This is a genomic window from Dolomitihabitans soli, assembly GCF_022213955.1.
GTDB classification, from domain to species: domain Bacteria; phylum Actinomycetota; class Actinomycetes; order Streptosporangiales; family Streptosporangiaceae; genus Streptosporangium_A; species Streptosporangium_A soli.
This window is the reverse complement of sequence record NZ_JAKNTW010000032.1, coordinates 1-57671: the sequence shown is the minus strand read 5'-3', so window position 1 is coordinate 57671 and position 57671 is coordinate 1. Positions and strand designations below refer to the sequence as shown.

Here is a 57671-nt window from a genome sequence, read left to right as displayed (position 1 = left end):
TCGAGATCGACCAGCGTCCGACCTCCGTCGAGTACTCGGTCTGCAGGAACTCGGTGTGGGACATCAGGTTCGGGTTGCTCAGGAACTCGGCGAGGGCGTGGAATTCCTCGGTGCCCGGCTTGATGCCGGTCCGTCTGACGATCTCGTCGAGGACGTTCACATCGATACCGAGGTCCAGGGCCAGTTGCCGGGTTCCCGTGAGCAGTTCGTCGGAGGTGGGGATCTTGACGGGGGGACCCGTGGTTCCGTCCTCGGGCAGCAGGGACGCGGGCATCGACTGGTGCATCCGCACCGTCGCCTCCCCGATCGGGTGCGACACCCCGTCGCTCGTCACCTCCTCGACACTGATCAGGTTCAGCTCGGTGGTCTTCGCCGCGGGGCCCATCTGTTCCACGAGGTTCACCGTGTTGTCGGTGTCGTTGTTGTTCTCGCCGGAACTGCGGCCCTTGCCGCCCTTGAGACTTCCGCCCAGGGAGCCCTTGTTCTCGTCATCGATCTGCGCCTCGGCGCCGACCACGGCACCGCCCCGCCAGGAGGTCGACGCGCCGCGCGAGTTTCCGAGGGTCTGGGATGCGATGTGCAGCATCACATCGGTTTCCGCGTCGGTGTGACCGACGTACGTCCCGCTGTTCCAGTCGCGGGTGACCTTGATGCGGAGCGTGGTGTACTGCGGCTCGTGGTTGGCCCGCCGGTGCACGAGGCGCACGAGGATGCCTTCCCCGGTGCCCTGGTTGTAGGAGGCCTGCACCCGCGCGGGGGAGAGCTGCCTTTCCAGCTCCTTCTTGTTCTCCTCCTGGCTCTCCCGCTCCGTCTTGTCCGACGGCACCTTGCCGTCCGGATCGGGCAGCAGACCGGGCTTCTGCGCATGCAGGTACGCCTCGACGTCGGCCAGGAGAGGAGCGAAGCCGGTGTCGTTCGCCGGGTCGGCGTCGTCCTCCAACTCCACCTGCGCGATCCCGGCTCCGCGCACCTTGCCGGGACCGGCCCCCTGCCAGTTCGGCGTCTCGCCCTTACGGCCGGGCGGCGGCTCGGGCACGACGTCGTCCCGCATGCGCTGCACGCCGGACTCGTCCTGGACGAGCGCGGCCTTGTCGACCGGGAGCTTGGCGGAGTATCCGAGGTGCTCCGCCACCTGCGCCGTCACCGTGATCTCGGCGGAATCGTCGATGACCACCTCACGCGGCTTGCTCTCGCCGAGGACGTGCATGACGATCTTGACCTTCAAGGCGATGTCGTAGGTCTGGTTGTGACCGGACTTGCGTTTCACGACCGGCACGATCGACATGTCGTTCACGGCCACCCCGCTCGACTGCGACGACGAGGCGGAGGCGTTGAGACCCAACTTCCCTGTCACGTTGTCCGGCTGCGGGCCCTGGTCGCCGGCGAGTTTGCCTTCCACGTCGCCGTTCACGTTCCCCGACCGGCCGGTCCCCTCCGACCTCATCGTCCCGGAGAACTCGACCTCCACATCCTCCCCGAGTTGCTCCGCACTCGGCGTTCCCACCGGCTTCGCGTCGATTCTCAGCTTCCCGTCCGGCCCGGTCACGACGACGGGCTCGGCCGTCATCTGAATATCCACGATCGGGCGTCCATCGGGGGTGGTGAGGGGTTCCTGCACGCCGTCCGGGTTGTTGACCAGCTGGGGGATCCGGCTCCACAACCCTTCGACCATGCTGATGATCTGCTTGTGTGCCGTGGTGCCCACGTCGGCGACCCCGGGTTCCAGCGCCGCCACCGTCCGGTCGATCAACGCCTGCAGCCCGGCCACGCCGACGACCGCGAGGTTCGGCAGCCCCGGCACCTCGTCCGGGTCCAGTTCGAGCTGAATCGTCCCTTCGGGGGCGTGCTCCACGAGGGCGTGCGAGACGTGCATGTCCACCGTGTTCGCGTCGTCGACGGTGCCCTCGGAGACGACGGCGGTACGCGGGGCTGTCTCCCCTTCGACGTGGAGTTCCAGCGTGAAGTGACCGCCGCCCACGTTGTACCGTGACGACGCTCCCCGGTTGTCCGTGACCCCGCCGGGCGTCACGAAGCCGGTGGAGGCCACGGATTTCGAGCTGTTCGTGCCACTGCCGCCCCCGACGTTGGCACCGAAGACCTTCCCCAGCCCTTCGATGGCGGCGTGCACCGCACCGCCGCGAGCCACCAGCTTCGCGAACTGCTCGGCCAGCCCGAGCACGCTGAGCGCGGTCGACCGGCCGGCGTTGCGGCCGGTGGTGACCGTGTCCACGCGGTTTCCCTGCGCGAAGGAGCCGTGCATCACCTCCGACGCCGTCACCTCCGGATTGACGACCTCGACGAAATCGCCGGGCACCCACCGGACCCGCAGTTCACCGGCCTTCGTCTGCCCCAGCGAGAGCGTCGCGCCATCGCCCACCAGCCGGCGGGCCTCCGCCTGGAGCATCGCGTCCAACTGGCTCGGAGTGAGGGTCTGATCCACACCGCCGGCCTTCAGCAGCGCGTTCGCCACCTCGGCGATCTTGTTCCGGTACGGCAGGCGGCCGGTCAGCGATCCTGCGGGCAGCGCGGCATCCGGAGGCAGCGCCTCCTTCATCGCCTTGTGGAAATCGGCGAGCCTGGCCTGGGCCTCCGCCGCCAGCCGGGCGACCTCGGCCGTCTGCGCGGCCGTCGGCCCCGACTGCGATCGGGCGGCCAGATCCAGCGCCTGCGCCATCGCCTCGAACGCCGCGGCCGCGTTCTCAGCCTGATCGCGCGCCGTGCCGTACCTGCCGGCGATCCGCTGGTCACGAGCCGCCGTCTCCAGGTCCTTCTTGGCGCCCGCGCGCGCCACGTGGCGCCGCGCCGGCGCCCCGCTGTCCCGCTCGCCCTTGAGCTTCTGTCCCGCCCGCTCGGCGTCCTCCGCCTTCTGCGCGGTCTCCAGTACGGCTTTGGCGCTCTTCTCGGTCTCCTGCGCACTTTCCGATCTGGTCGTCGCGCGTTCGTCCAGCAGGGCCCGGGCGTCGCCCAGGTCGGCGGCCAGGGCCCGGGCCTGCGTGGCCAGGTCGGCGGCCGCCGTGGACGTGTTCGAGGTCATCGACGCGAGGCCCTGGGACTGCTGGACGATCGTGTCCGCCGCTTCGGCCTGCGGCGTGGTCCGGAGTGCGGCGTACTCGTCCTGAGGTGTCTGCGCCGGCTTGTTCGCCTCCTCCCTCGCCTCGCGAGCGAGGTCACGCGCGGCGTCGCTGAGCAGGGCCGGGTCCATGTCGGCGTCCGGGTTGTCCATCAGGATCTCGACGACCACCTGCTTGGCCGCTTCGGTGAACTCGGGAGACGATTCGGCCAGCAGGTGAAGAGCCGAGATCACGCCTTCCAGCGACGGCCTGCCGACGGCCCGGGCGATCTCGATGCCCAGCCAGGCCGCGGCCTCGGCAGTCAGCCGGGCCCGATCGGCGGCGTCACGGGTCCGCACCGTCAGGCGTTGTGTGATGAGGGTCATGGCGTCGGCGGAGAGATGGACGGCCTTGCCGTCCGGCCTGGTCAGTCGGGTGCGACCGTCCTGCAGCAGCAACGCGTCCGGGGCCACGGCGGCCATGGCCTCGGCCAGCACCGACTGGGCGAACCGCGACGCGGTCGGAGGGCCCTGTACGGGGCCGGGGCTGGGCGTCGCCTGCAGGCCCGACGCCGGCGAACCGCTCGGCGTCACCGTGTTCGGCGGCACGACACCGTTCGGCGTCGTCACGGCCGGCGCGGTCACGGCACTCGGCGTCACCGTGCCGCCCGGGTCCGGCGTGCCTGACGTGACCGGCGCGTTCGGCATCGCCCCCGGCACCGGGGTACCCGGCGTGGCAACCCCAGCGGGCCCACCCGCGTGAGCGGTCGTGGTCGCCGGATCGGCGGCCGGGTCCGGCGCGGCCTGCTGGCTCGGGTCCGCCGCCGGGTCGGGGGCGGACTGCTGACTCGGGTCCAGCGCAGGGTCCGGGGCGGACTGCTGGCCCGGATCAGCCGCCGGGTCAGGGGCGGACTGCTGACTCGGGTCCAGCGCAGGGTCCGGGGCGGACTGCTGGCCCGGATCAGCCGCCGGGTCAGGGGCGGACTGCTGACTCGGGTCCGGCGCAGCCTGCTGATTCGGGTCACCCGCCGGGTCCGGCGCAGCCTGCTGGCTCGGGTCCAGCGCAGGATCCGGCGCGGACTGCTGACTCGGGTCCGGTGCGGCCTGCTGGTTGGGGTCCGGAGCAGCCTGCTGATTCGGGTCCGGTGCGGCCTGCTGGTTGGGGTCCGGAGCAGCCTGCTGATTCGGGTCCGGTGCGGTCTGCTGGTTGGGGTCCGGTGCGGTCTGCTGGTTGGGGTCCGGTGCGGGGTCCGGCGCCGGCTGGGGGGCGGGCGCAGGTTGGGGAGCGGGAGCAGGTTGGGGAGTGGGGGCGGGCTGGGGCAGCGTGCCCTGCTTGCCGGAGTTCTGCGGCGAGGGTGTGTTGGTCTGGGGGGATCCCGTGCTCGGGGAGCCGGGCGCGGGGGCGGTCGGCGCCTGCTGGTTGGTGGCGGGCGGCGTGCTGGGCTGTGTCGTACGCGGTGTGCTGGGCGACGACGGCGATCCGCCCCCGGTCGCGTTCGCGTCCTTACGCGCGGCGGTGTCCATCGCGTTGCCGAGTGCGGTCTGGGGACGGAGGACCGCTAAAGGCACACTGGGGTTGAACGGGCTGATCGTGTTCGTACGGCCGGCGCCGCCCATCGCCGCGCCGAGGAGCGACTGCCCGGTAGGCAGTGAGACCTGGCCGTAGACGGCCGCGTTCGCCACGAAGCTGCCGACCGGCGAGGCGATCATGTTGTTCAGCGCGGTGTTCGCCATCCGGCCGGGGAGGCGTTTGAAGGCGTTGCCGACACCGGCCGCGTCTCCCGCCATAGCGTTGAGCTGCTTGATCCCCGGTAACGACCCGGCCAGCCTGGACACCCTGTTGCCCACCGCGATCCCGGTGAACCCGCCGGCGACTCCGCCCACAGTCGAGGCCAGAGCCCGCTTCTGGTCCTTCTCCTGGCGGGTGCCCATGCCGACCTGAGCTGCCTGCGCCCGGTCGTCGATCCACCACTCTTCAAAGCCCTCTTCGACACCCTCGGCGGCGAACCGCGGCGTGGCCCTGCCGGCCCCCGTGGCGGCCAGTCTCGTCACGGCGGTGCGGCCGACCGACCCGCGTACCGCCGCCGTCCTGACGACGTTCGCGGCGGTCGAGCCGCGGCCCCCCACCAGGGCGAGCCGGGACAGGATCCAGGCGATCCTGCTGCGGGTGGCGGCCGCCGCCGCGCCCACGAAGGGGCTGGTCGCGCCCGCGGTGAAGTAGGAGACGGCCAGCGCGATCCCGACGGCCACGATCGCGACCCGGAACGCCACGTTGATCGAAAGCTTGGTGTACTGGGTCTCCTGGGCGAAGCCCTGGACCTGCTGGGCGTAGGCGCTGGCGTTCCTGGCCAGCGCGGCGACGCCCCCTTCCTCCCCGTAGAGCTCGTTGATCCGGTCCACGAAGGCGGTCTTGGCGGGGGCCTTCCAGCCGGCCGCGATGGTGGTCGCCGCCGAACTCGTGGGCCTTCCCGCCGCGGCCAGGAGGCCGTGCATGGCGACCCAGTCACGCGTCAGCCCGTAAAGGCCGCTCTCACTGGCTTCCGGCCAGGGCTGTCCCGAGGCCAGCATCGGGATCAGGAACTCGTTCACCCATCCGGGCAGGACCTCGTTCTGCCACATCGGCTGGACGTCGGAGGCAGGGTAAACGTCGGTGACACCGGCGGACCCGTTCTCCTCCGGAATAGTGATATTGACATTGGATCCGGCCATGCCCCTCGCCCCCCGTCATCGATCCGCGAACCCCCGTACCGCCCCGGATCACACCTCCATCTGGCCCTGTTTCTTGATCTCGTCGCCGTAGTCGAGGTCGATTCCGAAGGTGTTGGCGACGCTCTCGCGCACGAGCGTCCCGGCTTTCATGATCTCTCCCACCAGGAGGTCGGCCGTCTCAAGCATCTGGTCGGGGCCGTCATCTTTCTGGTAGGAGGCACGGAAGGTGCCGCCCTCCGCGGCGTTGCCCCAGGGGGCGGCGCCGTGCGCCTGCTGGAGTCGTTGCTTCAACTGCGGCCACTGCTTCTCCAGGTCGGACGCCATGGCGTACCACGCGGACAGGCCGCGCCCCACGGCAGTCCGGTCGATGTCCACGTTGTCGAAGGGGAAGTCCACCGTGTCACCTCATGTCCGGAAGTTGAGCGGCGAGTTGCTGCATCACCAACTCGAGGTCTCCCTCGATGTGCGCCCGCATCTGCTCGGCCGGGATCAACGGCTCGAAGATCTCCACGACCTGGTCCTGCGCCTTGGCCTCGGCCGCCCGGACGGTCTGGAGGATGGTGTCGGCGAGCACACGGGTGTCGGGGCGGCGGTAGACGCGGGGGTCGATGTCCAGGCCGATCAGATCGCCGCGGGCGCCGACGGTCACCGTCACCAGCCCGTCCGCGGACTGCTCGGTCACCTGTACGGCTCGCGCCTTGTCGTGCAGCGCCAGGCCTTCCGCCGCCATGCGTTCATGTGTTCTGCGCAGTTCTTCGTCGTAGGCCCGCATGCCAGCGATGTCGGGCTCCTCGAAAGCCTCCACGCCACCCCCCATCACGCGAGCATCAGGAGCGCCGTCGCACCCCTGTGGCGACTCCCAGCTAACCGCATATTTCATGCCATTTTCGGCACGATGACATACAGATGGCAAGCATGTGAACAAAATTAACTTCCGCAACAACGATCATGACGTCAGCGATCCAGCGCGACGGTGATCTCCTGGAGCGCGTCGACCTCGTGCGCGGGCACCCAGCGGCGGTGGACCCCGCGCTCGACCCGGGTCAGGCCGAGCCGTACCGCGACCGGCAGCAGCGCGCCGACGTACTCGATCAGCAGGTCGCCGTCACGCTCGTCCCGCACCTGGAACGGCTCGTCCCACCACCGGCACACCGTAGTGACGAACACGATCGACTCGCACTCCGCACCCGGGACGGCACGGACGAACAGGCCCGGCTCGACCTCCAGGAAGCCCTCGGCGGGCACCGGGTTGCGCAGCCGTACCCACAGCCGGTCCTCGCGAGGGTCGAGGGCGGCGGGATAGTCGGCCCCCCGCCAGCGCGCGCGATAGAAGTGCCGGCTCACGGAGCGCTCCCCTCGATCACCAGGTGGATCGGCAGCCAACGGCCGAGATCGCCGTCGAAGATCGCCCGCCGCCGCTCCGTTCCCCCGACCATGAGCTCCAGGATCTCGCTGCCGTGGGGCAGGCCGATCCCGTCGACCTTGTACTCGCGGATGACCTCGTTGACGTTCGGCGCCAGCCCCAGCCCGGCGAACGGCGGCTCCTCGATCACCCATCCGCCCACCGCGACCATCCGCTCCTCGTCGATCCCCCCGTACGGCGTGCGGTAGAGGTTCAGGCCGGCGGTGCGCCAGCGCAGGATGTGCACCGATGAATCCTCGGTGAGCACGTCTTGGACGGCGTGGCCCAGGGCGGCGGCCAGCACGCCGGGGGTGCCGATGTGCGCGACGTCGAGCGCGTGGTGGCAGTAGCCGGAGACCTGGGACACGTCCTCGTCGAGGAAGGCGGTGACGTCGGCGGGACGGAGCAGCTTCTGCATGATGGGCATGCCCGACCGGGGCTCGGCGAGGCGGTCCTCGGCCAGGGACGGCACCGCGAGCCGGGCGAGCGTGCCCGACTCCAGGAACAACCCGACCGGCAGTCCCGCGTTGACCGCCAGCCCCCAGCGCGAGTCCGGCCAGCCGGCGGCCAGCTCCGTCAGCGACGTGATCCGGCCGTGCAGGGTGGCGTCCCCGGTGGCATGGTGCAGGGCCTCGATCGAGGTGTAGGCGGGCACCCACGTGCGTTCGTGGTCCGCCGTGGTCACCCAGGCGAATGGTTCGCGACCGGCCGCGGCGTCCCGGGTGACGGGCAGGGCCAGGTCGGCGCCGCGCAACAGGGCGAGGCAGGTGGCCAGGTCGCCGGCCTCGAACATCGCTTCAAGCGCTTCCTCGAACGGGCTCGCCGGCCGCCACCGTTGCACGCCATTCACCTTAGGACATGCCGACCCGGGCGCCAGCTAACCCTTTACTCCGGATTGTGCCCTAAAGGATGTTATATCCATAATAACGGAGAGTAGCGTTATTGCTACCTTAATGAAGGAGTGCAGCATGCATCTGACTGCTCACCACGCCTTCACCCGGCGCGACACCGCCGGCCTGGCCCTGTCGGCGGACTCCCCCCGGATCGCCGAGGCGGGCCGTGACCTGGCGGACAGGTTCCGGCGCGGCGGCAAGCTGATCCTTTTCGGGGAGGGCACCGACGCGCAACACATCGCCGTGGAGTTCGTGCACCCGGTCATCATGGGCCGGCGCTCGCTCCCCGCGATGGCGCTGGGCGACGGCGCGACGGCCGCCGGGAGCTTCTCCCACCAACTCCGCCACTGGGCCGAGCCCGCCGACTCGGTGCTGGCCGTCTCCGCCAGCGGCAGGTGTCCCGGCGTGCTGGACGGGCTGGCGGCGGCGGGCGAACTCGGCCTGCTCACCGTCGCCCTGGTCGGCGACGACGGCCGCGCCGTACGGGCCGACCATGTGATCGCCGCCCGCTCGACCGATCCGGCGGTCGTCAAGGAGATCCACGTCACCGTCTACCACGTGCTGTGGGACCTCGTTCACCTCTTTCTCGACCGGCGGGGAGCCGACGATGGACCGGCTTGAGGAGCCGGCCGTCGTCCTCGACGAGGACGACGGACTGGCGGAGGCGGTCCGGTCCACCGCCGAGAAGGCCGCGGAGATCGTCTGGTTGCGCCGCCAGGTGGCCGAGCTGGCCGCCGAACGGCTGCTGCGCTGCGCCGAGGCGATGGCCGCCAGGTTCGTCGGCGGGGGCCGCCTGTTCACCTTCGGCAACGGCGGCAGCAGCACCGACGCGCAGGAACTCGCCACCACCTTCCTGCATCCCCGGTACGGCACGCCGCTCCCGGCCCTCTGCCTGACCAGCGACGTCGGCGTGGTCACCGCGCTGTCCAACGACGTGGGCTTCGAGGTGGTCTTCGCCCGCCAGCTCGCGGCGCTCGGCCGGCAGGGCGACATCGCGCTCGGCATCTCGACCAGCGCCGGCTCCTCCAACCTCGTCAAGGCGATCGTGGAGGGCAGGCGCCGGGGCATGCTCACCGTGGCCCTGGCCGGCTACCAGGGCGGCAACCTGGCCGCGCTACAAGCCCTCGACCACCTGTTCGTCATCCCGTCGTCGTCCGTGCACCGCATCCAGGAGGCCCAGACCACGGTCTACCACGTGCTGTGGGAGCTGATCCAGCACGCCCTCGGATCCTGTTCCCCGCACTAGGCCGGTGATCGCCGGACCATCGATATACCGAACAGGTCGGTACGGCGGCGGGCGAGCTGTGGTTTGGCCGCGCACACCGCCCCCATGCCGTCGCCGCCCCGCAACCGGCACCGCAGTACGGCCCAGCCCGGCCCGCCGGTCAGCGCCTCCACACGAGGCACGGCGATGTGGTCGGGCGCGAAGACGCCGCTCGGCACCGGTCCGTCGTTGGCCAGCGCGATCCAGACGTGCGAGTCGCCCGCGCGCAGCCTGGCCGGGTGCGCGAAGACGGGATCGGGCCGCCGCAGCGCCTCGGGTTCCAGGGGCACGCGGGTGCCCGCGAAGGCCACGGGGTACGGCCAGGCCACGTCGGCGGGCACGGCGATGACATCGGCTCCGAGCACCGCCAGCGACCTGGACGGCTCGAACGGCTCCAGTTCCTCTCCCGTCAGCAGCCCGAGCAGCCCCCACGGCCGGGCGACCGGCCCGGCCGGCTCGGTGCCCGGGACCGCCCACGCCGCGTGCCGGCCGAGGTGCGTGACGTGCCGCCTGGCCTCCTCACCCGCCGGGGTCATCAAGGTGACCGCGTAGCGTGCCGTACCGGGTGCGTGGGGCACGGCGAGCGAGGTGACCGCGTCGCAGCGGTGCTCGGCGCACCACGCGCGCAGCCTGCGCAGCGCCTCGTCGGCCCGGTCGGCGGCGGGCAGCCCGCCGGTGAGGTGGAACGCGGGCAGCACGGCCAGTTCGGTGCCCTCGGGGGGTGCGGGCAGCGGGGCCGGCGGTCCGGCCAGCACGGCGACCGTCACGGCGGCGGATTCTCCCGCCGACCGGCCGGTCAGGGCGTCGCGGTCGGGGCGGGGCCAGACCGTGGCGCGGGTCAGCGGGCCGTACTCGGCGGGGCGGCGGGCCGCCAGCCGTACGCGGCGGGCGGCGGAGGCGGCGGTGTGGTCGAGGGCGGCGGTGAGGTGGCCGGGGCCGTCGTCGAGGGCGGCCAGCACGGTCCCCTCGTGGTCCAGCACGCAGCTCCCGCCGCTGAACCGCACCACCCGGGCGCCGATGCGCTCGGCTCCCGCCTGGTCGGCCGCCACCACCGGCAGGCCGTTCTCCCAGGCGCGCAACCGCCAGGTGGCGCTGGGGCCGGGCTCGTCCACCCAGGCGGCCGGCATCGCGACCCAGTCGGCGCCGCGCAGCGCGGCGTGCCGCATCGGCTCGGGGTGGTCCAGGTCGGCGCAGATCAGCGGGGCGATCCTGCCCGCGGGGGTGTCCCAGACGGGCGGCGCCAGGTGGCCGTCCACCGCCCAGAGGGGGTCGGCGACGAACAGCTGCGTCTTGCGGTAGGAGGCGATGGGGCCGTCGGGCCCGATGAGGACGCAGGTGTTGTGCAGGGTGCCGACGTCCTCGTCCAGTTCGGGCAGGCCGAGCAGGAGCCAGGCCCCGGTGAGCCGGCACAGCCTGGTCAGCCGGCCGACGGACGGCCCCTCCACCGGTTCGGCCAGCCGGCGCACCGACTCGTCGTCGGGCCAGAGGTATCCGGTGAGCGCCATCTCGGGGGTCACGATCACGGCCGCGCCGTCCGCCGCCGCCGCCGCGGCGAGCTCCTCGATCGCGTCGAGATTGGCGGGCACGTCGCCGTGCGCCGACACGAGCTGGACGGCTCCGACGATGACGCTCATGATCAGGACTCCTCCTCGATCGTCTTCAGCAGCCTGCTCAGCACCAGGTGGGCTGCCGCGGCGACCACCACGGCCGGCACCGAGGCGGTGATCAGGTGGAAGGCGGGCCGGGTCGAGAGGGTCTGCGGGTTGTAGAGCGAGACGTAGGTCACCGCGCCGAGGGCCGTCGAGATCAGCCCGGCGGCGTTGAATCCGCCGGTGAAGTGGTAAGGGCTGTCGCTCCGGTGGGCGTACAGGCCGCGCAGGTCGAGCCGCTGGCGGCGGAGCAGGAAGTAGTCGGCGATGACCGTCCCGCAGATCGCCGCGAGGAACGCGCCGCTCCAGGTGACGAACACCAGGAAGCCGTCGTACAGCAGGCTCGGCCAGAAGCTGACGATCGCCGGCAGCACGAAGAACCCGGCGGTCAGCCACTCCCAGCGGACCCGGGCCAGGTAGCGTCCGCCGGCCTGCCGCAACGCGAGGCACGTCGAGTACACGATCGAGGTGAGGCTGGTCAGGTTGGCGAACGCGATGAAGATCAGCGCGAGCACGCCGAGCCACGGCCCGCCGAGCGGGACCATCCACACCGTGGGGTCGGAGTCGCCGAGGGTCAGCGCGGCGGCCATGCCCACGACCTGCGCCACGATCGTCGCGCCGAACAGCCCGATGTAGCCCGGCCACAACGCGCTGCGCGGCCGGTCGGTGAGCCGGGCGAGGCTGCCCATCACCGGCCACCACGACAGGCCCACCCCCAGGTTGAACTCGACGGCCAGCGCGAAGTTCAGCCCCTCGTCGGGGAACGGCTCCAGCGGCGCCGCCGCGAGCAGCCCGTCCCACGAGGTCTTGCTGAGCAGCAGGACGATCATGCCTACGGTCAGTACGGCAAGGCCGGGCGCCACGGCCCGGTTGAGGAAACGCATGCTCAGCGGCCCTTTGGCCAGGATGCCCCAGGCGGCGGCGATGGCCACCAGGGACAGCAGGGTGACCATGATGGCGTTCGGCCCGATGTCGGTGCCGAGCACCTGGTTGGACACCTGCGAGGCGGCCCGCCCGAACATCACGCCGAGCAGCGCCGACCAGCCCATCTCGGTGAACAGCACGACGGTGAACGCCAGCACCGCGACCCCGCCGAAGCCGAAGACGCTCCGCAGGATGGTGTACTGCTCCACGCCGTACCGCTGGCTGGACACCACGCTGGCCAGCAGCATCACGGCCACCCCGATGGCGTTCCCGATGACCATCGCGGCCAGGCCCTGCCGGAAGCCCACCAGCGCGGCGGTGGAGCCGCCCACCAGGAACGCCCAGGTCGCGATGGCCAGGCCGACGTTGACCCAGGTGAAGTCGGAGAAGTTCCAGACCCGCTCGCTCCGCAGTACGGGCAGCGACCCGAAGGTGGCCTCCCTGGTCACGTCCTCGTGGACCGCCATCACGCCAGCGCCCATCCGAGGAGCGTCAGCGCCGCGACGATCGCGAGGAGCGCCCACAGGTCGGCCCTGGGCAGCGGGTCGTGCGCCGGGTCGCTGTCCTCGTCGCGTTCCAGGGCTTCGAGCCGCCGGTCAAGCTCGACCCGTAGCGCGGGGTCATGCACATCCATGATGTCCTCCCCCACCGGGTCGTGACTTGCCGTGGCCTCACAGTAAGAGACCACCCCCGCCGCTTTTCCGTTGTTTCATCAGTGATGGTGGCGGTTTTGCCGCATCCATACCCCCGCCTGACGTGCGGCGACGGAGCCGCCCGCCGCGGTCGCCCGGCCGGGCCCGGCCGGGCCGCCCGTCACTCGTCGTCGAGGCCGGGGACCGAGGAGAGGATCATGGTCAGGTCGTTCCAGTCGGCGGTCTCAACGCGGTCGGCCATGAGGCGCAGCAGCCTCGGGATCTCGGCGTTGGCCTCCAGCAGGGCGTCGGCGCCCTCCGCGGCCTGGGTCGAGGCGGCCTGGTATCCCCTGCCGCCGCCTTCCCCCGTGTAGAAGGCCGTCCCCTCCTTGCCGTCACCCCAGAAGTTCCCGATGGCGTTCAGGTCCTCCACCGCCCGCCTGACGGAGTCGCCGAGCGTTTCCCATTCCCGGTCGAAGACGCCCGCGACGGACCGGACGTGGCCCGGATAGAACTCCATGGGCAGGTTGAGCGTCATGCCCGCCCGGAGCGCGTTCGGGTCGTCGAGGACGTCACGGTTCGCGTTGTAGATGCTCTGCCAGCGGGAGCCGTCCTCGAAGTGCTCCTCGGCGATGTCCCACAGGGAGCCGGAGTCGGGCACCGTGACGGAGTCCGGCCGTACCGGGGGTTCGACCGGGTTCGGCGGCTGCGTCTCCGGCGCCTCTGACGTCTCTGACATCTCTGGCGCCTCTGACGTCTCCAGCGTCTCCGGCTCCTCCGGCGTCTCCAGCGATTCTGGCGCCTCCGGTGTCTCTGGCGCTTCCGGTGTCTCCGGCGCCTCCGGCGTCTCTGGCGTCTCTGGCTGCGAGGACATGGGCATCATCCCTGTGACGAGGTCGGGTGTTCGGCGGCGGCGGCTCAGCCTGACCGTTTGTGGGCCATGGTGAAGTAGAGGAGGATTCTGCCCAGCGTCTCCTTGGGGGTGGCGATGAGCTCCGTGCCGCTCTGCCCGTTCAGGGAGTCGTAGGTGGGGCCGTAGCCGACGGTGCCTCCGGCGAGCCGGCTCAGGAAGCTCTGCACGTCGGCGTTCTTGGTCAGCGCCCTGGCCGCGGGCATGGCCGCGTCGAACGCGCCGTAGAACGCCATCGAGGCGGCGAACTCCTTCAGCATCTGCGTCCCGATGTCGCCGAGTGAACCAGGGTCCTCGCCTCGCAGGGTCCGGGTGAGGGTCACCACCCCCACATCGCCGATGGCGAAGGCCGCGCTGCCGAGGGAGTACTCGGTGAGCTTGCTCAGCACGATCTTCGCGACGGCGTGTTCGAGGAGCTTCGACAGCAGTTTCGCCTGTGCCCGCCGCATGAGGAACTGCGTCAACTGGTAGGCCGCTCCCGCCTGCCAGGGGAACGTGCTGATGTAGATGAAGCTGGCGAAGTTCGCCAGGGCGGCCGTCCAGTAGGCGTGCTGCGCCTTCTCGATGATCTCGGCGTAATCTTCGCAGGCCTGGCTGTTCTGCCGGCAGCGACGAACGAGGTGGCCGGGAAAGCCGTCTTCCGGAGGTTGCACGTAGAGCCGGGAGTTCACCGCGCCCTTGAACGCCTCGACGCCCTCGCCCGTGTTCCACTTCCACACCGCCTCGGCGGACGGCTGGGTGTTGCGCGGGCTCTGCTCCAGCCGGTCGGCGAGCCGGGCCCAGACGTCACGGGCCTGGCGGGCACGGGCGGGGTCACCGTCCGGGTAGTCGACCGCGAGCATCTTGAAGACGAACCCCGCGATGCCCAGCGCGCCGAAACCGTAGATCGCGGCGCGGGAGATGCTAATCGTCGGCCGCCGTTTCCAGCATGGTGCCCGCGACAAGGGGGTGCATCAGCTCCCGCATCCGGCTCTCCGCGTCACGGGTGGCCGCGCCCGCCGCCTGGAGAATCACCGTGGCCAGTTCGTCCGAGCCGAGCCGCATGGCACGCGGATCGATCGTGAGACCGGTGAACGCCCCCGTCGGCGACGCCTCCGCCACCACGCGTCCCTGCGCCGCGACGCCCCGGCCGCGAACCTCGTCGATCGCCTCGTGGAGTACCTCCAGCTCCGCGAGATCCTGGCGGAACCCCCCCAGATGTCTGTCGATCTCTTCGTCGCCGCTTCCGTGCAGCGCGTCCACCGGCGATGTCATCGCGTCTCCTGGGAATCGGATGTGACCGAGCCGGCACCCGGTCGGATGAGTTCCGCGGTGCCGTTCACCGTGTGATCGGCCCACCTGCCACGAGCCGGGGGTACGGCTGGGCGCAGGCCGCGGGTCTCGACGCCGGGCGCCCGAACCGCGGGATCCTCGGACAGGACGATCATATTTATACCTTAACAGGTAGGAATAAGGGGTTATTTGCGCGGGTGACGAGCAGGGCAGCCTCCGCCGCTCCCGCTTACCCGGCAGGTAATCGACGCCGTACACGTCTTCGAGGAGACTCTCCATGTCGATAACGGACTTAAGGGATCATAACGTGACTGACAACACCACAACCCGCAGCGCAGTCGAGGCGTTCCTGGGCCGGATGGCCGAGGGTGACCACGACGGGATCGCCGAGTTGTTCGCGGAGCGGATCGACTGGCAGCTCAACTGGCCGGCCGGAGGGCACCCGTCCGTGCCGTGGATCAGGTCCCGCACGGGCCGCGCCGACATCGCCGGGCACTTCCGCATGCTGGACGCCTACCACGTGCCCGAGAAGAACGACTCCTCGGTGACCCGGATTCTCGTCGACGGAACGGACGCGGTCGTACTGGGCACCCTCCGGCAGACCGTCAGGGCCACCGGCGTCGCCTACACCTCGGCCTTCGCGCTCCACCTCACCTTCGAGGACGGCCTGATCACGCGCTACCACATCTACGAGGACAGCCTCGCCGTCGCGGACGCCCTCACCGGCGGCTGACCCGCCGGCGCGTTCGGGTTGTCCCACCGCGACAGCAGGAATCAGGAAAGCAGCGAGCTCCAGCACCCCTGAGGTCCTGCCGGCTGAGGTCATCCACAGCCCTTAACTCCGGCTCAGTTGTGTTTCAAGCTCTCGGTAATCGATTTCTCGACCACGAGGAGCGGGTCCGGCAGACAGGGCGGGCCACGCCCCTACGGCCCGCCCACCCGGCGCCACCGCCCGCAGGCGGTGGCGGTCCGCGGGGTCATGCCACTCCAGCAGCTGTGGCGAGCCACCGTGACAACACACCCTGGACCATGCCCTTCGCACAAACCCAGCGCATGCCAGCGCAGGCGGAGGCCCGGGGCCCTACGACGCCGCGGTGCTCCCGGCCAGCCGTGCCGCCAGGCCGTCCAGGTGGCGGGTCAAGGCGTGGTTCAGCAGACCGTCCAGGTCCCGCGCCCCCTCGCCGTGGACCGCGGCCAGCCGTGGGAAGCGGCCGGAGCCCATGAGCGCGCGCGCCTCGTCGTCGAGTGCGATCCACCACTGGTCGCCGGCCACCCCCGTCTCCCGCTCCGCCTGCACCTCCGCCGCCGCGCTGAGGGCGAGGCCGCGGACGAGGGCGAACAGGGTCAGCACCTCCCGCATCTGCTCGGTGGGGGTCAGGGGCAGCCCGTCCAGCGCCCGCAACATCCACTCGGTGTAGGCCATCGCCTCGGGGGTGAGCAGCGGCCTGGTCAGCGACACCAGCTCGGGGAGCCACGGATGCCCGCGGTACGCGTGCCACTGCACCCGGCTCGCCAGCTCCAGCTTCGCCCGCCAGCCCGGCGGGCCGGGCTCGGGCAGCGGATACGCCTGGAACACGGCCCTGTACATGAGGTGCTCCAGCTCCTCGCGTCCGGAGAGGTGCCGGTACAGCGACATCGGGCCGACGCCGAGCTCGGCTGCGAGCCGGCGCATCGACACGGCGTCCAGGCCCTCCGCATCGGCGACCGCCACGCCGGCCGCCACGATCCGCTCCGTCGTGAGCTCCCGGCCCGGCCCGCGCCCGCTGCGCCGCGGCGGATCGGGGACGCGCACGACCGTGCCGGATCCCACTCGCGTGACCACCAGCCCCTCGTCCCGCAGGACCGCGAGCGCCCTGGTGGCCGTGGCCATCGCCACACCGTGGTCGCGGACCACCTGCCGCGTGGACGGCACACGGTCACCGGGGCGCAACGCCCCCGTCGTGATCCGGTGGCGGATGGCCGCAGCGATCCGCAGATACGGCCGCTCGCTCTCATTTCCTGACATCACCATCCGACTGTACTAGTACGGATGCCTGCGAAACGCCGATGCGTTCGGATTGACCACCCTGGTTGCTCGGCTCAAACGATGCACTTCAGGAAGTGAACTATTCGATGCCACATCCTGCCCGGCCGAACTCATACGGTGTACGCATGGCCAGGAAAACCCCGCGGTACGTGTGCCCGGGGACGGCGTTGCCCGACGGGCCGCCGGCAGGGCCCAGGTGGCGCGACTCCCGCCCCTGAAACCCCACCGAACTGGAGGAACCATGCCCGTAACCACCGAGATCGTCGCCGGCGGCGACACCGACTTCATGGCCGTACGGCACGTCACCGCGTCCGGCGGCCAGGCCGAGATCGGCCGTGCGCTCGCCGAGCAGGCCCGGCTGGCCTACGGCTGGACGCCGGTCCCGGCCGACCGGGTCAAGGCCCGCGCCCGCCGCCTGTGGTTCGCCCGGCACTGGCCGCAGCACCTGGCCCGTATGCAGGGGGCGGCGGAGGCGCTCGGCCTCGACCTCGAAGCCGATGAGGTGTACCTGGACGGCCTCACCGGCATCCCGACCGGCTCGGCCTGCTCGGCGAGCTACTACCCGCCGGCCGGCACGGTCGACGGGCGCGCGGTGCTCGGCCGCAACTACGACTTCTTCACCACGAGCGCGACGGCGCTGTTCGCCCTGATATCCGGCGCGCCGGCGCCGGACGGGGACGAGCCGCCCATGTCCTCCCGGCCGTACGTGCTCACGAGTGCGCCGGACGACGGACCGGCCACCACCGTGCTCACCATGAACGAGCTGGACGGCTGCATGGAGGGGATCAACGAGCACGGCCTCGCGGTGGCCCTGCTGCTCGCCGACGCCGAGTCGGTGTCCGCTCCGGTCGACGCCGGCCCGCAGGTCGGGCTGTCCAGCGTCCAACTCCCGCGCTTCCTGCTCGACACCTGCGCGACCGCCGCCGAGGCGGCGGACGCGCTGCTCGCCGCCAAGCAGTACGACCTGGGCACCCCGCTGCACTACCTCGTGGCGGACCCCTCCGGGGACGCCTTTATCTGGGAGCGCGGCCCGGGCGGGGACGAGCACGTCGTCCGGATAGACGGCGGCGCGCTGTGCGCCACGAACCACCTGGTGCACCGCCACCGCGACCCGGCCGCCCTGCCGGCGGACAACGCCGGGACGGCGCTGACCTACCAGCGCTACCGGACGATCTCCGAGCTCTCGGCGGGAACCGACCTGTCCGGGGAGCGGATGCGCGAGGTGCTCGACGCGGTGCGCCTCGACGCCGCCACCGAAACGCCGTACCCCGTCCGCACGCTCTGGCGCACGGTGTTCGATCTGGAGGGGGGCACCATGGCGACGCACTTCTACCTGGGCGACGCGACGGACGGCGCGCCGCGCTACAGCCCCGAGTTGGTGTTCACGGTGCCCGCCCTGCAGCACCGCTAGGCGGGACGTCCGACGTCGGCGGCGACGCCGGACCTCTGCACACACCGACTCGCCGCGCCGAAACGGGAGACCCGCGCACACCCGGGGCGTAACTCGCGGGGCGTGACTCGCGGGGCGTGACAAGGTGCGGGATCAGCGGCCGCAAGTGGCACAGCTGAACCTGTGTCCCGCCCGAGCGACGACTTCTGACCGTCACAGCATCGCGGTTCGCCCTGCGGCGGGAGGAGGAGGACAATCGGGCGCGTGCGGTTCGGCATTCTGGGCACCACGCGGGTGTGGCGCGATGACGGGTCCGAGGTGGCCGTCGGCGGCACGGCCCGGCGCGCGCTGCTCACTCTGCTGGTCGCCCGGGTGGGAGAGGTGGTGACGGCGGACAGCCTGATCGACGATCTCTACGGCACGAAGCCCGGCGCCGTGCACGCCCTCCAGTCGCAGGTGTCCCGGCTTCGTCAGGACCTGCGGCAGGCGGCGGTGATCGAGATGGTCCCCGGTGGCTACCGGCTGTCGGCAGATCCCGACGACGTCGACGCCCGCCGTTTCGAGCGGCTGGCCGACGAGGGGCGGAACGCGCTGGGCAACGGCCGGCCCGGCCGGGCGGCCGAGGTGCTGCGCACGGCCCTGGCCCTCTGGCGGGGCCCGGCGCTCGCCGACGTCGAGCCCTCGCCCGCGCAGGCCGTACGCCTGGAGGAGCGGCGGCTGGGCGCTCTTGAGGACCGGATCGAAGCGGACCTCCAGCGGGGCGAGCACCGGGCGGCCGTGCCGGAGCTCCAAGAGCTGACCGGGCGGCACCCGTTGCGGGAGCGGCTGCACGGCCTGCTCATGCGGGCCCTCCAAGCGGCCGGCCGGCCGGCGGAGGCCCTGGTCCTGTTCGAGGACGTGCGGCGGCGACTGGCGGACGAGCTGGGCGCGGACCCCTCGGCGGAGCTGACCGCGATCCACCGGGCGCTGCTCCGCGGCGACCGGCCGACCGCCGTGCCCGCCCAGCTCACCAGCTTCGTCGGCCGGGCGGACGACCTGGCCGAAGTCACCAGGCTGCTCGGTGACGCTCGACTCGTCACCCTGCTCGGGCCGGGCGGATCGGGGAAGACGAGGCTGTCGATCGAGGTCGCGGCCGGCCGTACCGACGTCTGCTTCGTCGAGTTGGCCGCGCTCCGGCACGGCTCGGAGGTGCCCCAGGCCGTACTCGGCGCGCTCGGGCTCCGCGAGGGCGGTCTCCTTCCCGCACCGGCGGAGTCCACGCCCATGTCGAAGCTGATCACGGCACTCGCGGAACGGTCGCTGCTGCTCATCCTCGACAACTGCGAGCACGTCGTGATGGCGGCGGCGGAACTGACGGAAGGGCTGCTCGCCACCTGCCCGGCGGTGCGCGTCCTGGCCACCAGCCGGGAGCCGCTGACCATCACCGGTGAGAACCTGTGGCCCGTCCGGCCGCTCGACGCCTCCCACGCCGCTCGACTGTTCGCCGACCGGGCGGCAGCCGTCCGGCCGGGCTTCACCCTGGACCCCGCCACCGCCGCGACCGTACGGCAGATCTGCGCGGCGCTCGACGGCCTGCCGCTGGCGATCGAACTGGCCGCCGCGCGGATGCGCACACACGAGGTGGCCGAACTGGCCGCCCGCCTGGACGACCGGTTCCGGCTGCTGTCCAGGGGAAGCCGTACGGCGGCAGCGAGGCACCAGACCCTGCGGGGGGTCGTCGCATGGAGCTGGGACCTCCTCTCGACGGCGGAGAAGGTGATGGCCAGACGCCTCACGGTCTTCTCCGGCGGCGCGACCGCCGCAGCCGCACAGCTCGTCTGCGGAGTGCCGGACGCCGAGGGCACACTCGATTCGCTCGCGGAGAAGTCCCTGGTCGAGGTGGGCGACGGCCGCTACCGCATGCTCGACACGATCCACGCCTACTGCGCGGAACGGCTCGCGGAAGCCGGGGAGACCGCCGGCCTGCGACGCGCGCACGCGAACCACTTCCTCGACCTGGCGCAGGCCGCCGACCCCTTCCTGCGGGGCTCGGAGCAGCTCAGGTGGCTGAAGGTCCTCATCGCCGAACACGAGAACCTCCAGACCGCGCTGCACCGGGCCATCGAGGACGAGGAGGTGGATCTGGCGCTCCGGCTGATCGCCTCGCTGTCGTCCTACCGCTGGATACGCGGCCTGCGCACGTCTGCCACACCTCAGGCGGTCGCCATCCTCGGCCTGATCGGCGACCGCCGTCCCGAACTCACGGACGAGTACGTCCTGTGCGCGCTGGCCGCGGCGGTCGGCGCGGAAGGCCGGCAGGCGTGGGCCCGCCACCGGCCGGTCACCGAGGCGATCGTGTCCGCCCCAGACCGGCCGCGCCCGCACCCGCTGATCACCTTCCTGTGGCCCATGATCAATGCGAGCACCGGGAACCCGCAGGCGTCACTGGCGTTGATCAAACGCGGGCGGACCAGCTCTGATCCGTGGGAGCGGGCGGTGGTCGAGCTGATGCAGGGCTATTCCCACCTGGCCGGTAGCGATCTCGCCGCCGCCGAGCAGGAGTTCACCGGGGCCGCCGACGGCTTCCGCGCGCTCGGCGACCGCTGGGGAACCGCGCTCGCCCTGGACTCGCTGGCCGCCCTCGCGGTTTTCCACGGCGACCACCCGACCGCGCTCACGCTGACCGGCGAGGCGCTGGTCCTGACCGAGGAACTCGGCGCCGACGAGGACCTCGCCGACCTGCTCTGCAACCGGGGCGACCACCGACGGCACCTGGGCGACCTCGCCGGCGCCCGCGCCGACTTCGAGAGAGCCGCCGAACTGGCACGCCGCGCGGGCACCCCCACCTATCTGGCCGCCGCGCTGCGCGGTCTCGGCGACATCGCCAGGCTGCGGGGCGATCTGACCGGGGCGCACCGGCTCTACGAGCAGGCCTTGGAGCGGTTCGAGCCGCACTGGATCAGGAGTGCGGGACACCGGGCGAGTGCCCTGTACGGGCTCGGCAAGACCCTGGAGGCCATGGGCGACCTCGCCGGGGCCCGCGGTTGGCACCGGGCGGCCATCGAGGTCGCGGTCACCCAGGGTCCGTTGCCGGAGGGGGCCCGCGCGGTGGAGGCGCTCGCGGGGATCGCGCTGGGAGAGGGCGACGCCGCCACCGCCGCCCTTCTGCTCGGCGCCGCCGCGTCGCTGCGCGGCGTCCTGCTCGACGGAGACTCCGACGTCGCACCGATCGCCGCCCGCACGCGCGAGGTCCTGGGCGGCCCGCCGTACGACGTGGCCGTGCGGACGGGCCGCCGGCTGGGGCACGGGGAACTGCTCCGGCTGGTGGGTTTACCGGAGGATCTCCCAGGGGTCGCCGAGGCGCTCGCTCACCGACCATGACGCCGGGGGATGACGGTGCGGGCGGTGTGCGGGCGGTGAGGGGGCGGTGAGCGTCGCCGTACAGGGTCGGCGGCATGGACATTCTGATCTCAGGGGCGAGCATCGCCGGGCCCGCGCTGGCCTACTGGCTGCGGCGGCACGGCTTCAATCCGACCGTCGTCGAGCGGGCGCCCAGCCTTCGTGCGGGCGGCTACGCGGTCGACTTCCGCGGCGAGGCCCATCTGTCGGTGCTGCGCGACATGGGTGTGCTGGCCGCCATCGAACGCGAGCAGACGCACATGGGCGCGATGATGTACGTCAACAGCGCGGGCAAGAAGCTGGCGAGTATGCCCGCCGACCTGTTCTCCGGCGACGTGGAGATCCTGCGGGGCGACCTGGCGCGCATCCTGTACGAGGCGACCGGCGGCACCGAGTATCTCTTCGACGACTCGATCACCTCCATGACCGAGGACGCGAGCGGCGTCGAGGTGACCTTCGAGCGGGCCGCACCGCGCAGGTTCGACCTGGTGGTGGGGGCGGACGGGTTGCACTCCAACGTCCGGGCGCTGGCCTTCGGCCAGGAGTCACGGTTCGTGCGGGAACTGGGGCTCTACACAGCGATCTTCACCACTGCCAACCACCTCGGGCTGGACCACAGCGGCAAGGTGTACAGCACGCCGGGGAAGCTGGTCGGCGTCTACAGCGCGCGGGGGAACACCGAGGCGAAGGCCATCTTCCATTTCGGCTCACCGCCGCTGCTCTACGACCGCCGTGACGTCGAGCAGCAGAAGAAGATCCTCGCGAAGACGTTCGCCGGGGTCGGCTGGGAGACTCCCCGGCTGCTCGACGCCATGGGGGACGCGCCCGACTTCTACTTCGACTCGATCAGCCAGGTTCACATGGACTCCTGGTCGCGTGGCCGGGTCGTGCTGCTCGGGGACGCCGCCTACTGCGCCTCGCCGCTGTCCGGCATGGGCACCGGCCTTGCGGTCGTGGGCGCCTACGTCCTCGCGGGTGAGCTGGCCGCCGCCGGGGGCGACCACCGCACCGGGTTCGCGCGTTACGAGGCGGAGATGCGCGACTACGCCGGGCGCTGCCAGAAGCAGGGTGATGGGGTCGCCAAGCTGATGGTTCCGGAGAGCCGGTTCATGGCCTGGGTCATGAACCAGAACTACAAACTCATCCCGTACGTCCCATGGAAGGGCTTGATGGCCAGGTCCGTCAGGAAGGTGGCGAACTCCATCTCCCTGAAGTCCTACTGAGGTTGTCCGCAGCCCTTGCCGCCGGGTCAGTTGTGTTTCAAGCTCTCGGCAATCGATTTCTCAATACCGGTGGTGTGATCGCATCGCGCATAGCCATGCGCGCAGCCTCCGACTCGCCCATCACCATCTATTTCGCGGGCACTGGCCTGGGTTACCTCTCGATCACATGGAGCTGGCATGCTGATCAACAACGACGGCAACCCGCCACCCGGCGCGCCGATGAGCCGGGCGGCGTTCCTGCGGACCGCCGCCGGGACCGTGCTGGGGGCCGGTGCGCTGTTCCAATCCTCGGCGGCGGCCCACGCGGCGAGCGGTGGCGAGCCACCGTAACAACGCGCCCCCTTCGCACCAACCCGGCACATGCCCACGCGGTGCGCAGAGGACGCAGGCAGCATGGAGCTATCGCGTCTACGTCAGCGCAGCTTCCAGCCCGGCGAACTTGGCTCCAACTCGGCGTTCTGTGTTCTCGACATCGTTCACGCTGCCGATGATCCGGTTGAGAAAGCCTTCAACGGTAGGGACCAGTCCATTTGTGACATCGCTTCGTGTCCAGCGGTCGATGATCCGATCGTCCCTTGCGAGAGTCAGCACCGCTTCTCGATCAAGAAACGTAGCCTCGACGAACCCGCGTAGCTCGTCTGTGGAGCCGAAGGTGACATCACCGAACTCCTCACTCTCCTCCGGCCGGACACAAACGTACGCCCAGGCGGAGAGGCCGTGAGAGCTTTCGAGAACCTGGGTGAACATGACGAGATCTGCGCCCACACGGAAGGTCCCGGTCAAGGGGATTTCGTACTCGTGCCAGACATCAAGATCGTATACTTCAGATCCGGGACGCCAAGGCAGCCGACCACGCTTGACCAGCGAGTCAAGGTTCATCTAGTCACCCCCGCCTGCTCATACCCATTGAAGCATCTCAGGAAGCTTTGCGTCACCTCTGGCGGCCACGGTATGTCCTGCCTGACGACAGGATCAGCAGCCGGCCAGATCACGGAGACGTGCTCCATCTCGGCCGCGCACCCCTTGGTCACGCGCCCAGGCGTGTGAACGACCGCAAGCCCTGCCACCCGCAGGTTACCTGCGGTTGTGTACCGCACGCTTGCGCCCTCCAGATCGCTGACGGTTATCAAGGCCCTTCGGTAGCGACTCGCTTCCTCGACAGAGAGTCGGCCGGTCAGCAGCGAGACCTCTCGCTCGACCCTGTATCTGGGCTCGTTGAGGAAGTGATCGAACGTGTGATGGGTCAGCCATGTCTCATCCCCAATGCATAGCTCCGCGGCACAAGTCGCCGTGCAGGACTTTTTGCGCACATAAGAGGAATCAGGCTCACGCATGCAGGCAAGGTTAAGTGCTTTATATGCAGCCCGTCAGTGAATCGCCTTTAATATCCAATGGATCGGCAGCCGAAGGAACAAATCGCTCAATCCGTTACACAACCAGCCCGGCAGGACAGCCAGCAGGTTCACTATTGAACCGCACTCCATCTTACTATGCCAACAGCCTTATTTTGCCAAGTAAAGTCGAGCTACTCGCCCCGCCCCTGGCACCATATCGTCAATATTTTCATTTCAACCATCGTGGCCCAAAAGGCGAGATATTCCGGATTTGGTTTACGTCTCCTTGCGAGCCACGCCTCCCGAAAGGGCGCACTGCTATAGCATGCTTCGTCCTCCCGAGTAGTGATTCACACTAGATATCTCTCTCACTTCGGTAGTCCACCGAGGAATCCCGTTCACTGTTCAGGCGGTCTACCGGACTGCGGAGGGAGGGCCATGCGTCTGCGGCACCTCCGCCCGCACCACGCACGGGTTTGAGAGCAAGGGACATGGCCCACAGCCCTGTCGTCACGGCGGCCGGCCACAGCCGCTGGAGTGCCGCCGCCCCACGGACCGCCATCCCCGGCGGCGATGACGCCTACTGGGCCGGCCGTACGACCTCAGGCGAGCACGGCGCCGCCGCGGCACCCCGTTCGGGCCGAGTGTCCACCGAACGGTGGGGTCGGCGAGCGGCCTGCGCCGGGCTGTTTCGCCGACGACGGCCACGCGGGCCGAGTCAGGTGCGGAGTGAGCGAGTACTGGGGAATGTTCGATCTTCGCCTGGTCGAGAGCGGCTGGATGTTCTCCGTAGGCGGCCAAGAATCGTCACGTTTGGGCGATATGCGGCTTTCGTCGGGTAGGAGATCCGGCATGGCTGAGATCGGTTACACGATGCTGTGCGAGCAGACGCCCGCCAGGCAGCTCGTCGAGGACGTCGCCAGGGCCGAGCGGGCCGGGTTCGGCTACGCGGTCATCTCCGACCACTACTTCCCGTGGCTGGAGGAGATGGGGCACTCGGCGTACGCCTGGTCGGTACTGGGGGCGGCGGCGCAGGTGACCGAGCGGCTGCCGCTGATGACCTACGTGACCTGCCCGATCATGAGGTATCACCCGGCGGTGGTGGCGCAGAAGGCGGCGACCATGGGGGTCCTCTCCCAGGGGCGTTTCACGCTGGGACTGGGGGCGGGTGAGAACCTCAACGAGCACGTGGTCGGGCACGGCTGGCCGCCGGTCAACACCAGGCACCGGATGTTCCGCGAGGCCATCGAGGTCATCATGGCGCTGTTCGAGGGCGGCTACCAGAACTACACGGGCGAGTTCTTCGACCTCGACTCCGCCAAGCTCTTCGACCTGCCCAAACTGCCCGTCCCGCTCGCCATCGCGGCCTCCGGGGACGACTCGGGCGACATCGCGGCGCTGTACGGCGACGCGTTGGTGGCCACCGAGCCGGACGCCGCCCTGGTCGCCCATTTCGTGGCCAACGGCGGCCGGGACAAGCCCGTGTACGGCCAGCTCCCGATCAGCTACGACCGCGACCCGCAGGCGGCGCTGGACCGGGCGCACCGGCTGTGGCGCTGGTCGGTGGGGGGTTGGAAGGTGATGGCCGAGCTGCCTGCGCCGGTCAACTTCGCCGCCTACGCGAAGACGGTCCGGCCCGGGGACCTCCGGGAGACGATCCCGTGCGGGGCGGACGTGGACGCGGTGGTGGCCGCGGTGCGCAGGTACACCGCGGCCGGTTTCACACACGTCGCCCTGGTCCAGATCGGCGCCGACCACCAGCAGGAGTTCTTCGAGTGGTCGGAGAAGGAGCTGCTGCCCGCCCTGGCGGAGGTGTAGCGACCCTCACGTCCAGCGTGACGACGAGGAGCGCCCCGTCATCTCAGCCTGCTCATCTCAACCCGGTCACCTCAGCCCGGCGTCCACAGCGGTGGTGAGAAGGCCGGGATCGCCGGACATCTCCCAGATCATCGCGCCGAGCAGGCCCTTGCTCCGCAGCCACGCGGTCTTCTTGGCGATCGCCCACGTGTCGTCGAAGCTCCACCACTGCCCGCCGTTGCCGGTGAAGCAGTAGGTCGCCACCGCCTGCTCGTCGTGCCGGGGCGTGCAGTTGGGGACCGAGGCCACCAGGTTGCTGTAGCCACGGGTGCCCGCCTCCTCCGCGAACTGGCCGGGTGCCGCGCCGTTGGCCGCCTGCCACTCGCCGGACTTCCCGCCGTCGGTGACGCCCTGCCAGCCGCGGCCGTAGTAGGCGAGCCCGATGGTGATCTTGCGGGGGTTCACCCCGGCGTTCAGGTAGGTGTCCACCGCGTTCTCCACGCTGAAGTGGAAGGTGTAGGGGTCGTCGGTGTCGGCGTAGAGGTTGCCCTGGTGGCCGGTGCGGTTGGGCTCCCAGGAGTTGTCGCTGCCCGAGCCGTGGAAGTCGTAGCCCTGGACGTTGAAGATGTCCAGGCTCTTCGCGACCTCCGGCAGGTCCCAGCCGGCCGCGATCTTGGCGGGGTCGGCCGGGGTGAACGCGGTGAGCTGGTAGCGCTTGCCGGTCTCCTCGGTCAGCGCGTCGAGCTGCCTGCGGAACTCGGCGATCAGCAGGGTGTTGTTCGCCTTGTCGTTCGGGCCGATGTGGTTGCCCGCGTGGCCCTCCGCGCCCGGCCACTCCCAGTCGAGGTCGATGCCGTCGAAGATGCCCGCGCCGCTGCCCGGTCCGCCCGCGGCGTTGTAGACGGGCAGGTTGCCCTTGATGTAGATGTCGATGCAGGAGGCGACGAACTTCTTGCGGGCCGCGTCGGTGGCGGCCACGTCGGAGAAGTACTTGGAGTAGGTCCAGCCGCCCAGCGAGATCAGCACCTTGAGGTGCGGATGCTTGGCCTTGAGCTTCCTGAGCTGGTTGTAGTTGCCGCGCAGCTTCTCCCAGCCGGTGTCGGCGACGCCGTCCACCGACTGCGCCGCGCTCATCGGCCTGCCGTAGTCGGCGTCCGCGTCGCCCGCGCCGTCGCCCTGGTTCGGGTCCTGCGGGTTCGCCGTGGTGCCCTTGGTGACGCCCTGGAGGCAGGTCAGGTTCACCGGGTCGATGTTGCCGAAGGCGTAGTTGATGTGGGTCAGCTTCGCCGCCGCGCCGGTGGTGTCGAGGTTGCGCACGAAGTACTGCCTGCCGTAGATGCCCCACTGGACGAAGTAGCCGACCCGGGCGTAGCCGCTGCCGACGATGTCGGCCGTCCTCACCCGCAGGACGGCGCTCCGCGCGGAGACGTTGTCGTACAGGTCGCGGGCCCGCACGCTGAAGCCGTACTCGGTGGACGGCGACAGCCCGCTCACCGTGGCCGTGGTGCCCAGCACGGTGGCCTTCAGGGTGTCACCGGCGTAGACCTCGTAGCCGGCGACGCCCTTGTTGTCGGTCGCGGCGTCCCAGGCGAGGGAGACGGTGGCCGAGGTCGTGCCGGTGCTGCGCAGGTTCGCGGGGACGGTGGGCGGCTGGGTGTCCTCCGCCGGGTCGTTGGTGGTCACCTTGAGCGCCGTACTGGCCGGGGACAGGGTGTTCTTGCGGTCCTTGGCCTTCACGGTGAAGGTGTACTCGGTCTTCGGGGACAGGCCGGTCACGGTCGCGGCGGTCCCGGTGACCGTGGTGGCGAGCGTCGCGCCGTTGTAGACCAGGTAGCCGGTGATCGGCAGGGTGCCGGCCGCCGAGGCGTCCCACGCCAGTGAGACGGTCGTGGTGGTCCTGGCCGGGGTTCGCAGGCCGCCCGGCGCACCCGGCGGCCGGTCGGCGGAACCGTCGCAGGGCACGTCGTTGATCCGGCAGTTGGCCGGCTCGGCGGCCGAGCTGAGCGTGAAGGACGGGCTGTACGGCTCGGTGGAGCCGCGGGCCGGCACCGTGGTGTTGTAGTGGGCCGGGCTCAGCGTGACCTGCCGGCCGCTCTGGCTCAGCGACCCGTTCTGCGCGCCGCTCGCGGTGACCCCGGCGGGCAGGTCGAAGGTGATCGACCAGCCGTTGAGCGCGGCGTCGGTGTTGTTGCTCACCACGAATCTGCCCGTTGTCCCGCTGCCCGAGAAGCTCGCGGTGACGGGCGCGTCCGGTGGCGGCGGATCGCCGCTTCCGTCGCAGTTCGCCCCGTTGATGGTGCAGCCCGTCGGTTGTACGGCGGAGCTGAGGGTGACCGTCGGGCTGTAGGGCTCGGTGGTGCCGTTCGCCCGGACGGTGTTGATGTAGAAGGCGGGCGTCAGCTTGACCCGGGTCCCGGTCTGGGTGGTGGTCGCGTTCTGCGCGTTGCCGACGGTGACCCCGGCGGGCAGATCGAACTGGATCGACCAGCCGGTGACCGGAGTGCTGTTGGGATTGCTGACCACGAACTTCCCCTGGTTACCCGTGAGGGTGAAGGCGGCGGTCAGTCGTGCGGCGGCGACGGCGGGGGTGGCCAGCCCGATCGCCACGGCGAGAGCCAGGAGCAAGGCGGCTAGTCGGCGCATGTGGAACACACTTCCTTTAGGAAAGTTTCCTAACAATTGCGCGGATCGTAACTCCCCCTCCCAGCCCCCCGCAAGACCCAAACCAACCGACGAGCCCGCACGGCTGAGCCCCGCGCACGACGGCCCAGCCGTACGGCAGGCGGCCACGAGCGGCGGCGAGGCAGCGGGGCGTCAGCCGACGGAGAAGAGGGCCTCAGCCGACGGAACAGCGGGCGGCGGGGCGTCAGCCGGCGAGGAATCTGGTGATCTCGGCGTGCGCGACGCCGGATTCCTCCGCCTCCCTGGCCGCCTGGGTCTCGGCCGCCATGGCCCGCTCGACGGACTCCAGAGACGGGCGGAGAAGACGCAGGTGCTGGGCGGTGCCGGGGCCCGTCCAGCGGTGGACGAGGGCGATGGCGGCGTCGAGGAGGTCGACGGCCGGGACGATCTCGTCGAGCAGCCCGAGGGCGACGGCGTCGAGGGCCGGAATCCTGGGCGACTCCAGGATCAGGCGCATCGCCCGGTTACCGGCCAGCCGGGGCAGCAGGATGCTGGCGGCGTTGGAGACGGGCAGCCCGATGGTGTTCTCCGGGAAGTACAGCTCCGTGGCCGGGGTGCCGATGCGCGCGTCGAAGCAGAGGGTCATCTCGCAGGCCCCGCCCACCGCGATCCCGTTGTAGGCGGCGACGAGCGGGATCCGCGTCTCCAGTGCCGCCCTGGTGATGTCGTGGAACAGCTCGACCTCGCCGACGAGACCGCCCGGCGGGTCGGCGACGGCCTCCCGGAGATCCTCGCCCGCCGAGAAGGCGCGTCCCTCGCCGGTGAGGACGATCCCCTTGACCGTCGTGCCGTCGCCGTACTGGCGCAGGGCCGCCGCGAGCCGCCTGCGCATGTCGCCGGTGAGCGCGTTCAGCTTGGCGGGGCGGTTGAGGGTGATGATCGCGACGTCCTGCCGTACGGTGATGTCGATCATCGATCGCCCTTCGCGCCACGAGCCGGCCGCCACGTCGTAAGCGCCGGACCGCTGGTCGCGGGGCGGGTCGAGGAGGAGCCGCTTCTGGATCCTGGCCGAGGGCGTCATCGGGAAGCTCTCGACGAATTCGAGGTAGGCCGGGACCTTGTAGCCGGCGAGCCGGTGGCGGGCGTGCTCGACGAGGACGGCCGCCGTCTCCGTGTCGGCGGCGTGACCCGGATTGAGCTGTACGAACGCCTTCGGCAGCTCGCCGAACAGCTCGTCGGGGATGGGCACCAGGGCGGCGGCGAGGACGGCCGGGTGCGTTTCGAGCACGCTCTCCACCTCGGCGGGCGAGATGTTCTCCCCGCCGCGCCTGATCATGTCCTTGATCCTCCCTGCGTGGTGCACGTAGCCGGCGGCGTCGCGGAACCCGAGGTCCCCGGTGTGGAACCAGCCGCCGCGCATCGAGTGGGCCGTGGCCTCCGGGTGGTTCCAGTAGCCGTTCATCATCGGCAGGCCGCGGACGACGATCTCGCCGATCTCGCCGTCGGGCAGCGCGCCGCCGTCCAGACCGGCCACCCGGACCTCCTTGCCGGGTGGCGGCCTGCCCATGGCCCCGGTGCCGACCGTCGTAGCCGCGTCCGGCTCGACGCTGAGGTCGAGCCCGCTCTCGGTCGAGCCGTACAGCTCGCGCCAGGCGACGCCCCAGCGCTCCTCGAACCGGCGGTGCAGGTCCGGGGCGATGCCCGAGCACAGTACGAGCCGCATCCGGTGCTCGCGGTCCAGCGGGTGCGGCGGCTGCTTCGACATGAGCAGCGGCATGGTGCCCAGCACGTAGGTCATCGTGGCGCCGTGCTCACGGGCCGACCGCCAGAAGCCGGAGGCGGAGAAGCGGGGCAGCACGACGAGCGGGACACCGGCCATGAGGCACATCACCGCGCTCCACTGCGGATCCATGTACGAGAACGCCTGAGCCATCAGCACCACGTCGTCGTCGCGCAGCCCGGTCTGCTCGGCCACGAACCACGCGGTCCTGAGCCAGTAGTCGTGCGACAGCATGCACGCCTTCGGGAAGCCGGTCGTGCCCGAGGTGTACTGGAAGTTGGCGACCTCCCAGGGCGGCACGGCGGGGGCCTCCGCCCGCTCCCCGTCGAAGTCGGCGAGGGTGTGGACGCGCGTGCCCGGCGGCATCAGCGGCACGTACGCGGGCGCGGACAGCACCAGCGCGGCCCCCGAGTCGCGCAGCACGAAGCCCAGGTCGGCCGTGCGGTAACGGACGTTGACCGGCACGGTGACCGCGCCGGCCTTGAGGATCGCCAGCCAGCTCAGCGGCCAGCCCGCGACGTTGTCCATCATGATCGCCACCCGGTCGCCCGGCCGTACCCCGCGGGCGGCGAGCACGCCCGCGAGCCGGTCGGACTCGGCGTCGGCCTCGGCGAAGGTCAGCGACCCCTCGGGGAACCGGAGGAACTCCCTGTCGCCGAACCGGCCCGCCGCGTCCCGCACCAGCTCGGGGAGGGACGTCCAGCGGGGATCCGCCATCTCACATCTCCCTGGAGGTCCAGGGGCGGGGCCCGGCTTCGGCCTCCCAGCGCTCCGCCCTGACGATGTGGATGATCGCGTTGATCAGCGCGAGGTGGGTGAACGCCTGCGGGAAGTTGCCGAGATGGCGGCCGTCGGCGGGGTTGATCTCCTCGGCGTAGAGGCCGAGCGGGCTGGCATAGGAGAGCAGCTTCTGACACAGCCGCCGGGCGCGGGTCAGCTCGCCGATCTCGGTCAGTGCGGAGACCAGCCAGAACGAGCAGATCGTGAAGGTGCCCTCCTCGCCGCTCAGGCCGTCGTCCGTCTCCTTCGTCAGATAGCGCAGCACCAGGTCGTCGACCGTCAGGTCGTCGGCGATGGCCAGCACGGTGGCCCGGACCCTCGGGTCGTCGGACGGCAGGAAGCGGAACAGCGGGATGAGCAGCAGCGAGGCGTCCAGGGCGTCGGTGTCGTAGTGCTGGGTGAAGACGCCCTGCTCGGTGACGCCGTTGGCGCACACGTCGGCGTGGATCTCGTCGGCGACGGCCTGCCAGCGTGCGGCCAGGTCCGGGTCCTCGCGCAACCGGGCGAGCTTGGCTCCCCGGTCCAGGGCCACCCAGCACATGATCTTGGAGGAGGTGAAGTGCTTCGGCTCGCCGCGCACCTCCCAGATGCCCCTGTCGGGCTCGCGCCAGTGCTTGATGGCCGCCTCGACCTGACGCTTCAGGATGGGCCAGATCCGCCCGTCGAGGCCGTCGCGCGACTTGATGTGGATGTAGAACGAGTCGAGCACCGCCCCCCACACGTCGTTCTGACGGTGGTCGAAGGCGCCGTTGCCGACCCGGACCGGCCGCGCGCCCTCGTACCCGTTGAGGTGGTCGAGGAGGTGCTCGGTCAGGTCGCGCTCGCCGTCCACGCCGTACATGATCTGGAGTTCCTCGTCACGTTCAGCGACGTCGGCGATGAACCAGAAGAAGTCGTCGGCCTCCCAGTCGAAGCCCAGCGTGTAGAGGCCCCAGAGGGCGAACGTGGAGTCGCGGATCCAGCTGTAGCGGTAGTCCCAGTTGCGCACGCCGCCCGGCGTCTCGGGCAGCGACGTGGTGGCCGCGGCGACCAGGGCGCCGGTCGGGGCGAAGGTCAGGCCCTTGAGGGTGAGCGCGCTGCGTTCGAGGTAGCTGCGCCACGGGTGGTCGGGGAAGTCGCCGCGGGCGAGCCAGTGCTGCCAGTGGTGGGCGGTCCACACCAGCCTGCCGTACGCCTCCTCGTAGGTGTGCGGCGGCTCGTGCTCGGTCCACGACAGCGCGCAGTAGCGGGTCTCGCCCTCCCGCATCAGGGTGCGCGCGGTGGCGCGCCCGGCTTCGAAGCCGAGCCGCATGTCGGTGGTGAGCCTCAGCTCCACCCCGATGCCCTCGGCGCGCGCGAGGCCCTGGTGGTAGCCGCGGTCGGTGTAGGACCAGACGGCCGGGGTCCTGCCGTAGTCGAAGATGGGCTCGCAGTCGAGGGTGACCTGGGCCTCGCCGCTGACGCACCGGACCGTGCGGAGCAGCACGTGCTCGGCGTCGTAGTCGGTGGGCGCCCGCCGGTGCGTGCGGGACAGTTCGTTCTCGTGGTGCCAGGGGCCGATGAGCAGCACGTCGCGAACGATGACCCAGCCCGTGGGGGTGCCCCAGCTCGTCTCCAGCACCATGGTGCCCGGCAGGTAACGGCGCGCGGCCGGCACCCGCAGGTCGGCGGGGCCCACCCGGAACCCGCCCGCGCCACGGTCCAGGATCGACCCGAACACGCTCGGCGAGTCGAGTCTTGGCAGGCAGAGCCACTCGACGTTGCCGCTGGGCGCGACCAACGCGGTGACTTCGCAGTCGGACAGGAACCCGTAGTCGGCGATCGGTGGGAACGCCGAAGATCCCTCATGGCCGTTCAAGTTGACGTTCCCCCACTCACGGCCACAAAACCCCAGAAGCCGACTAGTTTCCATCGTTGGGATCACCTTACGGATTTTGAGGGCAACTCCTGAAATCCAATCTCAAGGAGGGTGGTATTGCCAGTCATCTCACCTCATCAGCGGCATGAGAAGATGTCCGCATGGCTACCGCCGAATCACAACCTGAAGGTCTCCCCGAAGAGGTCGCGGGCGAAGTAGACCCCGACGACGAGCTCAAGCGAAAGTTCCGCGAGGCGCTGGAGGCCAAGCGCAACAGTCAGGCCGAGGCCAACGCGAAGGGCGGCCCCCAGGACCGCTCGAAGGTCCACGGCACGCACGGCCCGGCGGGCAACCGCCGATCCTTCCGCCGCAAGAGCGGCGGCTGATCTCCGGCGGCGCGCGGCCTCATGCGGATAGACATCCTCGGTCCGCTCAAGGTCTCCGCCGGTGACTCGGCCGGTGACGAGGTCGTCGAGGTCGGGGGCGCCAGACTGCGCGCGTTGCTCGTCAGGCTCGCCCTCGACCCCGGCCGCCTGGTCACCTTCGACCAGCTGACCGACTCGCTGTGGGGCGACTCCCAGCCGGCCGACCGGGCCAACGCGTTGCAGTCGCTGGTCTCCCGGCTGCGCCGGGTGCTTCCCGGCGCGGATCTGGTGCGCTCCGATCCCGGTGGCTACCGGCTCGACGTGCCCAGGGAGGCCATCGACGCGTACCGGTTCGAGCGGCTGGCCGGCGAGGGCCGCCGTGCGCTCGACGACGGCGACCCGGAGACCGCGGCGAGGCGGCTGAACGAGGCGCTCGGCCTCTGGCGTGGCCGCGCGCTCGCCGACGTGACCGAGGCCCCCTTCGCCGCCTCGGCCGTCACCTGGCTCGACGAGGCGTGGCTCGTCGCGACCGAGGACCGCGTCCAGGCCGAGCTGGCCAACGGCGGGCACGCCCGTCTCGTCGCCGAACTCCAGGACCTGACCGCCAGGCACCCCCTCCGCGAGCGGCTGCGCGACCTGCTCCTCCGCGCGCTCTACGCGGCTGGACGGCAGGCGGAGGCGCTGGAGGACTACGAGGGCTTCCGGCGGCGGCTGGCCGGCGAGCTGGGCGTCGATCCGGGGCCCGAGCTCCAGCGAACCCACCTCGCGGTGCTGCGCGCCGACCCGTCGCTGCGGGCGGCGGCGAGACCGCGAGGCAACCTGCGTACCCCGCTCACCAGCTTCGTCGGCCGGGCCCCCGAGATCGAGCGGATCGGCAGGCAGCTCAAGGAGAGCCGCCTGGTGACCCTGGTCGGCCCTGGCGGGGCCGGCAAGACCCGGCTCGCCACCACCGTCGCCGCCGACTCGCCGCACGCGACCTGGCTGGTGGAGCTCGCATCGGTGACCGACCCCGACGACGTGCCGCAGGCCGTGCTCGGCGCGCTGGGCGACGGCTATCTCGACCGCTCGCCCACGCCGGCCGCGGCGCCGGCCACGCTCGCCCGCCTGGTCGAGGCGCTGTCCATCGGCGAGCCCATCCTGGTGCTCGACAACTGCGAGCACCTCATCGACCCGGTCGCGCGCCTGGCCGAGGAACTGCTGGGCCGCTGCCCCCGGCTACGGGTGCTCGCCACCAGCCGGGAGCCGCTGGGCATCCTCGGCGAGGCGCTGTGTCCCGTGCCGCCGCTCCCGCTGCCCGTGCCCGGCGTTCCTCCCGAGGGAAGCCCGGCCGTGCGGCTGTTCCTCGACCGGGTGACCGCGGTCCGGCCGGGGTTCCGGCTCACCGGCGACAACACCGCGCTGGTGGTGGAGGTCTGCCGGCGGCTCGACGGGTTGCCGCTGGCGATCGAGCTGGCCGCCGCCCGGTTGCGCTCCCTCACGCTGGACCAGGTGGCCGAGCGGCTCGACGACCGGTTCCGGTTGCTGAGCGGCGGCAGCCGTACGGCTTTGCCCCGGCACCAGACGTTGCGCGCGGTGGTCGACTGGAGCTGGGAGCTGCTCGACGACGAGGAACGGCGGTTCGCTGAGGCGCTGGCCGTCTTCCCCGCGGGGGTCACCACCGAGGCGGCCGAGCACCTGGGCGGGAACCTTGACCTGCTTGCGGCGCTGGTCGACAAGTCGCTCCTCCAGCAGGGCGAAGGCCCGCGCTACCGGATGCTGGAGACGATCAGGGAGTACGCCCTGGAGCGTCTGGCCCGAAGCGGCCGGGTCACCGAGCTCCGCGCCGCGCACGCCGCCTACTTCCTGGAGCTGGCCGAGCGGGCCGAACCGCACCTGCGCGGCGTGGACCAGCTCCGCTGGATCCATCGACTGCTCGCCGAGCGCGACAACCTGCTCGCCGCGCTGCACTTCGCCGCCGACGCCCGCGACGCCGACACCGCGGTACGGCTGGCCGCGGCGCTGGGCATGTTCTGGACGATTCGCGGCAACCATGTGGAGGCGGTGGGCTGGTTCCGCCTCGCACTGGACGTGCCCGGCGAGAGCCCCGAGCAGGCGCGGCTGATCGTCACCGCCCTCTTCCTGATCAGCAAGGCCATCACCGGCGGTTACGCCCGGCTGGAGGGGGTGGCCGAGCGCATGCGGGCCATCAGCGTCGCCGCCGGGGTCCCGCGGAGCCACCCCGTCCTCCTCGTGATCGAACCGGTTTTCGCGCTGTTCACCGACGACATCGAGCTGGGCCTGTCCGTGATCGGGCAGAGGCTGGGGCACCCCGACCCGTGGGTGCGCGGAGTCCTGCTCACGATCCGGGCCGCCCTCAAGGAGAACGACGGCGACATGGCGGGCTCACGAATGGACCTCGTCGCCTCCGTCGCGGAACTGCGCGCCATGGGCGAGCGGTGGGCGCTCAGCATGGCGCTGACCTCACTGGCGGAGGCGCACTCGCTGTTCGGCGACTTCGACGGCGCCATCCCGGCACTGGAGGAGGCGATCAAGCTCACTCGTGAGCTGAATCCCGACGACGACTTCGGCCACCAGAAGATCTGGCTCGCCAGCGTGCGGATCCGGCAGGGCGACATGGCGAAGGCCCGTGCCGAACTGCTGGAGATGATCGAGCCCGGCGAGCGCCGGTTCGCCGCCCGGAACATCGCGTTCGCCCGGCTCTCGCTCGGCGATCTGGCCCGCATCGACGGTGATCTGGACGAGGCGGCCGACCAGTACGAACGGGCTTCGCACCTCATCGAGGAGTCGTCCTTCGTCGCGCCGCAGTTCCGGGCCCTGGTCCTGGCCGCGCGGGCGCACCTGGCGGTCGACCGGGGAGATCCGGAGGCCGCCGGGCGGCTGGCCGTACGGGGTGTCGAGTACGCGCTCGAAACGAAGGACATGCCGGTCGTGGCGAAGCTGAGCGTCGCCGTGTCGGCAAGGTGGGCCTGCCTCGGCGAGTTCCGGACGGCCGCGGTGGCACTCGGCGCGGCCGAACAGCTCCGCGGCGCCCCCGACCGGTTCAACCCCGACGTGGCCCGGCTGATCGACCGCCTCCGCGCCGAACTGGGCGACGCCGCCTTCACCGCCGCCTACGCCCACGGCAGCGGCCTGTCCCGAGCCGACGCCCTGGCCCAGGTCAAGCACCTCTGACCGCGTACGGCCGGCAGCGCGGGAAACCCGAGCCCCCGCCCGACGCCCCAGCCAGCCCCCAGGCCCTGCCTCAGACCCTGCCTCAGACCCGCCGTCCCAAGCCCGCCACCTCAGACCCGCCGTCTCAAGCCCGCCGTCTCAAGCCCGGCCTCTCAAGCCCGCCGCCGGTACGCCCGTACGGCCAGCGGCGCGAAGACCGCGAGGAGCCCGGCCGACCACAGCAGCGTCCAGGCCACCGGCCCCGCCACCGGGCCGCCCAGCATCAGCCCCCGGTTGGCGTCCATCACGTGGGCGACCGGGTTGACGCTCACCCATGCCTGCAGCCAGCCCGGCAGCGTGTCCACCGGCGCGATCATGCTGGTGCCGAAGGTCAGCGGGAACATGAACATGAACGCCACCCCCTGCACGCCGCCCGGCTCGCGCATGAGCACGCCCAGGAACACGAACGCCCAGCTCACGCAGAACGCGAACAGGATCGTGAGCAGGCACGCGGCCAGCGCGGAGAACGGATCGGTCTGGATCCTGAACCCCATCAGAGAACCGAAGGCCAGCAGCGAGGCCATCGCCACCACATACCTGATCAGGTCGCCGAGCACCGATCCGATCAGCGGTGCCGACCGGCCGATCGGCAGGCTGCGGAACCGGTCGAAGACCCCTTTCTTGATGTCGGTGTTGAGCCCCACCCCGGTCGCCGGCGCGGCGAACAGGACCGTCTGGACCATGATCGCCGGCAGCAGGAACTGCAGGTAGTCATCCGTGGAACCGGATACCGCGCCACCGAGCAGGTAGACGAAGATGACGACGAAGACGACCGGCTGCAGGGTCACGTCCAGGAGTTGCTCGGGGGTGCGCAGCGTCTTGATCAGGCTCCGCCTGCCGAGGGCGAGGCTGTGCCGTACCAGCCCGAAGGGGCGTTCTGCCAGGCCGGTGGGGGTGGTGCCGCGATCGGCGACGATGGTCATGCCGCTGCCTCCTCGTCGGTGTGGCGGCCGGTGAGCGTGAAGAAGACCTCGTCGAGGCTGGGCAGCCGGAGGGAGAGTTCGGTGACGGCGATGCCCTGGCGGTCGAGCCCGCGGACGACCTCGGTGAAGGCGGCGTCGCCGTCGACCGGGACGGTGATCACGCCCCGGCTGGGCGATTCCGGTGTCCGGCCGGCGATCGCGCCGAGGAGCGTGGCGGCCTCCGCCAGCCGATCGGGGTCGGCGGGGCGAATCAGGATGGTCTGGCCGCCGACGATCCGTTTGAGCTCGGCGGGGGTGCCATGCGCGATCACCCTGCCGTGGTCGATCACCGAGATGTCGTCGGCCAGCGCGTCGGCCTCCTCCAGATACTGCGTGGTCAGCAGCACCGTGACGCCGTCGCTGAGCAGGTTGCGGATGATGTTCCACACGTCTTCCCGCTTGGTCGGGTCGAGGCCGGTGGTGGGCTCGTCCATGTAGATGACGTCGGGGCGGCCGACGAGGCTGGCGGCCAGGTCGAGCCGGCGGCGCATGCCACCGGAGTAGGTCTTGGCGGGCCGGTCCGCCGCCTCGGCCAGCCCGAAGTCGGCCAGCAGCTCCGCCGCTCTGCTCTTGGCGGCCGGTCGGCGCAGGTCGAGCAACTGACCGATCAGGACCAGGTTCTCGGTGCCGGTCAGGTCCTCGTCCACCGAGGCGTACTGCCCGGTCAGGCCGATCAGGCGGCGCACCTTGGCGGCGTGCCGTACGACATCCAGGCCGGCTACCGCCGCGCGGCCCTCGTCGGGGCGCAGCAGGGTGGCCAGGATGCGCACGGCCGTCGTCTTTCCCGCGCCGTTGGGCCCGAGTACGCCGAGCACCGTCCCCCGGCGCGCCGCCAGATCGATCCCCGCCAGCGCGGTCGTCTTGCCGTATCGCTTGACCAGCCCTTCGGCTTCGAAGGCATGGGTCATCTGAGGTGTTCCTCCCCGTGAGTGCTTGTGCTCTCACGATTCCGGAACCCGCTGTCAGCGACCTGGCAGGCGGCTGGCAGCGCGTATCAGCGGAAGCGGTCGGTGGCCTCGATGAGGTGGTGCAGGATGCCGGGCTCGTCGCCCGCGTGGCCGGCCTCCTCGACCAGGTGGAACTCGGCCTCCGGCCAGGCGCGGTGCAGCTCCCAGGCGGTGACCGGAGGCGTGCACATGTCATAACGGCCCTGGACGATCACGCCGGGGATGTCGCGCAGCCTGCCCGCGTCGCGCAGCAGCTGGTCCTCGGCGAGGAAGCCGTGGTTGGCGAGGTAGTGGGTCTCGATGCGGGCGAAGGCGAGCGCGAACGCAGGGTCGGCGTGCATGGCGACGGCCTCGGGGCGCGGCCTGAGATAGGTCATCGTCCCCTCCCAGACGCTCCACGCGACGGCCGCCTTGGTGCGCACCGTGGGATCGGGGTCGGTGATGCGGCGGTGGTAGGCGGCGAAGAGGTCGCCACGCTCCTCCTCGGGGATGGGGGCCAGGAACCGCTCCCACTCCGCTGGGAAGAGGAAGGACACGCCCTGCCTGATCACCCAGTCGAGCTCCTTCTGGCGGACCATGAAGATGCCCCGCGTGATCAGCTCGGTGACCCGCCCGGGATGGGTCTGGGCGTAGGCGAGCGCGAGGGTGCTCCCCCACGAGCCGCCGAGCACCAGCCACCGCTCCACGCCGGCCATCTCGCGCAGCCGCTCGATGTCGTCGACCAGGTGCCAGGTCGTGTTGACGGAGAGATCGACGTCGTGGGCGCCGGCGTGCGGCGTGCTCCGCCCGCATCCTCGCTGGTCGAAGAGCAGGATCCGGTACGCCTCCGGGTCGAACAGCCGCCGGTGGACGGGCACGATGCCGCCGCCGGGACCGCCGTGCAGGAACACGGCGGGCTTGCCGTCGGGGTTGCCGCACAGCTCCCAGTGGATCCGCTGCCCGTCGCCCACCTCCAGCATGCCCTCGTCGTACGGCTCGATCTCCGGGAAGAGCGTTCGCACCGGGGGGACCTCCTGATCGTTTCTGACTGTCCCCCTTGACCTTATGTACCGACTTGACGGAACCCCTCCCCATGAAAGACGATTATCCCTATCCTTAGAGTAGGAATAGTAGGAAGGGGTAGATGTGCGCGCGCTCATCCTTTTGGGCCTGGTCGGCCTAGCCGCACAACTCGTCGACGGGAGCCTGGGCATGGCCTACGGCGTCACCTCGACGACGCTGCTCCTCGCCATCGGCACCAACGCGGCCGCGGCGTCGGCCACCGTCCACCTCGCCGAGATCGGCACCACCCTCGCCTCGGGGATCTCGCACTGGCGCTTCAACAACGTGGACTGGAAGGTCGTCGCCAAGATCGGCATCCCCGGTGCCGTCGGCGCGTTCGCCGGCGCCACCTTCCTCTCCAACCTCTCGACCGAGCTCGCCGCCCCGGTCATGTCGATCATCCTGCTCTCACTGGGCGTCTACATCCTGATCCGGTTCACCGCCTTCGGCCTGCCGCGCGGCAACCTGGGCAAGCCCCTGCGCAAGCGATTCCTCGCGCCGCTGGGCCTGGTCGCCGGCTTCGTCGACGCCACCGGCGGCGGCGGCTGGGGACCGGTCGGCACCCCCGCCATCCTCGCCAGCGGCCGGCTGGCCCCGCGCAAGGTGATCGGCTCCATCGACGCCAGCGAGTTCCTCGTCGCCATCGCCGCCAGCGTCGGTTTCCTGTTCGGCATCGGCTCGGAGAACATCAACTTCGCCTGGGTCGGCGTGCTGCTGCTCGGCGGGGTCATCGCCGCCCCCATCGCCGCCTGGCTGGTCCGGCACATCCCGCCGCGCATCCTCGGCTCCGCCGTGGGCGGCGTGATCATCCTCACCAACGTCAGGACCCTGCTGCGCAGCGACTGGATCGACGCCTCCAGCGGCGTCCAGACGGTCGCCTACATCATCATCGCCCTCATCTGGGTCGGCGCCATCGCCTACTCCGTCCGCGAATACCGCGCCGACCGCCGGAACGAGTCCGTCGAGGCGATCGAAGCGCTCGAAGCCGGCGCGGAGCCGCGCCCCGTCGACGAGGACAAGACCCCCGCCACCACGTCCTGACGACCCCCTCGCCATCGAGGCCCTCACCGCTCCAGCGGTGGGGGCCTCGACTCGTCCCCGCCCCCTCGCTCAGCTCCCCACGCCGCACTCAAGCAGGGCGAACGCGTGTTCGGCCGCCCAGACGGCCTCCGGGTAGACGTCGTCGGCGCGCTCGCCGTCCGAGAGCCGCCGCCAGGTCTCCCTCGCCAGCACCCGCTGGGCGGCGAGCACCTGCGCGGCCACCAGCCGGGCGGTCAGATCGCCGCCCAACTCCTCGGCGAGCGCGTCCTCCTCCCCGGCGATGTGCTGGAACCCCCTGGCCAGCAGGCTCGGCGTGCTGAAGACCATCCCGTGGTAGCCGAGCACCCCCGGGTGGTCGTTGAGCCCGGTGACCGGATCGCGCGCGGCCAGCCCGTCGAGGAAGTGCCGTCGCAGCGCGGCCAGCGGCGTCTCCCCTTCGGCCCGATCCCGTACGACCCGCGCCGACTCGCCCCGATGGTCGGCGATCCGGAACAGGACGAGATCCTCCTTGGTCGCGAAGTACTTGAACAGCGTCGGCTTGGACACCTCCGCCGCCTGCGCCACCTCCGCCACCGAGACCTCGTCGAACCCGCGCTCAAGGAACAGCGTGATCGCCGCCGCCGAGATCGCATCGCGCACCCGCCGCTTCTTGAGTTCCCGCAATCCCGTCATGGCAGAAGCATACCTTAACCGAGTTAAACTATTGACCGGGTTAAGAGAGGTGCTGACATGCCTGAACTGGACGATGAACGGGCCTACCTGGAGAAATGCCGGACAGCGATCCGCCGGATGATCGACGGCGCACAGAACAACGTGATCATCGGCGAGCAGGTGGCCGGCGACCGCTACAGCGCGGAACGGCTGGGCCGTCACCTGAAGAGTCTCGCCAAGGAACTGAGCGAGGCGCCGGACGGCCCGCCGTTCTTCGGCCGCCTCGACTTCGGCCCCGACGCCGGCGACCACTCCGGCCACCGCTACTACATCGGCAGGAGACACCTGTCGGGCGACACCGGCGAGCAACCGGTCGTGATCGACTGGCGCGCCCCCGTCTCCCGCGCGTTCTACAAGGCCGGCGGCCGCGACCCCCAGGGCATCTCGGTACGGCGGCGCTTCGGCTGGGCCAGGAACTCCGTCCACCTCACCGGCTTCGAAGACGAACACCTCGCCAAGGGCCAGGAGACGGGCACGGCGAGCCGCCTCCTGACCGCCGAGATCGAACGCCCGCGCGTCGGCCCGATGCGCGACATCGTCGCCACCATCCAGCCGGAACAGGACGAGCTGGTCAGAGCCGTCCTGGAGGAGTCGATCTGCGTCCAGGGCGCACCGGGTACCGGCAAGACCGCCGTCGGCCTGCACCGCGCGGCCTACCTCCTCTACGCGCACCGCCGCCGGCTCTCCCGCGGCGGCGTGCTGATCCTCGGCCCGAACCGGGCCTTCCTCGGCTACATCTCGGCGGTCCTGCCCGCCCTCGGCGAGGTGGACGTGGAACAGACCACCATGGAACACCTGCTGGGCCGCGTCGAGATCCGGGCCGCCGACGACGACACGACCGCGACGATCAAACACGACGTGCGCATGGCGGCGGTGCTGCGGCGCGCCCTCTACGCACGAATCCGCAGACCCGCCGAGCCGGTCAGCGTGCCCGACGGCTCCTACCGGTGGCGGGTCACGGAGGATCAACTGCGGCGCATCGTCGACGACACCAGGCGCGAGGCCCTGCCGTACGGCGTGGGCCGCGAACGGGTGCTGTCACGGGCCGTCGGGCTGCTCCAGCGGCAGGCCGAGGCGCGCGGGCGGATGCCGGGGGCGATCTGGACCCGGAAGATGGGCAGGGCGGTCGTCCCGTTCCTCGACACGGTCTGGCCCGCCGTACGGCCGGAGGAGGTCGTGGCCGGGCTGCTGGGCGACCGGGCGGCGCTGGCCGCGGCGGCGAAGGACACGCTCACCGCCGACGAGCAGGACGCGATCGCGTGGGCGAAGCCGCCGCGCAGCTACAAGAGCGCCCGGTGGTCGGCGGCGGACGCGGTGCTCATCGACGAGGTGGCCGGGCTGCTCGAACGGCCGCAGGGCTACGGCCACGTGATCGTCGACGAGGCGCAGGACCTGTCGGCCATGCAGTGCCGGGCCATCGCACGGCGCAGCGAGCACGGCTCGATCACCGTGCTCGGCGACCTGGCCCAGGGCACCACGCCGTGGGCGGCCCGCGAGTGGCACGACAGCCTCACCCACTTCGGCAAGCCGGGCGCCGAGGTCATCGCCCTGACCACCGGATTCCGGGTGCCCGCCGCGGTCGTCACCATCGCCAACCGGCTCCTCCACGCGCTGGATGTGGACGTGCCCGCCACCCGCTCCTTCCGCACCGACGGCAGACTCCAGATCCGCGAGGTGCCCGACCTGGCCGCCGCGACGGTCACCGCGGTCCGCGAGGCCCTCTCCCACGAGGGCTCCATCGGCGTCATCGCCGCCGACGCCGACCTCGCCCCCCTGACCGCGAGGCTCCGCGCCGAACTCGGCCTCGACATCGCCGCCCCCGGCGACGGCGACGGGCGCGTCACCGCGGTCCCCGCCGCCATGGCCAAGGGCCTGGAGTACGACCACGTGGTGGTGGCCGAACCCGCGGCCATCACCGAATCGGAAACCCGGGGCATGAACCGCCTCTACGTCGTCCTCACCCGAGCCGTCTCCCGCCTCGACATCCTCCACACCCGCCCCCTCCCACCCGGCCTGGTCACCGACCCCATGCCCTAGGACGTCGCAACGTCGGTCGGTGCCGCGACCGAGGGGCTACCCCACTCCCGACAGCACCGTAGTGACCGCATGCTCGGCGAAGCCGGGTTCGAGCGGGAGTTGGCGGAAGACGGTGCGCATCCAGACGGCGCCGGCCAGCAGGTCCATGATCAATAGCGGATCGGCGTGCACGGGTAGCTCATCCCGTTCACGCGCACGCTCGAAGATCACACTCTCCCGGGCGAACCGTTCGGCGAAGAAGGTGCGTGCGCTCGATGCCAGTTCAGGAGTGCGTACGGCGGCGCCGAGAGCGGCCACGGCGATGTCGGCGGCGGGCGGCTCGGTGAGCAGTGTGACGATCTGGCGGGTGAGGGCGACGAGGTCGCCATGAAGCGTGCCGGTGTCAGGAGCGTCGAACTCCAGGAGGTCGGACTCCAGCAGCGCAGCGCCGAGAAGCGCGGACTTCGAAGGCCACCAGCGGTAGATCGTCGTCTTGTTGACCCCTGAACGCTCTGCGACCCCTTCAACGGTCAGACCCTCGTAACCCTTCTCGGCCAGCATCGCCAGCGTGGCGCGGAAGATCTGCTGCTGTTTGCGCGGTGCCATGAGGATGAGCGTATCATCCGAACACAACGCAACGTCGCGTTGCGTTTAGTCGAGAAGGGAAGCAGATGACCGTGCCGATCGTGCTGATCCACGGAATCAGAGTGAGCCGCACCATGTGGAATCCGGTGATGGCCCGAATCACCAGCAACCCGATCAAAGCCATCGACCTACCGGGACACGGATTGCGCAGGGGCGAGTCGTTCACCATGGAAGGCGCGGTGGCGGCAGTGGCGGGCGCGATCGACGAGGTGGGTGGGCGTGCCCTGGTGGCAGGGCTCTCGCTCGGGGGATATGTCGCGATTGCAACCGCTGAGCGCTTTCCAGGACGTGTCGCCGGACTGGTCCCCATGGGCTGTACGGCGCTGCCGGATCATGCCCATCTGCGCTTCTACCGCCGTGCGGCGGCCCTGGCGGCGCGGAATCCCGAGGTCGCCAACCGGATCAGTGCCCTCGGTTTCACCGTCGCGTTGCCGCGGACAGTGGGGAGGGCGGTCATGACGGGCGGATTCTCCTGCGAGGTCATGCCGGCGGCCGTCGAGGCGGTGGCGGCGCACGACCAACTCGCCGCCCTTGCGGCCTATCCGGGGCGAGTCTGGCTGGTCAACGGCTCACGTGATCCGTTCAGGGTGAACGAGCGGGAGTTCCTTGGGGCATGTCGCCAGGGCCGGTTGATCGTGGTTCCCCGGCGAGGACACGTGGGACTGCTCGTCGAGACCGCACGGCTTGCCCGGCTGCTCGGCGACTTCGCCGAGGAGCTTCGCGAACCGCTGGAGACGGTGGCGACGCCGTCCCGGGCCCCAGCAGCGCCCATCCCGCTTCCCACCGGCCCGGCCGCCGACAAGCTGAGCTCGGCAGATCATCGAACTCCCAGGCCATAGCCACAGATCGCAGTCCCACCAGAAGATCTACATCCTTCGCCGAACAGCCGTTGGCCCCGCCCAGGAACGCTTGACCGGTTCCTTCCGGCAGATCCGGCGGTCGGGCTGAGTGTGCTCTCGCGCCGATCGCGGACAGGAGCTGACCGCCAATGCTCATAGCGTCTCCGCCATGACCGACAGAACCTCTCTTACCGTTCTTGTGACCGGCGCCACCGGCAACGTGGGCCGCCCTCTCGTGGAGCAACTGCTGGCCGCCGGGCACCGGGTCCGCGCCCTCACCCGCGACCCGGCCAAGGCGAACCTCCCCGCGGGCGCCGAGGCGGTCGCCGGCGACCTGACCGACACCACGAGCCTGGCCGAAGCCCTCGCCGGTGTGAGCGCCGCCCACCTGATCAGCTTCAACGGCGCGGACTTCGCGCCGCTGACCAACGGCGCGGAGATCGTGGACCTGGCGGAGAAAGCCGGCGTCCGCAAGGTGACGATCCTCAAGGGAGACGTGACGAAGAGCCCGCTGGAGGAGGCCGTCGAGGCCGGCGGCCTGGAGTGGACCCACCTGGCGCCGGTGGAGTTCATGTCCAACGCCCTGGAGTGGGCGGAGTCCGTGAAGAACGAGGGCGTCGTCCGCGAGGCGTTCGCCGACGCCCGGAGCGCGATGATCCACGACGCGGACATCGCCTCGGTCGCCGCGACCGCGCTGACCACCGACGGCCACGCCGGCCAGGAGTACTGGCTGACCGGCCCGGCGGCGCTGACCCCGGCGGAGCAGGTGCGCACGATCAGCGAAGTCCTCGGCCGCGACATCCGCTTCGTCGAACTCACCAAGGACGAGGCCGTCGCGCGGTGGCGCCAGACCGGCTACTCCGACGAGGACATCGAATTCTTCCTGACCATGCGGACCAACCCGCCGGAGGCCGGCTACACCGTGCTGCCGACCGTGGAACAGGTCACCGGCAGACCAGCCCGCACGTTCGCCCAGTGGGTGCGCGAGAACGCAGCCGCCTTCGGCGCCTGACGCCGAGCCATCGCGCGCGGCGCTTCCGCCGCGCGCGACATGATCCGGGGTACGTGCGTGTCCACGCTCGGCGCCGACCTCATGCCCTGGTCCCGCTCACTTCTCGAATCGGGCTTCCTGCCGTCGCGTCCTGGCCTGGCGTACGGAAAGCTCGTAGCGCCACCACCGTGAGAAGTGCGATCGCTCCGCCGAGGGCCATGACGGCCGAAACGGAGGTGGTGTCCACGATGAATCCACCGGCCAGGGCTCCGATGGAAATGGACGCCTGGAATGACGCGGTGAAGATGACGGAGGCCGCCTCCGGTGCGTGCGGGGCCGATTTGAAGAACCAGATCTGCGAGCAGACCGGCACGGCCCCATAGGCGAGGCCCCAAACGATCAGCAGCACGATCGCCCCGACGGCCCGATCACCGATGACGGGCAACAGCAGGGCCGCGGCGGCGATCATGAATGCGCTGACCGTGAACGTGGCGCGCAGGCTGCGTTGCACCACGGCACCGGCGACGAAATTGCCGACAATTCCAGCGGCACCATAAATCAGCAGGAACACGGTGATCAGCTCTGGGCTGACCTGAGTGACCTGCTGCAGGAAGGGAGTCATATAGGTGTAGGTGCCGAAGTGGGCGATCACCACAAGGAACGTCACCACCAGCCCGGCCCGGGTGCCACCGCCACGAAGCAACCCACGAAGAACCTGCGGACGGGTCACCTGTACGGCGGGCAGCGGGGGCAACAGCACGATCAGCGCGACGAGCACCCCCACGGCGAAGACTCCCATCACGAGGAACGTCGTCCGCCAGTCGGCGAGATACCCGAGCAGAGTGCCCGCCGGGACGCCGAGTACGGAACCCAGCGGAACGGCGGAGAAGATCACGGCGGTGGCCGTGGCGACCCGCTCCTGCGGTACGAGCCGCGCGGCAAGGCCGGCGCCGATGGACCAGAATCCCCCGATGGTGAGCCCGACCAGCACCCGGGAGATCACCATGACAAGGTAATTCGGCGCCACCGCGGCGAGAAAGTTGGCCAATGCCAGCAAAAGCATCAGCGCGCACAACATCAATCGCCGATCCATTCGCCCGGTCATCACGGTGAGCGAGGGGGCGGCAATGGCGGCGAGAATCCCCGGCATCGTCATCATCAAACCCGCCGTGCCGTCCGAGATATGAAAAGTGGACCCGATGGAGGTCAGCAGCCCGATCGGAAGAATCTCGGTGGTGACGATCGCAAAAATCCCCATCATCACCGAGACGACGGCGAGCCAACTTATCAACGGCGATCGAGACGGCGCGGCGGCGACATCGACGGACCTGGTGACTGCGGACATGAGTTCCGTCCTGTAGCGGTCAATTGAGAGTGATGTCCCGCTACTCAATCAATCGCTCCGGTCACAAGCTGGCGGATTCACGACCTCATAGACGACCCGCCGCATCCATCACTCCGCCGTACGCGTCTCCCCTGACCTGCTCGGGATGGACGGTCTCGGCCATGTCAAGCCGGTCGCCGACGGCGAGAGCAACCGTGATCACTCCCGCCTGCAGAACCTCGTCGACGAGCTTGGCGAACGCCACGCCCTCGGCGGCCCGCAGCCCATCGATCTGTGTGGGAGTGACGGGAGCGTACGCCCAGACGCCGACATCGAAGGCGTGGCCCTCCACACAGTCGAGCGCGCCGTACGACAACCCGCAGGCGCGTTCGGGTGCGTGGAGCATAAATCAGGAGCAGCCTCATATCCGCTGTTCATGGGGCGCCGCCTTCGACGCGGATCCCGCCGGTGACTTCGTCGCGCTAGAGGCGCATGAGCACCGGAGAGTAGATGTATGCGGGTCGGCGGGCGAAGGCATCGAGCATCGCGGCGCGTAGTATCCCTGCGGCATCGGGATCGGGCATGCCGCACATCGCCTGGAACAGGTCGAGGACCGCGCGGTGCCGGAAGCCGGTGACGCCGGACCGTTTCCGGCCGTGGGCGTCGTCGACCTCCCACACGTACATCAGGGGCACCTCGCGGTGGGGAATCCCAAGTGAAGCGGAGACGTGGAGGTGCTCGTCGTTGACGTTCACCGGGTGGGGACGCGGCTTCCGTCTTCGGCGGCGCGCATCTGCTCGACAAGATCCTCGACATCGAGCGATTGAACGATCAATGGCCCCGGACAGTCCCACACGGGGACGGCATAAAACTGCCGAGAGCCCACGCCGAACCACACCACCCACGAGGGCTCAAGGAGATCCAGGCGAACGGCTACCGCGCGACGCTCACGGTCGAAACTCTGCCGGGGCACGGTGACCTGCGGCCTCCCGGTCGTGTGCCGTGCTGCCTTACTGTGTCCCATGGGGTCGCACCTCCACGTGCGATCAAGGGACCCGTATGGCGATATCAGCGCCTGCGGGTCCCGCCATTTACGGCTTCGCTCTCATCACACCGTGTGTAGGCAAGCGCTGACAGTGCGAATAGGGGAGACTGAGGGAGACACGAGGGGAGACGTGGCAGCCCCCGACTCCATCCGGAGGTGCACCCGATGGACAATCGTCCGGCCTGGGTAAACCGGCTACGCAATGAGCGGCGTCGCCGCCTTTGGACGCAACGTGAGATGGCAAAAGAGCTGGCCGAGGCCGCCGACGAACACACTCGCGCCCGACTTCCCGCGCGAGACTCCCTGATCCGCATGATCAAAGACTGGGAGGCGGGACGGCACAAACCGAAAGACCCGTACCCCGTGCTCTACAGCCGTGTGTTCGGTATGGACGAGGACGCCCTATTCGCAATGTCCCCTGATTGCGCGGATGATGATGACGTGCTTCGCCGAGAATTCCTTGGTGTCTCCGCCGCCGCAACCGGCCTCGCCCTCGCCTCCGCGCCCCTCGCCCAGCTATCGCGAGGACGGCGCGTCAACAGAGAATTGGTCGAGCATCTGCGGAGACGAATCGCCCGGCTTCGCCGCCTCGACGACATCCTCGGCGGTGCCGACACCTACCAGCTGTACCTTGCTGAACTGGACACCACCAGCACCGTTCTGGACCAGTCCACCTATTCCGACGAAACAGGGCGGGCGCTTCTAGGCATGGCTGCCGAGCAGGCGCAGCAAGCAGGCTGGGCCGCCTTCGACGCCGGTTGGCACCCCGAGGCGCGCCGACTCTTCAAGCACAGCCTGTCGGCCGCCACGGACGCCGGGGACACGTCCTTGCTCGCCAATTCACTGGCGTTCCTCGCATACCTCAAGGTCAGCACAGGCCAGCCCGGAGCGAAGGAAGCAGATGCCGCGTGCCGTATCGCCGACCACGAAACACCCCCCGCAGTAAGAACGCTTCTGTACGAGCGTGCCGCGTGGGCGCATGCTCTCGCCGAACAGCAGCGGGAAATGGAAGCAGCACTGGCGAAAGCCGCTGCCGCGCTCGGAGAACACGGCTCCCAGCCTGACCCCGATTGGGCTATGTGGGTTGATCAAACCGAATTACAGATCATGACTGGTCGCTGCTGGAGCGTCCTGCATCGGCCATCGCGAGCCGTACCTGCCTTGGAGCATGCGCTTGCGACCTTCGACGACACACATGCCAGGGATAAGGCGCTCTATCTGACGTGGCTGGCCGAAGCGCATCTCGATGGTGGAGAGGTCGAACAGGCCGCCGCCGTCCTCGGCCGGTCCGTCCAGCTTGCCGTTGATGTGGCGTCGATACGCCCAAGGCAACGCATCCACGCGGTCCTGCAACGACTCGAACGGCATGCGTCGCTGCCCTTCGTCGCCGAGGTGCGTGAGCGTGCGGCTATGTTGTCGTCCGTCCCAGCCAGTCCAGGTATGCAGTCGATCCGCCGTCAATCGAGGTGAACGTGACCTCTGGGTTGTCCCACGGGTGCTGGGCTATCAGGTGCGCCTCAAGCTCTGGGTAGCGGGCAGCGGTCGCCTTCAGCACCACCTGCCACTCCTCGGCTTCACCCAGCTTGCCGAGGTGCCAGAACACCGACGTCGCCGGGCCGAACACCTGGCCGGACGCCGCCAGTTCCGCTTCGACTGCCGACCGGAGAAGGTCCATCGCCGTGTCACGACTGTCTGTCGTCGTCGACACCTGCACGTACTCAGTCATGCGTGGAGCCTAGCCTTGGGCGGTGCCTGAACGTCGGCGGTCCCGGACGACCTTGGGGTGGCGAGCGTTTGCGGTGACACCCTCAAACGTGACGGCCGCGCGTACGACTGGCCAGGGTTTCGAGCTTCTGGATGACAGCCGCCGATCCGACGATCACTTACGCATGCCGTACTGCTTGCGCATGCCGTACTGCTTGCGCATGCCGTACTGCTTGCGCATGCCGTACTGCTTGCGCATGCCGTACTGCTTGCGCATGCCGTACTGCTTGCGCATGCCGTACTGAAGGAAGGGGCGGTCCCTGGGCCGCCTGGCGGCCCAGGGAGTGGTGGTGGGGCCTGTGGGTCAGCGGACGTAGATGTTGGGGGTGGGTGGGGTGCTCATGCCGTTGCCGATGAAGAAGCTCGGGTGGGGTGGCTGGTTGTAGGCGGTGTTCTGCCAGGCGACGGCCACCCGGTACTGGGGGTCGTGCATGAGGGTGACGATGCGGCGGTCGGTCTGGGTGGGGGTGCTGTAGACGCGCAGCGCGGTGTTGTCGCTGGTGGGCCAGATGACCTCCTCGCGCCAGTCGCCGAACAGGTCGCCGGAGAGGGAGGGGGTGGACTTGGTGCCGTTGTTGGAGTGGACGCCGCTCGCCGTCAGCAGGCGGGTGTCGGAGCTGGTGCCGTACTTGTCGACTCGGGTGGCGTCGACGAGTTCGCGTACCGGGTCGCCGTCCCACCAGGCCAGGAAGTTGGCGGAGGAGGGCTGGCGGCCGGCGGAGCCGCCCGAGGTGTTGTAGGCGCCGGACATGTTGGTGCCCGAGCCCCAGAACTCGGCGCCGGTGCTGCCCGCGTTGATGTCGGCGGCCACGCCGCGGCCCGGACCTTCGGCTCCGCCGTTGTTGGGGCGGCTCCAGATGACCTGGCCGGTGCGGGCGTCGTGGACGTCGGCGGCGGGCTGGCTGCCGGACTCGTGGATGGTGAAGATTTCAAGGCCGGAACGGTTCGGGATCAGGTCGCCGACGTGCAGGGCGTCGCCGTGGCCGTAGCCGGTGGCGTACAGGCCGGTGCCGTTGTCGTTGATCGTGGCCGCGCCGTAGATGATCTCGTCCTTGCCGTCGGCGTCGACGTCGGCGATCGAGAGCTGGTGGTTGCCCTGGCCGGCGTAGGCGCCGTTGCCCGAGGAGTTGGAGTCGAAGGTCCAGCGTCGGGTCAGGCTGCCGTTGCGGAAGTCCCAGGCGGCGACGACGGCCCGGGTGTAGTAGCCACGGGCCATGATCAGCGAGGGGCGCTGGCCGTCGAGGTAGGCGGTGCCGGCGAGGAAGCGGTCCACCCGGTTGCCGTAGGAGTCGCCCCAGGAGGAGACGGTGCCGCGGCCGGGCACGTAGTCGACGGTGGACATGGCCGCGCCGGTCAGGCCGTTGAACATGGTGAGGTACTCGGGGCCGCTGAGGATGTAGCCGCCGGAGTTGCGGTGGTCCGCGCCTGCGTTGCCGATGACCCTGCCGGTGCCGTCGACGGTGGCGTCGGCGGTCTTCATGGCCACCTCGGCCCTGCCGTCGCCGTCGTAGTCGTAGACCTGGAACTGGGTGTAGTGGGCCCCGGCCCTGATGTTGCGGCCGAGGTCGATGCGCCACAGCCGCTGGCCGTTCAGCCGGTAGGCGTCGACGTAGACGTTGCCGGTGACGCCGCTCTGGGAGTTGTCCTTGGCGTTGGACGGGTCCCACTTGAGGATGATCTCGTACTGGCCGTCGCCGTCGACGTCGCCCACGCTCGCGTCGTTGGCCGCGTAGTCGCCGCCCGGCGGGGAGATCGGCACGTTGAGGTAGCCGTCGCCGAAGCGCAGCGACGCCTCGGAGGCCGGTTGTTCGACGCCGCCGACCACGGCCCGCACGGTGTAGGAGGCGGTGTCGGCCGCGCCGCTGTCGAAGTGGTTGGTCGAACCGGTGATCGGCGAGGAGTTCACCTTCGTCGTGCCCCGGTACAGGTTGAAGCTGACGCCTGACGGATCGGTGCCCAGCAGGCGCCAGCTGACAAGATTTCCACTGCCCGAGCGGACGCTGATCAAACCGCGATTGAGGTCTTCCGCCTGTTTCGCGCCTGCGGGGATGACCGTGGAGGTCGGCGTCGGGGTGGGGGTGATCGTCGGCGTCGGGTCGGGGGTGGACGTTCCCGTGCAGGTCACGCCATTGAGGGCGAAGGAGGCGGGGACCGGGTTGGCGGTGCCGTTCCAGGTGGCGTTGAAGCCGAAGGTCGCGCTGCCGCCCGCGGGGAGGCTCGCGTTGTAGCCGGCGTCGGCGGCGGTGACCTGGGTGCCGCTCTGGGTGACGGTGGCGTTCCAGCCCTGGGTGACCTGCTGCCCGGCGGTGAAGGCCCAGCCGAGGTTCCAGCCGTTGAGCGCGTCGCCGAGGTTGGTGACGGTGACGTTGCCGGTGAAGCCGGAGCTCCACTCGGAGGCGACGGTGTAGTCGACCCGGCAGCCGGCCGCGGTTCCCGAAGCCGCCTGCCATGACCCGGCCGTGACCACGGCCATGACCGCACCCACCGCCAGCCATCGATTAAATCGTTTCAACGGAGTATCCAATCTCGCCTGAAGGACGGGACTGGAAAGTTAGGCCGGGTCAGAACAGAGGGTCAACGAACGCGTCCACAGGAGATCGGCCGTACCGATGCCAACGCGCAGGTCACTCAGGGCGACAGACATCGCACGGAAGATGAGTGTTTCTGAAATTTACGTAGGACCGGCCCGGCCGTACGGGTGGCCAGGCCGATCCCGGCGAAGAGGTCACTTGGTGACGGACAGCCCGTGCCTGAAGACGTTACGCGGGTCCCAGCGGGCCTTCACCTGCTGGAGGCGACGGTAGTTGTCCTTGTAGTACAGCGTGTGCCAGGGCACCCCCGAGGTGTTCCACTTCGGGTCGGCGAGATCCACATCCGGGTAGTTGATGTAGGCCCCGTCGGCGTTGTCGCCGGGCACCGGCACGCCGCCCGTCTTCTCGTACATCTTCCGGTAGAACCCGCGGATCCAGTCGAGGTTCTTCTCGTCGTTCTTCTCCCAGGTGGACAGGTAGATCGCCTTGAGGATGGAGTCGCGTTGCGGCATCGCCGTCGCGCCCGGGGCCACCGCGTTGACCTGCCCTCCGTAGGACGCCAGCCACAGGCCGCCCTGCGCGCCCTCGGGCGCCGAGGTGACGAGGTGGTCGTAGGCGGTGTCGGCCTGCTCGTCGGTGAACCGTTTCCGCAGGTAGGCCGACTTGCCCTTGTACAGCCCGGTTTCCAGGCTCTCGTCGAGCGCGAAGGAACGCACCGCCTGGTACCACGGCAACCGCTCGACTGGCGAGACGTACGGCTCGGCCGCCACGTCCTTGGTGAGCGCCTTCACGTACCCCTGCAACAGCTCTTCCGCACCCGGCGCGGTGGCGTCCGCCTGGTTGGCGGAGAGGAGACCGCCGTCCTTGCCCGAGGACATGAGCAACACGCTCCACAGCGCGTTGGCCGGCGAGCCGGGCGCGCTGTTGCGCTCGTGCCACTCGCCGTGGTTGCGCAGCATGGTGCGGTAGGACTCCTTGGTCATCCCCTCCCATCCCCACGCCACCACGTTCGACAACACCTCGGGGGGCGGCTTCGGCAGGAGCCGCGTCGGGTCGCCGCCCCTGGCCTTGGGATCGCGCAGCCAGTATCGGGTCACGATCCCGAAGTTGCCCCCGCCGCCGCCCGTGTGGGCCCACCACAGGTCGTGGTTCGGGTCGCTCGGATCCCTCGTGGCCACCACCGCCCGCGCCCGGCCGGCGGCGTCGACCACCACCACCTCGACGGCGTGCAGGTAGTCGACCACGGACCCGTGCAGCCGGGACAGCGGGCCGTACGCGCCGCCGACGATGTGGCCCCCGGCGGCCACGCCTCCGCACTGCCCGCCCGGAATGGTCACCCCCCAGCCGAGGTAGAGCTTCCGGTACGCCTGCATCAGCGTCGCGCCGGGCTCGACGGCGAACGCGCCGCGCCGCTCGTCGAAGTAGACCTCCGACATCTCGCACATGTCGATGACGACCTGGGCGCCGTCGCCGACGAAGTTCTCGTAACAGTGGCCGCCGCTGCGGACGGTCACCCGCCGGCCCGCGCGCACGGCGTCGCCCACCGCCTTGACGACCTGCTCCGTCGAGCCGACCACCTGGAAGTATTCGGGCTCGTGGCGGAAACGCTGGTTGGTCCGGCGCACCACGAGGTCCGCGTAACGCGGGTCGCCCGGCCGTACGGTCACCGGCCCCAGCGGCGGTGCTCCCTCCGGCGCTCCCTTGGACCTCATGCCGACCGTCACGGCCCCGCCCAGGGCCGCCGTTCCACCGATGAAACCCCGCCTGCTCACACCGCTCATGGGCACTACCCCCTTCGTCGCCACCGACGCTACGGTCGCGGCCACGACGCGGGAAGGTACCCAGATCCCCTCTGGGGGTGGGGCCAACCCCACCCCTGGGAGAGTTAGTTGGACTTGTCGGAAACGGTGAAGCGGTGGGTCCCCGAGCCGATCTCGTGGCGGGAGCCGTCGATCGGAAGATGCACGGCGGCGCGGACGCCGGGCGGGATGGTCACCTCCAGGTCGAACACCCCGCCGGTGAGCGTCCAGGCGGTGGCGACCGGGCCGCGCGGCGAGTCGAAGCGGGCGGCGGCCGAGGTGAGGTTCCCGCCGGGGATCGGGGCGATGACCAGGTCGTCGTAGGCGATGGAGGTGTCCGACTGGTCGATTCCGGCGACGCTCCCGTACAGCCACTCGCCGACGGATCCGAGCGAGTAGTGGTTGAAGGAGTTCATCTCCTCGGCCTGGAATCCGGCGTGGTCGGTCCAGCCGTCCCACCGTTCCCAGATCGTGGTGGCGCCGTGCCTGATCGAGTAGAGCCACGACGGGTAGCCGGTCTGGTGGAGCAGCCGGTAGGCCACGTCCGTCCTGCCGTACCTGGTCAGGACCGGGCAGAGCAGGGCGACGCCGAGGAAGCCGGTGGTGAGCCGGTCGCCGTTGGCCTCGATGGCGGCGACGAGCCGGTCCACGGCGGGGCGGACCAGGTCGGCGGGCAGCAGGTCGAAGGCGAGGGCCAGCAGGTAGGTCGTCTGGGTGTCGCCCTTGACGACGCCGTCCGCTGCCACGAAGGAGTCGCGGTACACCGCACCGATCTCCTCCGCCAGCCGGCCGTACCTCTTGGCGTCGTCGTCACGTCCGAGCACCTGGGCGGCGCGGGCCACGACGGCGGCGCTGCGGGCGAAGTAGGCGGTGGCCAGGACCTCGCGCGGGGTCTCCGCGTCGACCTGGAGCCAGTCGCCGTAGTGGTTGCCGACGCGGTGCCGCCAGACGAGGTCGGGGTTGCCCTCGGCGATCCAGTCGACCCAGCGGGCCATCGCCGGGAAGCAACGGCCGAGGGTGCGCAGGTCGCCGTAGACGCGGTACAGGTGCCAGGGGATCAGCACGCCGCCGTCGCCCCAGCCCGGCGCGCCCTCCCGATTCAGCACGGGGCGGTCCACGGCCGGGGCCACGTCGGGGAACGCGCCCTGCGGCGACCGCCCGTCGACGACGTCGAGCAGCCACCGGCGGAAGAAGGCGGAGACGTCGGCGTTGTAGCAGGCCGTGGGCAGGAAGACCTGGGCGTCCGCCAGCCAGCCGAGCCGCTCGTCACGCTGCGGGCAGTCGGTGGGCACCGAGACGAAGTTGCCGCGCTGCCCCCAGCGGATGTTGGCCCAGAGCTTCTCGACGTCGGGATCGGAGCAGGAGAACTCGCCGACGAACCGGGTGTCGCTGTGCATCACCCTGCCGGTCACCTCGACGTCGGCATGGCCGGTGATCTCCACGAAGCGGAAGCCGTGCACGGTGAAGGCGGGCTCGAACACCTCCTCCGTACGGCCGGCCGTGACGTAGACGTCGGTGGCCTCGGCCGATCGCAGGTTGGCGACGTACAGCTCGCCGTCGTCGTCGAGCACCTCGGCGTGCCTGAGCGCGATCCTGGTGCCCGCCGCCGCGCCCCGGATCAGCAGGCGGACCCGGCCCACCATGTTCTGCCCCAGGTCCGCCAGCAGCCGCCCGCCGGGCAGCGGGGTCACCGCGACCGGCTGGAGGTCCTCGATGACGCGCACCGGCTCGTCGAGCATGCCGATCAGCGTCTGGTGGTCGGCGCCCGCCACCCGGGCCGGTCGCCAGGTGGAGTCGTCGAAGGCGGGGCGGTCCCAGCCCGGCTGCTCCAGCCGGGCGTCACGGACCTCGCCCATCAGCAGGTCGGCGTGCACGATGTGGCCGTCGCTCTCGCGCCACGACCCGTCGGTGACCACGACCTCGCGCCCGCCGTCGCCGTACTCCACCACGAGGCGGGCGATGAGCTGCGGCCGCACGCCGTAGTGCGCGGCGTGGCGGCGCCGGTCGAAGCCCAGGTAGCCGCTCCACCAGCCGTCGGAGACCTGGGCCCCGACGACGTTCTGGCCGGCCTCGACCAGGTCGGTGACGTCGTAGGTCTGGTACTGGACGCGGTGGCGGTAGTCGGTCCAGCCGGGGGCCAGCTCGCCGTCGCCCACCCGGCCGCCGTTGAGGAAGGGCACGTAGAGGCCGCGGGCGGTGATGTGCAGCCGGGCGCGGACCGGGCGTTCCCTTACGGTGAACGCCTTCCTGAACAGGCGGGCGGGCGGGCACGTGTCCAGCCGTTCGGGCAGCGGTTCGCCGAACGTGGGCGGGTCCAGGGCGGGGTCGGCCGCCGGATCGTGCTCGATCCAGCTCGTCCCCGCCCACCGCTCCGGGCCCATCAGCCCGGTCTCGAACCACGAGGACGCGCTGGCCCCTTCCCGCCCGTCGGCGTCCCAGACGGTGACCGTCCAGTCGTACCGCGTCTCCGGGTCGAGCTCCAGCCCGTCGGGCGTGACGTCGAGGGTGTTCGACGACGCGACGACCCCGCTGTCGTACACCGTTCCGACGCGGAGCCGGTAGGCGGTCTGGGCCTGCCCGGCGCGCGGATCGGCCAGCTTCCACGACAACCGCGGCGCGCTCTCGTCCAGGCCGAGCGGGGTCGTACGGCTCTCGCAGGTCAGGTCGTACGGCGTGAGCGTGACGGACACGAAGGCACTCCTTGTCGATGTCATCCCTCAAGGCCTCCTGCGAAGCCCTGAATGGTTCGTCCAGGGGGATGACGCTCCACTGCGCAGATCTGCGCATATGCCGCTTCCATGCCCCCGAGCAAATCGTTTCAATTGCTGAGACAGGATCATGCGCCCCCCATGTCGCAGCTCATAGCCCGATGCGCACCGGAGTTAGCACAAAATTGACCTGACGCCGAAGGCGGGAGTCCTTTTGGACCCCCCGCCCGGCCGCGAGCGCTCAGGATGCCGGAGCCGTCACTGCCCCGCCTGGGCGGAGTCGGCCTTGCTCGGCCCTTCCTTGAACGCTCATCGTGGACGGGAGGGGTTGCCCACAGTTCCTGGCGTCCCTGACGTCGCTGTCGGGCGCCTCCTCCCATCTGGAGGACCTCGACATCTCGGTGGCCGCCTGCCTGACGGCCCAAGCGCTGAACATCACCTACACGCCGATCGGGGTCAAGGGCGTGCCCGCGCTGGAGCGGCACCGGCTGGGCCACGTCGACCACACCTACCTGCGGGCGGAGAACTACGCGGCCGGCAACCCGCATTTGCTCAGTCAGGCATGTTAGGCACGTAGGTCATCCAGCGGTCGGCTCGGTGAGCAGACTGGTGGTGTGCTGCCTGGCTGCTTGCGGGCCGATCTTGTCTATGCCGGAGATTTCGTGATGCACCCGTTGGCGGCCCGAGGACATTCCCGTCGAAGAGGTCCTCGACGAGTGGCTATGCGGGGCGCAGAAGCTCCTTACGGCTTCGACGGGCACACGCAGGGCGCTCGCCTGATGCGGAGTCAACGTGTGGCGGTGCACTACTGACAAATTTCTCTGCATGAATGACAAAGTCCGAAGCCCGCGATGACCCTAA

45 protein-coding genes (1 of these 45 running past the window's edge) are annotated in these 57671 nt (G+C 70.2%); 16 read left to right on the top strand and 29 right to left on the bottom strand.

Going from position 1 to position 57671, the window contains the following annotated elements; all coding sequences use genetic code 11:
- The 5 genes from MBA17_RS39860 to MBA17_RS39840 all read right to left on the bottom strand — a co-directional run.
- A protein-coding gene (locus MBA17_RS39860; RefSeq protein ID WP_238502937.1) for a WXG100-like domain-containing protein crosses the window boundary here: on the bottom strand, positions 1–5758 show its 5' portion. The gene continues 3608 nt to the left of window position 1, outside the view; 5758 of the gene's 9366 nt are visible here — the first part of the coding sequence; its start codon is at positions 5756–5758; its stop codon lies off the left edge, out of view.
- 48 nt (positions 5759–5806) lie between these two features.
- The gene (locus MBA17_RS39855) at positions 5807–6154 is read right to left on the bottom strand and encodes a hypothetical protein (RefSeq protein ID WP_238502936.1); all 348 of its coding nucleotides are present in this window, start codon (positions 6152–6154) and stop codon (positions 5807–5809) included.
- 4 nt (positions 6155–6158) lie between these two features.
- The gene (locus MBA17_RS39850) at positions 6159–6563 is read right to left on the bottom strand and encodes a YbaB/EbfC family nucleoid-associated protein (RefSeq protein ID WP_238502935.1); all 405 of its coding nucleotides are present in this window, start codon (positions 6561–6563) and stop codon (positions 6159–6161) included.
- 149 nt (positions 6564–6712) lie between these two features.
- Entirely contained in the window at positions 6713–7102 is a 390-nt protein-coding gene (locus MBA17_RS39845) for a hypothetical protein (protein WP_238502934.1), read from the bottom strand.
- Positions 7099–8001 carry an SseB family protein gene (locus tag MBA17_RS39840; protein ID WP_238502933.1) on the bottom strand — a complete coding sequence of 301 codons (903 nt, stop codon included), beginning with the start codon at positions 7999–8001 and terminating at the stop codon, positions 7099–7101. Before MBA17_RS39840 ends, MBA17_RS39845 begins: the two co-directional genes overlap by 4 nt.
- A gap of 127 nt (positions 8002–8128) precedes the next feature.
- On the opposite strand from MBA17_RS39840, the gene MBA17_RS39835 reads away from it, so the two are divergent.
- Together MBA17_RS39835 and MBA17_RS39830 are read left to right on the top strand one after the other, a co-directional pair.
- Positions 8129–8674: a D-sedoheptulose-7-phosphate isomerase gene (locus tag MBA17_RS39835; RefSeq protein ID WP_238502932.1), complete on the top strand. Its 546-nt coding sequence runs from the start codon at positions 8129–8131 to the stop codon at positions 8672–8674.
- Entirely contained in the window at positions 8661–9299 is a 639-nt protein-coding gene (locus MBA17_RS39830; protein WP_238502931.1) for a D-sedoheptulose-7-phosphate isomerase, read from the top strand. Before MBA17_RS39835 ends, MBA17_RS39830 begins: the two co-directional genes overlap by 14 nt.
- On the opposite strand, the gene MBA17_RS39825 is transcribed toward MBA17_RS39830, so the two are convergent.
- The 6 genes from MBA17_RS39825 to MBA17_RS39800 all read right to left on the bottom strand — a co-directional run bounded on the left by MBA17_RS39825 (position 9296) and on the right by MBA17_RS39800 (position 14686).
- Positions 9296–10951 (bottom strand): nitrilase-related carbon-nitrogen hydrolase, encoded by a 1656-nt coding sequence (locus MBA17_RS39825; RefSeq protein ID WP_238502929.1) that lies wholly within the window; start codon positions 10949–10951, stop codon positions 9296–9298. The genes MBA17_RS39830 and MBA17_RS39825 overlap by 4 nt on opposite strands.
- Positions 10952–10953: 2 nt before the next feature.
- Complete coding sequence (locus MBA17_RS39820) at positions 10954–12372, bottom strand: purine-cytosine permease family protein (protein ID WP_238502927.1); 1419 nt, start codon at positions 12370–12372, stop codon at positions 10954–10956.
- Positions 12357–12524, bottom strand: a complete 168-nt coding sequence (locus tag MBA17_RS39815) for a hypothetical protein (RefSeq protein ID WP_238502925.1) — start codon at positions 12522–12524, stop codon at positions 12357–12359. Before MBA17_RS39815 ends, MBA17_RS39820 begins: the two co-directional genes overlap by 16 nt.
- A gap of 179 nt (positions 12525–12703) precedes the next feature.
- Positions 12704–13261: a LysM peptidoglycan-binding domain-containing protein gene (locus MBA17_RS39810; protein ID WP_238502923.1), complete on the bottom strand. Its 558-nt coding sequence runs from the start codon at positions 13259–13261 to the stop codon at positions 12704–12706.
- A gap of 179 nt (positions 13262–13440) precedes the next feature.
- The gene (locus tag MBA17_RS39805; RefSeq protein WP_238502921.1) at positions 13441–14376 is read right to left on the bottom strand and encodes a WXG100-like domain-containing protein; all 936 of its coding nucleotides are present in this window, start codon (positions 14374–14376) and stop codon (positions 13441–13443) included.
- The gene (locus MBA17_RS39800) at positions 14336–14686 is read right to left on the bottom strand and encodes a YbaB/EbfC family nucleoid-associated protein (protein ID WP_238502919.1); all 351 of its coding nucleotides are present in this window, start codon (positions 14684–14686) and stop codon (positions 14336–14338) included. The genes MBA17_RS39805 and MBA17_RS39800 overlap by 41 nt, the downstream gene beginning before the upstream one ends.
- A 325-nt stretch (positions 14687–15011) precedes the next feature.
- On the opposite strand from MBA17_RS39800, the gene MBA17_RS39795 reads away from it, so the two are divergent.
- Positions 15012–15437: a nuclear transport factor 2 family protein gene (locus MBA17_RS39795; protein ID WP_238502917.1), complete on the top strand. Its 426-nt coding sequence runs from the start codon at positions 15012–15014 to the stop codon at positions 15435–15437.
- 348 nt (positions 15438–15785) lie between these two features.
- On the opposite strand, the gene MBA17_RS39790 is transcribed toward MBA17_RS39795, so the two are convergent.
- Positions 15786–16709: a GntR family transcriptional regulator gene (locus tag MBA17_RS39790; RefSeq protein WP_238502916.1), complete on the bottom strand. Its 924-nt coding sequence runs from the start codon at positions 16707–16709 to the stop codon at positions 15786–15788.
- A gap of 262 nt (positions 16710–16971) precedes the next feature.
- Between MBA17_RS39790 and MBA17_RS39785 the strand changes: the two genes are divergently transcribed.
- From MBA17_RS39785 to MBA17_RS39770, 4 genes are all read left to right on the top strand, one after another.
- Positions 16972–18141: a C45 family autoproteolytic acyltransferase/hydrolase gene (locus tag MBA17_RS39785; RefSeq protein WP_238502915.1), complete on the top strand. Its 1170-nt coding sequence runs from the start codon at positions 16972–16974 to the stop codon at positions 18139–18141.
- A 243-nt stretch (positions 18142–18384) separates the two neighbouring features.
- Positions 18385–21480, top strand: a complete 3096-nt coding sequence (locus MBA17_RS39780) for an ATP-binding protein (RefSeq protein ID WP_238502914.1) — start codon at positions 18385–18387, stop codon at positions 21478–21480.
- Positions 21481–21554: 74 nt separating this feature from the next.
- Positions 21555–22721: an FAD-dependent monooxygenase gene (locus MBA17_RS39775; RefSeq protein ID WP_238502913.1), complete on the top strand. Its 1167-nt coding sequence runs from the start codon at positions 21555–21557 to the stop codon at positions 22719–22721.
- 177 nt (positions 22722–22898) lie between these two features.
- Positions 22899–23051: a hypothetical protein gene (locus MBA17_RS39770; RefSeq protein WP_238502912.1), complete on the top strand. Its 153-nt coding sequence runs from the start codon at positions 22899–22901 to the stop codon at positions 23049–23051.
- Between the two features lie 78 nt (positions 23052–23129).
- Here the strand turns inward: MBA17_RS39770 and MBA17_RS39765 are convergent, their stop codons facing one another.
- Both MBA17_RS39765 and MBA17_RS39760 read right to left on the bottom strand, forming a co-directional pair.
- Positions 23130–23600: a hypothetical protein gene (locus tag MBA17_RS39765; RefSeq protein WP_238502911.1), complete on the bottom strand. Its 471-nt coding sequence runs from the start codon at positions 23598–23600 to the stop codon at positions 23130–23132.
- Positions 23597–24055: a hypothetical protein gene (locus MBA17_RS39760; RefSeq protein ID WP_238502910.1), complete on the bottom strand. Its 459-nt coding sequence runs from the start codon at positions 24053–24055 to the stop codon at positions 23597–23599. Before MBA17_RS39760 ends, MBA17_RS39765 begins: the two co-directional genes overlap by 4 nt.
- An 852-nt stretch (positions 24056–24907) precedes the next feature.
- Between MBA17_RS39760 and MBA17_RS39755 the strand changes: the two genes are divergently transcribed.
- Positions 24908–25873 carry a TIGR03557 family F420-dependent LLM class oxidoreductase gene (locus tag MBA17_RS39755; RefSeq protein ID WP_238502909.1) on the top strand — a complete coding sequence of 322 codons (966 nt, stop codon included), beginning with the start codon at positions 24908–24910 and terminating at the stop codon, positions 25871–25873.
- 66 nt (positions 25874–25939) lie between these two features.
- Here the strand turns inward: MBA17_RS39755 and MBA17_RS39750 are convergent, their stop codons facing one another.
- From MBA17_RS39750 to MBA17_RS39740, 3 genes are all read right to left on the bottom strand, one after another.
- Positions 25940–28495: a glycosyl hydrolase family 18 protein gene (locus MBA17_RS39750; RefSeq protein WP_238502908.1), complete on the bottom strand. Its 2556-nt coding sequence runs from the start codon at positions 28493–28495 to the stop codon at positions 25940–25942.
- A gap of 223 nt (positions 28496–28718) precedes the next feature.
- Positions 28719–30971 (bottom strand): AMP-binding protein, encoded by a 2253-nt coding sequence (locus tag MBA17_RS39745; RefSeq protein ID WP_238502907.1) that lies wholly within the window; start codon positions 30969–30971, stop codon positions 28719–28721.
- A gap of 1 nt (position 30972) precedes the next feature.
- Positions 30973–32871: a glycoside hydrolase family 15 protein gene (locus MBA17_RS39740; protein ID WP_238502906.1), complete on the bottom strand. Its 1899-nt coding sequence runs from the start codon at positions 32869–32871 to the stop codon at positions 30973–30975.
- Between the two features lie 161 nt (positions 32872–33032).
- Here MBA17_RS39740 and MBA17_RS39735 point away from each other — a divergent pair, with 161 nt between their 5' ends.
- Complete coding sequence (locus tag MBA17_RS39735) at positions 33033–33257, top strand: DUF5302 domain-containing protein (protein WP_238502905.1); 225 nt, start codon at positions 33033–33035, stop codon at positions 33255–33257.
- A gap of 21 nt (positions 33258–33278) precedes the next feature.
- A complete protein-coding gene (locus MBA17_RS39730; protein WP_238502904.1) occupies positions 33279–36407 on the top strand; it encodes an AfsR/SARP family transcriptional regulator in 3129 nt (1042 codons plus the stop codon).
- Positions 36408–36559: 152 nt separating this feature from the next.
- Here the strand turns inward: MBA17_RS39730 and MBA17_RS39725 are convergent, their stop codons facing one another.
- The 3 genes from MBA17_RS39725 to pip all read right to left on the bottom strand — a co-directional run bounded on the left by MBA17_RS39725 (position 36560) and on the right by pip (position 39356).
- A complete protein-coding gene (locus tag MBA17_RS39725) occupies positions 36560–37369 on the bottom strand; it encodes an ABC transporter permease (protein WP_238502902.1) in 810 nt (269 codons plus the stop codon).
- Positions 37366–38316: an ATP-binding cassette domain-containing protein gene (locus MBA17_RS39720; RefSeq protein ID WP_238502901.1), complete on the bottom strand. Its 951-nt coding sequence runs from the start codon at positions 38314–38316 to the stop codon at positions 37366–37368. Before MBA17_RS39720 ends, MBA17_RS39725 begins: the two co-directional genes overlap by 4 nt.
- An 86-nt stretch (positions 38317–38402) precedes the next feature.
- Entirely contained in the window at positions 38403–39356 is a 954-nt protein-coding gene (gene pip, locus MBA17_RS39715) for a prolyl aminopeptidase (protein WP_238502900.1), read from the bottom strand.
- A 124-nt stretch (positions 39357–39480) separates the two neighbouring features.
- Between pip and MBA17_RS39710 the strand changes: the two genes are divergently transcribed.
- Positions 39481–40437 (top strand): sulfite exporter TauE/SafE family protein, encoded by a 957-nt coding sequence (locus tag MBA17_RS39710; protein WP_238502899.1) that lies wholly within the window; start codon positions 39481–39483, stop codon positions 40435–40437.
- A gap of 69 nt (positions 40438–40506) precedes the next feature.
- Here the strand turns inward: MBA17_RS39710 and MBA17_RS39705 are convergent, their stop codons facing one another.
- Positions 40507–41109 carry a TetR/AcrR family transcriptional regulator gene (locus MBA17_RS39705; RefSeq protein ID WP_238502898.1) on the bottom strand — a complete coding sequence of 201 codons (603 nt, stop codon included), beginning with the start codon at positions 41107–41109 and terminating at the stop codon, positions 40507–40509.
- A gap of 57 nt (positions 41110–41166) precedes the next feature.
- On the opposite strand from MBA17_RS39705, the gene MBA17_RS39700 reads away from it, so the two are divergent.
- Entirely contained in the window at positions 41167–43185 is a 2019-nt protein-coding gene (locus MBA17_RS39700) for a HelD family protein (RefSeq protein ID WP_238502897.1), read from the top strand.
- Positions 43186–43221: 36 nt separating this feature from the next.
- On the opposite strand, the gene MBA17_RS39695 is transcribed toward MBA17_RS39700, so the two are convergent.
- A complete protein-coding gene (locus MBA17_RS39695; protein ID WP_238502896.1) occupies positions 43222–43770 on the bottom strand; it encodes a TetR/AcrR family transcriptional regulator in 549 nt (182 codons plus the stop codon).
- 65 nt (positions 43771–43835) lie between these two features.
- On the opposite strand from MBA17_RS39695, the gene MBA17_RS39690 reads away from it, so the two are divergent.
- Both MBA17_RS39690 and MBA17_RS39685 read left to right on the top strand, forming a co-directional pair.
- Positions 43836–44648: an alpha/beta fold hydrolase gene (locus MBA17_RS39690; RefSeq protein ID WP_238502895.1), complete on the top strand. Its 813-nt coding sequence runs from the start codon at positions 43836–43838 to the stop codon at positions 44646–44648.
- A 169-nt stretch (positions 44649–44817) separates the two neighbouring features.
- The gene (locus tag MBA17_RS39685) at positions 44818–45660 is read left to right on the top strand and encodes an SDR family oxidoreductase (RefSeq protein ID WP_238502894.1); all 843 of its coding nucleotides are present in this window, start codon (positions 44818–44820) and stop codon (positions 45658–45660) included.
- Between the two features lie 79 nt (positions 45661–45739).
- On the opposite strand, the gene MBA17_RS39680 is transcribed toward MBA17_RS39685, so the two are convergent.
- The 3 genes from MBA17_RS39680 to MBA17_RS39670 form a co-directional block, all read right to left on the bottom strand.
- Positions 45740–46984, bottom strand: coding sequence for an MFS transporter (locus MBA17_RS39680; protein WP_238502893.1), 1245 nt, complete (start codon positions 46982–46984; stop codon positions 45740–45742).
- 85 nt (positions 46985–47069) lie between these two features.
- Positions 47070–47369 carry a hypothetical protein gene (locus MBA17_RS39675; RefSeq protein WP_238502892.1) on the bottom strand — a complete coding sequence of 100 codons (300 nt, stop codon included), beginning with the start codon at positions 47367–47369 and terminating at the stop codon, positions 47070–47072.
- Between the two features lie 76 nt (positions 47370–47445).
- Entirely contained in the window at positions 47446–47649 is a 204-nt protein-coding gene (locus tag MBA17_RS39670) for a hypothetical protein (RefSeq protein ID WP_238502891.1), read from the bottom strand.
- A 524-nt stretch (positions 47650–48173) separates the two neighbouring features.
- Here MBA17_RS39670 and MBA17_RS39665 point away from each other — a divergent pair.
- Positions 48174–49478: an NsdA family TPR-like regulatory protein gene (locus MBA17_RS39665; protein ID WP_238502889.1), complete on the top strand. Its 1305-nt coding sequence runs from the start codon at positions 48174–48176 to the stop codon at positions 49476–49478.
- Here MBA17_RS39665 and cutA read toward each other — a convergent pair.
- The 4 genes from cutA to MBA17_RS39645 all read right to left on the bottom strand — a co-directional run bounded on the left by cutA (position 49417) and on the right by MBA17_RS39645 (position 56792).
- Positions 49417–49734: a divalent-cation tolerance protein CutA gene (gene cutA / locus MBA17_RS39660; protein ID WP_238502887.1), complete on the bottom strand. Its 318-nt coding sequence runs from the start codon at positions 49732–49734 to the stop codon at positions 49417–49419. The genes MBA17_RS39665 and cutA overlap by 62 nt on opposite strands.
- 342 nt (positions 49735–50076) lie before the next feature.
- Complete coding sequence (locus MBA17_RS39655) at positions 50077–52245, bottom strand: rhamnogalacturonan lyase family protein (protein WP_238502885.1); 2169 nt, start codon at positions 52243–52245, stop codon at positions 50077–50079.
- Positions 52246–52497: 252 nt separating this feature from the next.
- Complete coding sequence (locus tag MBA17_RS39650; protein ID WP_238502884.1) at positions 52498–54084, bottom strand: FAD-binding oxidoreductase; 1587 nt, start codon at positions 54082–54084, stop codon at positions 52498–52500.
- Positions 54085–54188: 104 nt separating this feature from the next.
- Complete coding sequence (locus MBA17_RS39645) at positions 54189–56792, bottom strand: alpha-L-rhamnosidase (protein ID WP_238502883.1); 2604 nt, start codon at positions 56790–56792, stop codon at positions 54189–54191.
- A gap of 332 nt (positions 56793–57124) precedes the next feature.
- Here MBA17_RS39645 and MBA17_RS39640 point away from each other — a divergent pair, with 332 nt between their 5' ends.
- Positions 57125–57379: a Tn3 family transposase gene (locus MBA17_RS39640; RefSeq protein WP_238502882.1), complete on the top strand. Its 255-nt coding sequence runs from the start codon at positions 57125–57127 to the stop codon at positions 57377–57379.
- The last annotated feature ends 292 nt before the right edge of the window (positions 57380–57671 follow it).

Coding starts and splice junctions, on each gene's coding strand:
- MBA17_RS39790 (WP_238502916.1), bottom strand. CDS start 16,709: ATGTCAGGAAATGAGAGCGAGCGGCCGTATCTGCGGATCGCTGCGGCC.
- MBA17_RS39755 (WP_238502909.1), top strand. CDS start 24,908: ATGGCTGAGATCGGTTACACGATGCTGTGCGAGCAGACGCCCGCCAGG.
- MBA17_RS39770 (WP_238502912.1), top strand. CDS start 22,899: ATGCTGATCAACAACGACGGCAACCCGCCACCCGGCGCGCCGATGAGC.
- MBA17_RS39785 (WP_238502915.1), top strand. CDS start 16,972: ATGCCCGTAACCACCGAGATCGTCGCCGGCGGCGACACCGACTTCATG.
- MBA17_RS39775 (WP_238502913.1), top strand. CDS start 21,555: ATGGACATTCTGATCTCAGGGGCGAGCATCGCCGGGCCCGCGCTGGCC.
- MBA17_RS39680 (WP_238502893.1), bottom strand. CDS start 46,984: ATGTCCGCAGTCACCAGGTCCGTCGATGTCGCCGCCGCGCCGTCTCGA.
- MBA17_RS39730 (WP_238502904.1), top strand. CDS start 33,279: ATGCGGATAGACATCCTCGGTCCGCTCAAGGTCTCCGCCGGTGACTCG.
- MBA17_RS39675 (WP_238502892.1), bottom strand. CDS start 47,369: ATGCTCCACGCACCCGAACGCGCCTGCGGGTTGTCGTACGGCGCGCTC.
- MBA17_RS39765 (WP_238502911.1), bottom strand. CDS start 23,600: ATGAACCTTGACTCGCTGGTCAAGCGTGGTCGGCTGCCTTGGCGTCCC.
- MBA17_RS39665 (WP_238502889.1), top strand. CDS start 48,174: ATGGACAATCGTCCGGCCTGGGTAAACCGGCTACGCAATGAGCGGCGT.
- MBA17_RS39735 (WP_238502905.1), top strand. CDS start 33,033: ATGGCTACCGCCGAATCACAACCTGAAGGTCTCCCCGAAGAGGTCGCG.
- MBA17_RS39705 (WP_238502898.1), bottom strand. CDS start 41,109: ATGACGGGATTGCGGGAACTCAAGAAGCGGCGGGTGCGCGATGCGATC.
- MBA17_RS39655 (WP_238502885.1), bottom strand. CDS start 52,245: ATGGCCGTGGTCACGGCCGGGTCATGGCAGGCGGCTTCGGGAACCGCG.
- MBA17_RS39745 (WP_238502907.1), bottom strand. CDS start 30,971: ATGGCGGATCCCCGCTGGACGTCCCTCCCCGAGCTGGTGCGGGACGCG.
- MBA17_RS39650 (WP_238502884.1), bottom strand. CDS start 54,084: ATGAGCGGTGTGAGCAGGCGGGGTTTCATCGGTGGAACGGCGGCCCTG.
- cutA (WP_238502887.1), bottom strand. CDS start 49,734: ATGACTGAGTACGTGCAGGTGTCGACGACGACAGACAGTCGTGACACG.
- MBA17_RS39720 (WP_238502901.1), bottom strand. CDS start 38,316: ATGACCCATGCCTTCGAAGCCGAAGGGCTGGTCAAGCGATACGGCAAG.
- MBA17_RS39760 (WP_238502910.1), bottom strand. CDS start 24,055: ATGCGTGAGCCTGATTCCTCTTATGTGCGCAAAAAGTCCTGCACGGCG.
- MBA17_RS39750 (WP_238502908.1), bottom strand. CDS start 28,495: ATGCGCCGACTAGCCGCCTTGCTCCTGGCTCTCGCCGTGGCGATCGGG.
- MBA17_RS39670 (WP_238502891.1), bottom strand. CDS start 47,649: ATGTACGTGTGGGAGGTCGACGACGCCCACGGCCGGAAACGGTCCGGC.
- MBA17_RS39835 (WP_238502932.1), top strand. CDS start 8,129: ATGCATCTGACTGCTCACCACGCCTTCACCCGGCGCGACACCGCCGGC.
- MBA17_RS39810 (WP_238502923.1), bottom strand. CDS start 13,261: ATGTCAGAGACGTCAGAGGCGCCGGAGACGCAGCCGCCGAACCCGGTC.
- MBA17_RS39830 (WP_238502931.1), top strand. CDS start 8,661: ATGGACCGGCTTGAGGAGCCGGCCGTCGTCCTCGACGAGGACGACGGA.
- MBA17_RS39725 (WP_238502902.1), bottom strand. CDS start 37,369: ATGACCATCGTCGCCGATCGCGGCACCACCCCCACCGGCCTGGCAGAA.
- MBA17_RS39690 (WP_238502895.1), top strand. CDS start 43,836: ATGACCGTGCCGATCGTGCTGATCCACGGAATCAGAGTGAGCCGCACC.
- MBA17_RS39825 (WP_238502929.1), bottom strand. CDS start 10,951: ATGAGCGTCATCGTCGGAGCCGTCCAGCTCGTGTCGGCGCACGGCGAC.
- MBA17_RS39815 (WP_238502925.1), bottom strand. CDS start 12,524: ATGGATGTGCATGACCCCGCGCTACGGGTCGAGCTTGACCGGCGGCTC.
- MBA17_RS39700 (WP_238502897.1), top strand. CDS start 41,167: ATGCCTGAACTGGACGATGAACGGGCCTACCTGGAGAAATGCCGGACA.
- MBA17_RS39800 (WP_238502919.1), bottom strand. CDS start 14,686: ATGACATCGCCGGTGGACGCGCTGCACGGAAGCGGCGACGAAGAGATC.
- MBA17_RS39685 (WP_238502894.1), top strand. CDS start 44,818: ATGACCGACAGAACCTCTCTTACCGTTCTTGTGACCGGCGCCACCGGC.
- MBA17_RS39820 (WP_238502927.1), bottom strand. CDS start 12,372: ATGGGCGCTGGCGTGATGGCGGTCCACGAGGACGTGACCAGGGAGGCC.
- MBA17_RS39695 (WP_238502896.1), bottom strand. CDS start 43,770: ATGGCACCGCGCAAACAGCAGCAGATCTTCCGCGCCACGCTGGCGATG.